Genomic DNA, 56,766 nt, shown 5'->3' on the forward strand with positions numbered 1-56,766 from the left:
CCCAGCCGCGACTGGCTGGAGCAGATCACCGCCTTCGCCGAGGGCGATCCCTACCGCTTCGTGCGTGACCTCTGGCCGACGACCCCGGCCTATACGCGCCTGCTGCGCGAGAAGCTGCGGCTGCGCGGGATCCGCGATGCGGGCGGCTGGGGTCCGGAGGTGTCAGGCGGCGGCCTCGCCATCGGCGCCTCGGGCGAGGCCGTGGTCGAGCTGCGCAACCGGCTGATCCGCATGGGCTATCTCCGGCGCAGTGCAGTCGCGACCTTCGACGCTGCCCTGGCGGCGGCGGTGCGGGAGTTCCAGATCGACCACGGGCTCACCCCCGACGGCGAGGTGGGCGAGGCGACGCTGCGCGCGCTGAACGTGCCGCTGGAGGACCGGATGGCGCAGATCGTCGTCGGGCTGGAGCGTCAGCGCTGGATGAACAAGCCGCTGGAGCCGCGGCACATCCTGGTGAACCTCGCCGAGCAGCACGCCTATGTCGTCGACGACGGAAAGGTGAGCTTCGACACCGTGGTCGTCGTCGGCGCCGACACGCCCGACCGCCGCACGCCGGAGTTCAGCCACACGATGACCCACATGGTCATCAATCCCTACTGGCACGTTCCCCGCTCCATCGCGGTCAACGAATACCTGCCGGCCCTGCGCCGCGGCGGGGCGCGGCATCTGGAGGTCTATTCCCGGTCCGGCCGTGTGAACCCCGCGAACGTCAACTTCAGCCAGTATACCGCGTCGAACTTCCCGTTCAGCCTCAAGCAGGCGCCGGGGCCGAGGAACGCGCTGGGCCGGGTGAAGTTCATGTTCCCGAACCAGTGGAACATCTACCTGCACGACACGCCGTCCCGGGACCTGTTCTCGCGCGATCTGAGGACCTTCAGCCACGGCTGCGTCCGGGTCGCGCGGCCGCTGGAACTGGCCTATCACCTGCTCGCGCCGCAGACCGAGACCCCCGAGGCCGATTTCCAGGCGATCCTGCGCACCGGGAACGAGCGCCGGGTCAACCTGGAAGAGCCGATCGGCGTCCATCTCGTCTACTGGTCGGCCTGGGTCACGCCGATGGGGCGCGCGAACTATCGCGGCGACCCCTATGGCCGGGACGCCAAGCTGCTGAGCGCGCTGCGCGCCGCCGGGGTGGAGCTGGCCGAGCAGCGCAGCTGATCCGCGACGGATCGGCATGACCCGGCCGGGTCCGGGAATCGCGGCGTCGGGGCGGACCTTTCCGATTCCATGTCGGCGCCCGGCGCGATAATCCCCCCGTGGGAAACGACCTTTGGGGAGGCGTCATGTTCACGCTGCGAGACATCGCCGAGACACTGGGCCGTCCCCTCGAGGGCGACGGCTCCCGGCATCTGCGCCGCGCGGCGGAGCCGGCGGCGGCAGGGCCGGACGATCTCGCACTCGCCATGTCGCCGGCCTATGGCGCGGCGCTGAAAGCCGGCGCGGCGCGGGTCGCGATCCTGTGGGAGGGCGCGGACTGGCGCGAGATGGGACTGGAGGGCGCGGTGACCGTGCCCCGCGCCCGGCTCGCCATGGCGGGGATAACCCGCGCGCTCGACCCGGGGCCGGAGCTTGCGGCAGGCATCCATCCCTCCGCCGTGGTCGATCCGACGGCGGAAGTTGGCGCGGATGTCGCCATCGGGCCGCTCGCCGTCATCGGTCCGCGGGCGCGGATCGGGGCAGGGACGCGGCTGATGGCGCATGTCTCCGTCGGCGCCGAGGCGATCCTGGGCGCGGACTGCCTGCTCCATCCCGGCGTCCGGATCGGCAGCCGTGTCACTCTGGGCGACAGGGTGATCTGCCAGCCGGGCGCGTCGATCGGCGGGGACGGCTTCAGCTTTGTCACGCCCGAGGAATCGCGGGTCGAGAAGGCGCGCCGCACCCTTGGCGCCGTCGATGAGGTGACGCCGCAGGGCTGGACACGCATCCATTCGCTGGGGGCGGTCACCATCGGCGACGACGTCGAAATCGGCGCCAACGCCACCATCGACAAGGGGACGGTCGCCGACACACGGGTCGGGCGCGGCACCAAGATCGACAACCTGGTGATGATCGGCCACAACAACGTCATCGGCGAGGATTGCCTGCTCTGTGCGCAGGTCGGCCTGGCCGGCGGTAGCCGCATCGGGCACCGGGTCGTGCTGGCCGGTCAGGTCGGTGTGAACGACAACATTTCCATCGGCGACGACGTCGTGGCGGGCGGGGCGTCGAAGATCTTCACCCGGGTGCCCTCGGGGTCGGTGATCCTCGGCCATCCGGCGGTGAAGATGGAGACGCAGCTCCAGATCCAGAAGGCCATGCGCCGCCTGCCGCGCCTGTCGGGGCAGCTGGCCGAGCTTCGTGAAACGGTCGCAAGACTTGTGCAAGGGACGGATCATGACCGATCTGAAGACTGACGAGATCCGCGCGCGCGTCCACGAGATACTGGCCGAGCAGGCCATGATCGACCCGGCAAGCGTCACCGACGAGTCGACTCCGCAAGAGCTCGGGATCGACTCCATGGGGCTGGTCGAGGCTATCTTCGCCATCGAGGAAGGCTTCGACATCACCGTGCCGTTCAACGCCAACGCCCCCGAACAGTCGGACTTCGACATCTCCACCGTCGGCGCCATCGTTCACGCCGTCGAGCGTCTGGTCGCGGCCCAGAAGTGAGCCGGCGCGTCGTCATCACCGGCGCGGGCACGGTGAACGCGCTCGGCCGGGACGTGCCGAGCACGCTCGCCGCGATGCGGGCGGGCCGCTGCGGCATCGACACGTTGCAGATGCGCGATGCCGACCGCCTCGCCATCCGGATCGGCGCGCAGGTCGGCGGCTATGACGAGGCGGACCATTTCAACCGGCAGGAGATCGCACTCTTCGACCGCTACACGCAGTTCGCGATCCTTGCCGCGCGCGAGGCGCTGGAGCAGGCGGGGCTGACCTTCGCCGGTGAGGCGGCGGCGCGGGCCGGTGTGATCCTCGGGACCTCGGGCGGGGGTCTCACGACGCAGGACGACAACTACCGCGCCGTCTACGAAGAGGGGAAGAACCGCGTCCATCCCTTCGTCGTGCCGCGGCTGATGAACAACGCCGCCGCCGCGCATCTGAGCATGGAGTGGAACCTGAAGGGCCCGTCCTTCACCGTCGCCACCGCCTGCGCCTCGTCAAATCACGCCATCGGGCAGGCATTCCAGTTCGTCCGCGCCGGCCTGTCGGACGTGATGATCACCGGCGGCTCCGAGGCGATGCTCTGCTTCGGCGGGGTCAAGGCGTGGGAGGGGCTGCGCGTGATGTCGGGCGACACCTGCCGCCCGTTCTGCGCGACCCGCTCGGGCATGGTTCAGGGCGAGGGCGCGGGGATCTTCGTGCTGGAATCGCTCGACCACGCGCGCGCCCGCGGGGCAGAGATCCTGGCGGAGGTGGCGGGGGTCGGCATGACCTCGGACGCGGCCGACATCGTCATGCCGTCGCGCGAGGGGGCCGAGCGGGCGATGGAGAGCGCGCTGCGCGACGCCCGTCTCGCGCCCGAGGAGGTGGGCTACATCAACGCCCACGGCACCGGAACAGCCGCCAACGACAAGATCGAGAGCGCCGCCATTGCCCATGTCTTCGGGCGGCACGCGGATGCGCTTGCGATCTCGTCGACGAAGTCGATGCACGGCCACTGCATCGGCGCGACCGGCGCGATCGAGCTTCTGGCCTGCATCATGGCGCTGCGGGACGGGGTCATCGCCCCCACCGTCAACTGGCGGGAGCGGGATCCGGAATGCGCGCTGGACGTGGTTCCGAACGAGGCGCGCGAGGCGCGGGTCACGGCCTGCCTGTCGAACGCCTTCGCCTTCGGCGGCATGAACGCGGTGCTGGCGCTGCGGGCGGCCTGACGCCGCCCGCGGGCGACAGGGTCAGTCGACCGACACGGCCTCGAAGCCGGCGGTGAAGCCGTTCAGCGACATCGTCAGTTCGGCCTGCTGGTCGGGCGCCTGCGCGGGCACGACGATAATCGTCGCCTGGGCGCCGCGGCGCATCCGGTTGAGGTCTTCGGCGGTCAGACCCAGCCGCGCATAGCAGCCCGACTGGTCGCAGAACGAGAACGGGTAGCGGCGGGCCTGGCCGCTGTCGATCTGCATCGTGACCTGCGCCGTCAGGAGCGTCTGGAGCGGCGTCAGCACCGTCGCACCGGCGACGATTTCGCCGCCGTCCGGAAGGTCGAACACGTTGACGTCGGCCGTGGGGTTGCCGTTCTGGTCCTCGAGCCGCTGGAACATCTGGCAGGGATCGGGACCGTCGCCGGGGTTCTCGAGGCAGCGGATCTCCCAGGCGCCATGCTCCTCACGGACGTAGATGGACGGGCCGGCGGCCTGCCCGGGAACGTCCTCGCCCGTCGACAGGATCTCTTCGGCCAGCTGGTTGGCCTCGCCCGGCGCCTCTTGCGCAGGCGTTCCCTCCGCAGGCGTCTCCTGCGAGGGGGCGGCGTCCGCGGGCGCCGCGGTTTCGGCGGGCGGCTCCGCGGTCTCGCCCCCGGTGTCCTGGGCGTAGGCCGAAGTCGTGGCGAGCAGGGCCGCCAGGACGAGTGCGAGGGCGGGGCGGGTCGGCAGATCGATCATGACGGGCGAACTCCGGTTTCGGTCAGATTTCGGTCCCCTTATCACGGTGGCGCGGCAGGTGCAGGGGGCAAATCGGGGGAGGGCGGCGACGTCAGCTAAGCCCCAACGCACAAGAAGAAAAGGGCCCGGTAAGGAGCCCTTTTCCGTCGTTTTTTCTCTCCCCGTCGGACTGGCCGACTTGATATGGCCCGGACCCTAAGCAGGCCGTCCCATGGCGTCAACATGGTATTTTTTAAGGTCCGCGACAAAGCGCGGCGGGGGTTCGCCGCGGTCGGGCGGACCAAAAAAGCCGCACGGTGCGGACACCGCGCGGCCAGTCGACAGGGAGGATGACTGGCGCGCATCTGTGCGCCTCCGTCGCGGGCTGTTATGGCAGAGCGACGTTGAGAAATGGTTAAGAGGCGCGACATGAGTGACGGCACGATCTTCGTCGGCGGTGGGGGACCGGGTTACGGCACGCCCCAGCACCTGCGCCTCGACCGCGCCAACCGTCACGGCCTGATCGCCGGGGCGACGGGCACGGGCAAGACGGTGACGTTGCAGATCCTGGCGCAGGGCTTCTCGGATGCGGGCGTGCCGGTCTTCCTGTCGGACGTGAAGGGCGACCTGGCGGGGATGGCGCGGCCCGGCTCGCCCGAGCACAAGCTGCACGGACCCTTCACCGAGCGCGCGGGGACGATCGGGCTGGACCTCGCCTACGCCGCCTGTCCGGTCACGTTCTGGGACCTCTGGGGCGAGGCCGGGCATCCGGTGCGCACGACCGTCTCCGAGATGGGGCCGCTGCTGCTGTCGCGCCTGCTGGACCTGAGCGAGGCGCAGGAGGGGGTGATGAACATCGCCTTCCGCGTCGCCGACGAGGATGGGCTGGCGCTGCTCGACCTCAAGGACCTGCGCGCGCTGCTGGCCTGGGTCGGGGAGGAGCGGCAGGCCCTGTCGCTGCGCTACGGCAACGTCTCCACCGCCTCGGTGGGCGCGATCCAGCGGCGGCTTCTGGTGCTGGAAGGGCAGGGAGGCGAGTTGCTATTCGGCGAGCCGGCGCTGGACCTTGCCGACATGATGCGCACCGATCCGGACGGGCGCGGGCGGGTCAACGTGCTGGCAGCCGAGCGGCTGATGGGCTCGCCCCGGCTCTACGCGACCTTCCTGCTGTGGCTTCTGAGCGAGCTCTTCGAAGAGTTGCCGGAAGTCGGCGATCCCGAGAAGCCGGTGCTCGTCTTCTTCTTCGACGAGGCGCATCTGCTCTTCGCCGACGCGCCGCCCGCGCTGGTCGAGAAGGTGGAGCAGGTCGCCCGGCTCATCCGCTCCAAGGGGGTCGGGGTCTATTTCGTGACCCAGAACCCTGACGACGTGCCCGAGGACGTTTTGGGCCAGCTCGGCAACCGGGTGCAGCACGCACTGCGCGCCTACACCGCGAAGGACCGCCGCGCCCTGCGCGAGGCGGCCGGAAACTACCGCGACAACCCCCGCTTCGACATCGAGGAGGCGATCCGCGAGGTCGGCACCGGCGAGGCGGTGACCTCCTTCCTCGACGCGAAGGGCCGCCCCGGCATGGCCGAGCGGACGCTGATCCGCCCGCCCGCCTCGCAGCTGGGCCCGATCACCGCCGAGGAGCGGCGCGCGATCCTCGCCGCCTCTCCGGTGGCGGGTCGCTACGAGGCGAGCGTCGACCGCGAAAGCGCCTTCGAAGTGCTGGCCGCCCGCACCGAGGCTGCAGCGGAGGCCGCGGAGGCGGCCGAGGCGGAAGAGGCGCGCGCCGAGACCGAGGAGCGCGCGTACAAGGCGGGTCGCCGCTACACCGGTGGCCGCGTCGGACGCTCCACCGCGCAGCCGCGCGGGCGGGGCGACAGCGTAGGCGAGGCCTTCGCCAAGTCCTTCGCCCGCTCAATGGGAACGCGGGCCGGCCACGCCATCGTGCGCGGCGTGCTCGGCGGGTTGTTCAAAGGCCGATGAGGCTGCGCGCGCCCCGGCCTGCTGACGGGCCCGAGATCGCCGCGATCCACGCCGAGGGGCTGGCGACAGGCCATGCCTCCTTCCGCGAGACGCCGATGGACTGGGCGGGGTTCGAGACCGGCTTCGCGCTGTCCCTGCTGGCCGAGGTCGGAGACCGGGTCGCTGGCTTCGCCGGGGTTTCGGCCACCTCCGCCCGCCCGGTCTATGCCGGCGTCGGCGAGGTCAGCGTCTACGTCGCGGCCAGCGCCGCCGGGAAGGGCGTCGGCCGCGCGCTGCTGTCGCGACTGGTGGCCGACAGCGAGGCGGAGGGCTGGTGGACGCTGGTCGCGCAGATCTTCCCGGAGAACGGCGCGAGCCTCGCGCTGCACCGCGCCTGCGGCTTCAGGGCGCTGGGCCTCCGACACCGCCTCGGCCGTATGGGTTATGGTCCGATGGCCGGCCACTGGCGCGACGTCGTGATGATGGAGCGGCGCAGCGAGGTCGCGGGACGCTGACGTGCCTCAGGCGAGGTCGTAGCCCGCCCAAGCCAGGATCTCCGGGTCGATCGCGATCCTCTCCAGCGCTTCGGTCTCGATATCCTCTCGCCACCTCTCTTCGGAATAATAGGCGCGCAGGTCGTCCAGCGTCTGGCGCTTGTCCTTCCAGGACCGTTCGACCGGACGGGGCGTGGGGGACGGGTCGGACAGGACCGGCCGGAGCGCCGTGAAGCAGTCGACCTGACGCATCACGACGTCCTCGAAGCGCAGGACCGTTTGTCCGATCCCGGCCGCGTCGAGTCGGATCATGAATCTGCGGTAGGAGGCGAGCTTGGCCTCGTAGAGTGCCGGGGGCGTCAGGACCGCTCCGTCCAGCCGGTCGCGGGCCGTCGTCTTCCATGGCAGCGCGACGAAATCCACGAAGCGATCCGGCATGGCGACGAGGCAGTGATACGGATTGCGGTAGAGGGAAAGCAGCCACGACAGGGGGTGTCGGATCAGGAAGACCACGTGCGTGTCGTCCGCCAGGGCGCCCGGCGTCTCGAAGAGGGTCGCGCAATGCTTCCACTGCTGGCTCGGATCCTTCCCCTCGAACACCGCATCGACCCACGCTTCGACCTGGGCCGCGGGTGCGCCCGACTTCCGCAACCCGCGGAGCCGGTCTGTCGCGTCGGCGTCGAGAGCGGCCAAGCTGCCGGGAAGGACCACGGAGCGGGAGTTGAGCCGGATCAGTGACTCCAGCGCATTGGTGCCGGTGTTCCGCTCGCCGAAGACCTTGATCCGCACGCGGCGGTCACTCCCACTCGATGGTGCCCGGCGGCTTCGAGGTGATGTCGTAGGTCACGCGGTTGATGCCCGGGACCTCGTTGATGATCCGCGTCGCGGTTTCGCCCAGGAATTCGTGGCTGAACGGGTAGAAATCGGCGGTCATGCCGTCGACCGAGGTGACGGCGCGCAGCGCGCAGGCGTAGTCGTAGGTCCGCCCGTCGCCCATGACCCCGACGGTGCGGACCGGCAGGATCGCGCAGAAGGCCTGCCAGATGTCGTCATAGAGCCCGTGGCGCCGGATCTGATCGATATAGACCGCGTCGGCCTTCCGCAGGATGTCGAGCTTCGCCCGCGTGATCTCTCCGGGGCAGCGGATGGCGAGACCGGGGCCGGGGAAGGGATGGCGGCCGATGAAGCTGGGAGGCAGGCTCAGCTCCTTGCCCAGCGCGCGGACCTCGTCCTTGAAGAGTTCCCGCAGTGGCTCCACCAGCTTCAGCCCCATCTTCTCGGGCAGGCCGCCGACATTGTGGTGCGACTTGATGGTGACGGACGGCCCGCCGCTGAACGAGACCGACTCGATCACGTCCGGATAGAGCGTGCCCTGCGCAAGGAATCTGGCCCCCTCGATCCCGTCGGCGTACTTCTGGAAGACCTCGATGAAGAGCCGTCCGATCGTCTTGCGCTTGGTCTCGGGGTCGCTGACGCCCTCCAGCGCGCTCAGGAACAGCTCCTGCTCCTCGGCATGGATGACGTGCAGGTTCATGTGGTCGCGGAACATGGTCACGACCTCCTGCGCCTCGTTGAGGCGAAGCAGCCCGTGATCGACGAAGACGCAGGTGAGCTGGTCGCCCACCGCCTCGTGGATGAGCGCCGCGGCGACGGAGGAATCGACTCCGCCCGATAGCGCGCAGATCACCTTCGCGTCGCCGACCTGGTCGCGGATCGCCTGCACCGCCTGCTCGCGGTAGCCGGCCATCGTCCAGTCGCCATCGAAGCCCGCGATGCGCACGAAGTTCTCGTAGAGCCGGGCGCCCTTGGGGGTATGGTGCACCTCGGGGTGGAACTGCACCGCGTAGAAATGGCGCGAGGGGTCGGCGGTGATGGCGAAGGGCGCGCCGGGCGAGGTGCCGAAGACCTCGAAGCCGGGGGCCAGCTTCGCGACATGGTCGCCGTGAGACATCCAGACCTGTTCCCGCCCGGTCGACTCGAGCCCGTCGAACCAGCCCTCGAGCAGGTCCAGCTTGCCCGCGGGCGTGACGTAGGCGCGCCCGAACTCGGCCGTGCCCTCGCCGCGGAGGACCTCTCCGCCCAGCATCTGCTGCATGACCTGCTGGCCGTAGCAGATGCCCAGGACGGGCACGCCCAGCTCGAAGATCTCGGCGGGCGGCCGGGGACTGCCCGCATCGGGAACCGAGGCCGGGCCGCCGGACAGGATCACCGCGCGGGGGCGAAATTCCGTCAGGAACTCGGGCGTCACCAGATTGAACGGGTGGATCTCGCAATAGACGTTCGACTCGCGCAGGCGGCGGGCGATGAGCTGCGTCACCTGCGAGCCGAAATCGACGATCAGAAGACGCTGATGCTGGGACTGGTCCATGGCCGCGGCTTACGCGGCGGCCCGGACCCGCGCAAGCGGGCCGGTGTCGCGTTCGGACCGTCGGCGCCGGTTCCGGGCTGTGCGACGGCGCGCGCAGGCGCTATCGCGTCCCTCACAGGCTAGCGGGAGGCACGGGCATGGTCGATCAGGCACGCAGGAAGCGCGGGGGCGGCGGCGCGGCGCGGCGCGCGGCACGAACGACGACCAAGGTCGTCACCGCGCCGGTCATCCACCGCGCGATCCGGGACTACGAGATACTCGACGACGCCGCGCTGGAGACGATCGAGACCAATGCCGAGACCGTCCTGGCGGAGATCGGCGTCGCCTTCGTCGAGAACCCGGCGGCGCTGCAGCGCTGGCGGGACGCCGGCGCCGATGTCGACGGAGAGCGGGTGCGCATCCCGCGCGGGCTGGCGCGCAAGCTTTGCGCGACGGCGCCCGCGCGCTTCACCCAGATCGCGCGCAATCCCGAAAGGTCGGTCGAGATCGGCGGGCGGCACCTGGTGCTCGCCCCGGTCTACGGCCCGCCCTTCGTGCGCGACGCGCGCGGCCGCCGCTACGCCACGATGGCGGATTTCGAGACCTTCGTGAAGCTGGGCCACCAGTCGCCCTGGCTGCACCATTCCGGCGGCACCGTCTGCGAGCCGACGGACATCCCGGTCAACAAGCGCCATCTCGACATGCTGATGGCGCACATGACGCTGACCGACAAACCCTTCATGGGTTCGGTGACGGAGCCGTCGCGCGCCCGCGACTCGGTCGAGATGTGCGACATCCTCTTCGGCGGGCTGAACGACCGGACGGCGATGATCTCGCTCATCAACATCAACTCGCCGCTGACCTTCGATTCGGTGATGATGGGCGCGCTTGAGGAGTATGCCGCGGCGAACCAGGCCTGCATCATCTCGCCGTTCATCGTCGGCGGCGCGATGGCGCCGGTCTCGGTGATGGGCACATTGACGCAGGTGCTGGCCGAGGTGATGGCGGGGGTGGCCTATTCGCAGCTCGTCCGCCCCGGCGCGCCGGTCGTCTTCGGCGCCTTCGTGACCTCGATCGACATGAACTCCGGTGCGCCGACCTTCGGCACACCCGAGGCGAGCCAGATCACCTACGGGGCGGGGCAACTCGCCCGCCGGCTGGCGCTGCCCTACCGGTCGGGCGGCGCGTTCTGCGGCTCCAAGCTGCCGGATGCGCAAGCGGCCTACGAGTCGGCGAACTCGCTCAACGCGGGGCTTCTGTCGGGTGTGAACTTCATGCTCCACGCCTGCGGCTGGCTGGAAGGCGGGCTGGTCGCGGATTTCGAGAAGTTCGTGATGGATGCGGACCAGCTCGGCATCCTGCACAAGATGGCCAGGGGCATCGCCACCGACGAGGCCGGGCAGGCGATGGACGCCATCCGCGAGGTCGGGCCGGGCGGCCACTATCTCGGCTGCGCCCATACCCAGGCGCATTACGAGAGCGCGTTCTGGAAGTCGAACCTGCTCGACTACAAGCCTTTCGAGACCTGGGCCGAGGAAGGCGCCCGCGACACGAGGGCGCTGGCTTCGGCAAAGATGCGGGCGATGCTCGACGCCTACGAGGAGCCCTACATGGACCCCGCGACCCGCGAGGCCCTGTCGGACTATGTCGCCCGCCGGAAATCCGAGATGCCGGACGCCCATATCTGAGCGGCCGTCCCGCCCGGTCTGCCCGGGCGGGGCCGCGGTCGCGGGGAATCACCCCGTCCGGAAGCTGCGCGCCTCCGCCAGCAGCGCCGTGAGGATGTCGACATGGCGGGTCAGGCTGTAGCTCGTCGCGCCCTCGCGGCGTCGCTTCTCTAGATCGGCCTCAATCGGGAGCAGCTTCTCCAGCGCCGCCCGCGCGGTGGAAGGAATCGCCACCCGCAGCATCCGCCGCAGGTCGCGCCGCCGCTCATAGAGGGCGGTGCCATGGCCCGCCGCCTCGATGAGCAGCCCGGGCCGGCGCATCGAATTGATTTCCTTGGTGATCCTGCACATGTCCGTGATCCCTTGCTGTCCCAGGTCCGGGACGCAGGATGACGGCAGAACGGGGCCCGTTGCGCCTTCGGGGCGGAGAGAGAACGGCCTTCAGCGAACGTTTACATTTGGGAAACAATTACCTGCGCCGTAGATGCCCATTAACCTATTAGTAACCAATCGACGTTGATCTTGCCGTGTTTCCGCCACCCTTCCGGAGCCGTCGATGCCAATTCCCGCCCCGACAGAGACCGACCTGACCCGGTTTCCAGACTGGGTCCCGAGCGCCGCCCGCACCTATGTGGAGCACGCCTTCGACGGCCGTCCGCTGCGGCATGTCGCGGCCGAGCGCGGCTGCTCGGCCTCGACCATCCTGCGTCACGTGCGCCGGATCGAGCGGCTGCGGGACGACCCGCTGGTGGATGAAGCGATCGAACGGCTGGCCGCGGCCCGCCTCATGCCAAAACGAACCGAGGAAGACCCCGCGATGTCAGCATTGCCCGCCAAAGCCGCTCTGATCGACGATGCCACGCTGGCCCGCGAGGGACGCCGGGTCCTGCGCCGGCTCTGCGAGGCGGACGCCTTCCTCGCCGTGGGGCAGGGGATGCCGCAGGCCGCAGTGCTGCGCGGCTCGGGCGATACGCCGACGCGCACTGCGACGCTGCCGCGCGACGTGGCGCAGGCGATGGTGCTGAAGGACTGGCTCAGCTGCTTCAAGGCGGGCCGGGTCACCCGCTACAGGATCACCGACGCGGGCCGCGCCGCGCTCAAGCGGATGCTGGGCGACAGCCTGCAGCACAAGGTCGCCGCCCGCGGCATGGCCGAGGCGCCGAGCCCCTTCCTGACGCAGCATATGCAGCTGAGCGAGCGGGTCATCGAGGTGCCCGGTCATGGCGACACGTCGCTGCGGGTGAACCTGGCCGAGTCGCCGCTGGGCGCGCTGGCGCGCAAGCGCGACAAGGACGGCAAGCCGTTCCTGCCGATGCCGCTTGTCGTCGCCGGCGAACGCCTGCGCGAGGATTTCGAGCGGGCGCAGATGGGACCGCGGGTCGGCCAGAACTGGGACCGGTTCCTCGCCGCGGGTGACCGCGGGTCGATGGGTCCGTCCGATCCCATCGGCGGGTCCGACGCGGCGCGGCAGCGCGTCTCCCAGGCGCTTCGGGCGCTCGGCCCCGGGCTGGGCGACGTCGTGCTGCGGGTCTGCTGCTTTCTGGAAGGCTTGGAGGCCGCCGAGAAGCGCATGGGCTGGTCCGCGCGCTCCGGCAAGATCGTGCTGCGCATCGCGCTGCAACGTCTGGCGCAGCATTACGACGGCAATCGGTGAGCAGGGTCAGGCCAGCAGCCGCACCTCGGAGGGTCTGAGCGCCGGCCGCGCCGCCGGACCGTAGCCCCGCGGGCAGGCGAGACGGGGGAAAAGCTCCAGCAATTCCGCGCGCGCGGCCCGGTCCATCGCCGACAGCGCGACGGGGCCGGGATGGAAGCTCTCCGACAGGACGCCTTCGGCCGACACGATCTCGTGGCGGTCGAAGAGGATGTGGATATAAGTCACTGTCCCCCCCTCGCGCTGGGACACGCCGGGGCGGTCCAGCAGCGCGTGGGCCGGGGCCAGCACTTCGGATGTGCCGAACAGCACCTCGCTCAGCCCGGAGGCCAGCAGCATCCGGTGCTGGCGCGAGACTTCGAAGGCGCGGGCATTGCCCAGCGCGCCCGCCTCGAAGCGGATCGGCGCGAGGCGGCCCCGCGCCGGGACCTCGGTCCGACCGACCCAGCGCACCGCCTGAAGGCCGCGGTCCAGCGTCCAGACGAGGTCGCCGGGGCGCAGCGTGTCGATCGGGCGGGGTCCTTGCGCCGTCGCGATCCGCGTGCCTGCGGTAAAGCACATCACGGCTTCGAAATTCCTGAAATGCGTGACCTTGCCGTCGGCCCAATGTGCCGAGCCGCTGCCTTCGCCGTCAAAGCAGACCGACTCCGCAAGCCGCACGTCCAGCCGGTCGAACCCCTCGCCGCCGTCGATATGCGCCACACCCGACCCGCCGAGGATCGCCGTGTCGTCGTCGCATCCGAGGTCCACGATCTCGACCTCCGCCCGGCCCGAGACCGAGACGAGGTCGGACCCCGACCCGGTCGCGACCTTCCAGACCGTAGCCTTGTCGCCGACCGCGACCGTGTCGTCGCCCTTGCCGCCCCCGATCCGGTCGACCGAGGCCGAGCCCGAGACGGTCACGAGGTCGTCTCCGGCGCCGCCGGTGACATGCCCGGCCTCGGCCGAGCCGCCGATGCCGAGATGGTCGTTCCCCTCGCCGCCGTCGATGCACCCGGCCTCGCCCGAGCTCATGGCCAACGTGTCGTCGCCATCCCCCAGGTCGACCGAACCCTGCACCTTCGTCCCGCCGGTCAGCACGACCACGTCGTCGCCCGCGCCGGTAGAGACATCGCCATCCACGTCGCGGGCGGCCAGCGCGACCGTGTCCGCCTCGTCGGTGCCGGTCAGGCCCAGCATCTCGGTCAGGGCCCGCGTCTCCATCAGGAAGGGGTTGTCCTGAAGGTGGTCGATCTCGGTGTTGCGCAGGATCACGTCGCGCATGCCCGACGCCGCGATCTCGGCCAGGATCGCCTCGCCCAGCGCGGGATCGAGCTGGCCGAAGGTCTCGTCCGCCTGCGCGGTTCGGGTGAACTGGTCCGAAAGGATGTAGGTAAAGAGCGGGCCCATCATCCCGTCCTCGGCATCCTCGGCCAGCCCCCCGACCCAGAGATCGACCTGATGCACGCTATCGTAGACGGAGGCCAGTTCCGCCTGCAGCACCGGGTCGGAGGTCAGGATCGAGAAGTCCTGCGGGTCCAGCGTCGCCGGGTCGATATCGCCCAGCAGCTTCGCCCGGACCTCGACATAGGAGTCCATCCCGTGATCCGCCGAACGCATCAGGTTGATCGCGGGGAGGGAAAAGCCGCTGACCCCCTGGGGCGTCTGCAGGAAGAAGTTCAGGTCGTCCACGACCTTCGTGTCGAGATCCTGCGCCGACTGTCCGGCCATGCCGCGCAGGAAGGCGTCGATCCCGTGGGCGCGCACCATCCCGGTGTCGAAGAACCCGTCCATCAGCGCCTGGTGGCCGCCCTCGGCCGCGGACCCGTCCTCCTCGACCCGCTCCATCCGCGAGGCGACGAGCGTGTGGCCGAAGCGGAAGGCGGCGGTCGAGAATTCCAGCGCGACCTGCCCGTCGACATCGGGGTCGTGGGCGGTATCCGTCGGCACCGCGTTCCCGATCAGCAGCGGCAACCACTCGTCATAGGTGATCTTCTGGATCTCGTATTCGACGATCTGCCGCGCGCCCTCGAACAGGGCGTCGTCGTCCCAATCGGGATGCTCCTCGGCCAGCCGGTCGGCCCAGTAGTTGTGCTCCCTGACCCAGAGCGTGTGCATCGACAGGAGGTTCGGGTTCTCGTTGGCGCGAATGTCACCGGCGAGGTAGACCGCGTCCTCGCCTTCGGTGTCGCCGGCCATGACCGTCTCGGGCGTGGCCTTGGGCAGCAGCCCGTCCTCGTCCACCCAGAGCCGCCCGCCCTCATGCGCGCGAACATCGTCGATCCGGCCCTCGTTCGAGCCGTAGATCATGCTGCCGTCCATCTGCCAGGTGACGGAGTTGCCGAATTCGCGCGGCCCGTCCTCGCCGCTGCCCTCCATGTAGTCGGACCGCCCGACGCCGTGGGAGAAGGCCGGGTTCTCCATCACCTCGTGCTCGCCCTCGGGCGTGAGGCTCAGGTCGTGATCGAGAAACTGGCCCCAGGTCGTGAACAGGGCGCTGATGCCGTTCTCGTTCGGCATGTCGCCGTCCTGGTCGAACAGCTTCGAGGCGACCTCCATCGGGTCGGCGCCCTTGTAGAGCTCTCCGAGCGCGTCCTCATAGCGCGCCTCGGTCAGGCGCGGCATCTGTTCGAGATTGGCGAGGAAGGGACAGCGCGCGGCCGGGGTGCCGGGATCGACTTCGGGATGCTCAGACATGAACGTAACTCACGCGGGGTACGCGCGAAAGTCTAGCGCATCGCACGCGCCTGCGGGAGGGGTGGCGATGCGACGGACTGTTTCCAATCCGCCGCACCGAGGGGTCGCCGGGCCTTACCGGTTCTCGACCTCGACGTAGTCGCGCATCGACGGCCCCGTATAGAGCTGGCGCGGACGCCCGATCTTCAGCGCCGGGTCCGACAGCTGTTCCTTCCACTGAGCGACCCAGCCCACGGTCCGCGACAGGGCGAAGATCGGCGTGAACATCGAGGTGGGGAAGCCCATCGCCTCGAGGATGATGCCCGAGTAGAAATCGACGTTCGGGAACAGCTTCTTCTCGGCGAAGTAGGGATCGGCGAGCGCCTGCTTCTCCAGCTCCTTGGCGACCTGCAGGGTCGGGTTGTTCTCGACGCCGAGCAGCTCCAGCACCTCGTCGGCGGACTGCTTCATCACGGTCGCGCGCGGGTCGAAGTTCTTGTAGACCCGATGGCCGAAGCCCATCAGGCGGAACGGGTCGTTCTTGTCCTTGGCGCGGGCGATGAATTCGGGGATGCGGTCGACGCTCCCGATCTCGCGCAGCATCTCCAGGCAGGCCTGGTTGGCGCCGCCATGGGCGGGCCCCCAGAGACAGGCGATGCCGGCGGCGATGCAGGCAAAAGGATTCGCGCCCGAGGAGGAGGCCAGCCGCACCGTCGAGGTCGAGGCGTTCTGCTCGTGATCGGCGTGCAGCGTGAAGATCCGGTCCATCGCGCGGGCGAGGATCGGGTCGACGTGATATTCCTCAGCCGGGACCGAGAAGCACATCTTCAGGAAGTTCGACGCGTAGTCGAGCGCGTTGCTCGGATAGACGAAGGGCTGGCCGATCGAATACTTGTAGGCCATCGCCGCGATCGTCGGCATCTTCGCGATCAGGCGGATCGAGGCGACCTCGCGCTGCCACGGATCCGAGATATCGGTCGAGTCGTGGTAGAAGGCCGACATCGCGCCGACCATGCCGACCATGATCGCCATAGGATGCGCGTCGCGGCGGAAGCCACGGGTGAAGTTGTGCATCTGCTCGTGGATCATCGTGTGCATCGTCACACGATTCTCGAAATCCTCGAGCTGCTCGGCCGACGGCAGGTCACCGTAGAGCAGCAGGTAGCAGACCTCGAGATAATGCGACTTCTCGGCCAGTTGCCCGATCGGATAGCCGCGATGCAGCAAGATGCCCTCGTCGCCGTCGATATAGGTGATCGCGCTCTCGCAGGCGGCGGTGGAGGTGAAGCCGGGGTCGTAGGTGAAGACACCGGCGCGGGCATAGAGCTTGCCGATATCGACCACGTCGGGGCCTTCGGTCGGGCTGTGGACCGGCAGCTCCCAGCTCTCGTTGCCCAAGGTGAGCGTCGCCGTCTTGTCGGTATCTGCCATGATCGTCCTTTCGTCCCCGGTCGCCGTGATTCGGGTGGCAACTTATTGATCGGGCACAGTTTCGTGCCGGTTGTCGTCAGGCGTTCAGTCGGCCTGCGCCCCCTGTGCCGCGGCCGCGTCGGTCAGACGGGCCAAGGTCTCGGCCCGTCCGAGGACGAGCATCATGTCGAAGACGCTGGGCGTGGCCGTCCGGCCGGCCAGGGCGGCCCGCAGGGGCGCCGCCAGCTTGCCGAGCCCGAGGCCGTTGGCCTGTGCGATGTCACCCACGGTGCCCTCCAACGCCTCGCGCGTCCAGCTAGCATTTTGCAGCTGCGGCGTCAATTCGTCCAGTATACCACGGGATACCGGATCCAGCGCCTGAGCCGCCTTCTTGTCCGGCACGACCGGCCGTTCGGTAAGGGCGAAATGGGCGCGGTCCAGAAGCTGCGGCAGGGTCCGGCTCGCCTCCTTGACCACGGGCACGGCGGCGGCCAGCCGGGCCCGGTTCGGCGCAGGACGGCCGTCGCGCGCGGCGAAGTCCAGCGCGGCGGCGACGATCTCGTCATCCGCCATCGCGCTCAGATGCTGCCCCGAGATGTTCTCCAGCTTCTTGAGATCCAGCCGCGCGGGCGCCCGGCCGATGCCGCTCAGGTCGAACCATTCCTTCGCCTGCTCGTCGGTGAAGAACTCGTCGTCGCCATGACTCCAGCCCAGCCGGGCGAGGTAGTTGCGCAGGGCCGGGGCGGGAAAGCCCATGGCCGCGTAGTCCTCGACGCCCAGCGCGCCGTGCCGCTTCGACAGCTTCTTCCCGTCGGCGCCGTGGATCAGCGGGATATGCGCCCAGACCGGCTCGGCCCAGCCCATCGCGCGGTAGATCTGGGCCTGCCGCGCGGCGTTCACCAGATGGTCGTCGCCCCGGATCACATGCGTCACGCCCATGTCGTGGTCGTCGACCACCACGGCCAGCATGTAGGTCGGCGTCCCGTCCGAGCGCAGCAGCACCATGTCGTCGAGCTGGTCGTTGCGCGTCACCACGCGGCCCTGGACGGCGTCCTCGATCACCGTCTCGCCCTCGCGCGGGGCACGCAGCCGGATCGCGAAGGGCGCGTCGGGATGCTCGGCCTCGGGCACGTCGCGCCAGGGGCTCTGGAACAGGGTGGAGCGGTTCTCGGCCCGGGCCGCTTCGCGGAAGGCCTCGATCTCCTCCTGGGTGGAAAAGCAGCGATAGGCGTGGCCGGCCGCCAGCATCGCCTGCGCGACCTCGGCGTGGCGCGGGGCGCTCGCGGCCTGACTCGTGGCCTCGCCGTCCCAGTCGAGCCCCAGCCAGCGCAGCCCGTCGAAGATCGCCTGCGTCGCCGCCTCGGTCGAGCGCGCGCGGTCGGTGTCCTCGATCCGCAGAAGGAACCTGCCACCGCGCCCGCGCGCGTAGAGCCAGTTGAACAGCGCCGTCCGCGCACCTCCGATATGCAGGAACCCGGTCGGCGAGGGGGCGAAGCGGGTGACGACGGGGTCGGACATGCGGGTCTCCGAAGGCAGGTGGGCGCCTGGCGCGGTTAACGGTTTGGTAACCAGACGCGGGCCAGGATCGGGGGCGGTTCTATGGGCCGCGTTCGCGGAGGACAAGGATGGACCCGGCCGCCGCGCTCGCCTCGCGCGCCACGCTGCCCGACCGGCTGGTCGCGGCCTGCCAGGGGCTGCGCGGGCGGCGCCTTCTCTGGCTCGCGCTGGCCTGGGGCACCGGGATCGGCCTCTACTTCGCCCTGCCGGTGGAGCCCGCGGCGGCGCAGCTCGCCGGGCTGGCGGTGCTCGTGGCCGGTCTCGGTGGGCTGGCGCTGCTCCTTCGCGCCTCGGTCGGGGTGCTTCCCCTGCTGCTCGCGGCGCTCGTGGCCGGCACGCTGGCAGGTTCGCTCCGCAGCGCCATCGTCGCCGGGCCGGTGCTCGACTTCCGCTACTACGGCGCCGTCGAGGGCCGCGTCGTCACCATCGACCGCTCCGCCTCGGAGGCGGTGCGCCTGACGCTGGACCGCGTCCGGCTCGACGGCCTCGGCCCGGCGGAGACGCCGCTCCGCGTCCGGATCTCGCTCCACGGCGAGGCCGGGGCGGATCCGCGGCCCGGGACGCGGGTGATGACCACCGCGCATCTCTCCGCCCCGAACGGCCCGGTGGAACCCGGCGGCTTCGACTTCCAGCGCCACGCCTGGTTCCTGCAGCTCGGCGCCATCGGCTACACCCGCGTGCCCGTGCTGGAGGCCGCGGCGCCTGATCTTGGCCCTTCGGTCTGGATCGGCCGCCTTCGCCGCGACCTAGCCGAGGGGCTGCGCGTCAGGCTGCCGGGCGAGCGCGGCGAGGTCGCCGCCGCGCTCGTCACCGGCGACCGCTCCGGCATGCCGGAAGAGGTGACGGAGGCGCTGCGCCGCTCCAACCTCGCGCATCTGCTGGCGATCTCGGGGCTGCATATGGGCCTGATCGTCGGCTTCGTCTTCTGGGCCGTGCGCGGGGGACTCGCGCTCTGGCCCGCAGTGGCGCTGCGCCACCCGATCCGGATCTGGGCGGCGCTCGCCGCGATCCCGGTCGCGGCGGCATACCTGCTGCTCTCCGGCGCATCGGTCGCGACGCAGCGCGCCTTCGTCATGGCGCTGGTCATGCTCGGCGCCATCGTCCTCGGCCGCCGGGCGCTGTCAATGCGCTCCGTCGCGCTTGCGGCGCTGGTCGTGCTGGCCTGGCGGCCCGAATCGCTGACCGGTCCGGGATTTCAGATGTCCTTCGCCGCGACGGGCGCGCTGGTCCTGGCCTTCCGCGCCCTGTCCGACCGGCGCGAGTCCCTGGGGGGCTGGATGTCCGGCTGGCGCGGCACGGTGCTGTCGCTCTTCGTCTCGTCGCTGGTCGCGGGGCTCGCGACCGGGCCCATCGCGGCGTTGCACTTCAATCGGTTCGGGCAATACGGCCTGCTCGCCAACCTGCTCGCCGTCCCCGCGATGGGCACCCTGGTCATGCCGCTCCTGCTCGTCGGGCTGCTGCTCTGGCCGCTGGGGCTGGAATCCGGCCCGCTCTGGCTGGCGGGACTCGGCATCGGCTACGTCATCGAGGTCGCGCGCATCGTCGCGGCGCTGCCGGGCTCGGTCGGCCATGTGCAGGCGCCGGGCGCCAGGGTGCTGCCGCTGCTCGGCCTCGGCATGACGCTGCTCGCCTGCGCGGTCCGCTGGGGGCGCCTCGTCGGCCTCGCCTGCCTTGCCGCGGCCGCGGGGTTCTGGTGGGCAAGCCCCCGGCCGGACCTGCTGATCGCGGGCGACGGGCGACTGGTCGGCGCAATGACGGAAGAGGGCCGCTGGCTCAGCCGCGGGAGCGGGGCGGGATTTGCCGCGGAGGTCTGGCTCGAAAACGACGGCGACGCGTTGAGCCAGGCCGGGGCAGCGGCGCGCGAGGGGCCGGTCCCGGGCCTGCCGCGCGTGATCGCGCTGCGCGGCAAGACGGGCCTTCCCGAGGCGCTCGCCGATTGCCGCAAGGATGGCGCCTGGATCGTCACGCCGGTCAGGGTCGAGGCGCCGGCGCCGGGATGCGCGATCTTCGACGAACTGCGCCTGCGCGAGACCGGCTCCATCGCCTTCCACCTAGACGGCAGGCGGGTCGAGACGGCGGCGGAACGGCAAGGCCTCCGGCCCTGGACCGCCGCCTGGCGCGCGGCTCAGTAGCTGCGGATGAGCCCCACGAGGCGGCCCTGCACGCGGACGCGGTCCTCGGGCAGCATCCGGGTCTCGTAGGCAGCATTCGCCGCCTCCAGCGCGATCATGCCCTTGGCGCGGCGATAGCGCTTCAGCGTCGCCTCATGACCGTCGACGAGGGCGACGACGATGTCGCCGTTGTCGGCGGTGCCCTGTTCGCGGATGACGACGACGTCGCCGTCGTTGATGCCGGCGTCGATCATGGAATCGCCCTTCACTTCCAGCGCGTAATGCTCGCCTCCGCGGTCGAGCATGTGGCCGGGGACGGCGACCTGGCCGGAGCCGTCGCTGATCGCCTCGATCGGGACACCGGCGGCGATGCGGCCCATGAGCGGCACCTCGCGGGCGTCCACGGATACCGGGCGGGCCGAGGACGGTGCGGCCGGGGCCTCGTCGGGCAGGTCGCCGTCGATGATGCGGGGCTGGAAACCCGTTGATTTGGCGAGGTCTTCTGGCAAGCGGACAATCTCGATGGCGCGGGCGCGGTGGGCGAGGCGGCGGATGAAGCCCCGCTCCTCCAGAGCGGTGATGAGGCGGTGGATCCCCGACTTGGAACGGAGATCCAGCGCGTCCTTCATCTCGTCGAAGGACGGGGGGACGCCGTCGCGTTGAACGCGCTTGTGGATGAAGGCCAGCAGGTCGCGTTGCTTGCGCGTCAGCATGTCCGGGACTCCCGTACTTCTCTCGATGTGATCCGCTTTCGTTCTAGTAAGGTTCCGGTTTCGTGTCAACGATTTCATGTCGGACCGACGGGTGATCCACGGGTGATCCGCGTCGGACGTTCAGTCGGACAGGTCGAGCACCGGGACGGCCATGCCCTCGGCCGCCTCGGGCGCGTGGGGCGGGCGGATGACCAGAGCGTCGGCCGAGGCAAGCACCGACAGCAGCGAGCTGTCCTGCCGGTCGGCGACGCGCACCGATCCGCCGGGCTCGACCCGCGCGCGCATGTAGTGCTGGCGCGGGCCGTTCGCGCCGACCGGAGCGGCGAGGGGGCGCGTCGCGGGCGCGTCCTCGTCCGGCAGGCCGAGCATGCGGCGCAGCATCGGCAGGACGAAGACCCGGGTGCAGACCATCGCCGAGACCGGGTTGCCGGGCAGGCCGACCACGGCCATGCCGCCGAGCCGCCCGGCCATCAGCGGCTTGCCGGGACGCATGGCGACCTTGTGGAAGTCGGGCGCCATGCCCGCCGCCTGCAGCGCGCCCGCGACGAGATCGTGGTCGCCGACCGACGCGCCGCCGACGGTCAGCAGCAGGTCCGAGCCCCGGGCCAGCGCGATGGCGGTGGCAAGACTTTCGGCCGTGTCCCGCGCGATCGGCAGGAGGCGCGCCTCGGCCCCCCGCGCCTCGACCGTGGCGGCGAGGCCGTAGCCGTTGGAGGCGGTGATCTCTCCGGGGCCGAGCGGCGCGCCGGGCGGGCGCAGCTCGTCCCCGGTCATCAGGATCGCGACGACCGGCCTCTGCGCGACGGGGACGCGGGCGTGGCCCATCGCGGCGAGCAGGGCGATGTCGCGGGGGCCGAGCGGAGCGTCCCGGTGGAAGGGCGTGCCTGCGGCGAAGTCGCCGCCCGCCGGGCGGACATGGGTCGTGGGGCCGGGGTCGGCGGTCACGGTCGCGCAGTCGCCGTCGCGGGTGATGTCCTCCTGGATGACGATGCGGGTCGCGCCGTCGGGCAGGGGGGCGCCGGTGAAGATGCGGACCGTCTGGCCGGGGCCGACGCGGCCGGAAAAGGGATGGCCTGCCGCCGCCTCTCCGATCACTTCGAAGGCGTCGCCGACCGCGGCCTCGCCCGCCACGGCGTAGCCGTCCATGGCCGAGGCGGCGAAGGGGGGCTGGGTCTGGCGCGCGGCGACCGGGCCGGCCAGCACGCGACCCGCTGCGGCGCGGAGCGGAACCTCTTCCGGAGCCGGCCGCGAGACCAGCGCCATCAGCCGGGCGCGCGCCTCCTCGACCGGGATCACGGGGCGCCGGCCTGCCAGTCGCCCGACTTGCCGCCCGTCTTCGCCAGCAGCCGGACGGGACCGATCACCATGTCCTTCTGCGCCGCCTTCAGCATGTCGTAGACCGTGAGGCAGGCGAGGGAGACGGCGGTCAGCGCCTCCATCTCGACGCCGGTGCGGCCGGTCGTGCCGACGGTGGCGACGAGGCGCAGGCCGGGGAGGGATTCGTCCGGCTCGATCTCGATCGAGACCTTCGAGAGCGGCAGGGGATGGCAGAGCGGGATCAGTTCGGCGGTCCGCTTGGCCGCCATGATCCCGGCCAGCCGCGCCACGCCGGCCACGTCGCCCTTCTTCGCGGTGCCGCTGGTCACGAGGGCGAGCGTCTCGGGCGCCATCGTCACCGCGCCCTCGGCCACGGCGACGCGGTCGGTGACGTCCTTGGCAGAAACGTCGACCATGTGTGCCGCGCCCGTCGCGTCGAAATGCGTGAGGGTCATGCCGGTCCGACGGGGTTGGGCCTGGGCGCGGCACGGCGGCGCTGGCGGAGGGACCGGGGGCCAGCCCCCGGAGCCCCCGGGATATTTGCGGAGGGAAGAAGGAGGGGGCGGCGCGTTAACCTTAACGAGAGGTTGAGGCGGAGGAGGATGGCGAGGCGCTCCGGGGTCATCGCATCGCCCGGAGCGGCGTGGCGAGCAGGGCGCGGGTCGCGGTGGCGATGTCGGGCTGGCGCATCAGGCTTTCGCCGACGAGGAAGCTGCGGGCGCCGTAGCGTGCCATCTCGGCCAGGTCCTCGGGCGTCGACAGGCCGGATTCGCAGACCAGCATCCGGTCGACCGGCGCGCGGCGCGACAGGTCCCGCGTCACCTGAAGATCGGTGACGAAGGTATTGAGATCGCGGTTGTTGATGCCGAGGAGGCGGGAGGAGAGGCGTTCGGCTCGCGCCAGTTCCTCGGCGTTGTGGATCTCGATCAGCGCGTCCATGCCCCATTCGGTCGCCGCCGCCTCCAGCTCGGCGGCCTGCGCGTCGGAGACGGAGGCCAGGATGATCAGGATGCAGTCGGCGCCCAGCGCCCGGCTCTCGACCACCTGCCAGGGGTCGTAGAGGAAGTCCTTGCGCAGCACCGGCAGGTCGACCTCTGCGCGGGCCTCGATCAGGAACCGGTCGTCGCCCTGGAAGGACGGGCCGTCGGTCAGCACCGAAAGGCAGGTCGCGCCGCCTTCGGCATAGGCCCGGGCGAGCGCGGGCGGGTCGAACTCGGCCCGGATCAGGCCCTTGGAGGGGCTGGCCTTCTTGATCTCGGCGATGAGGCCGTAACCCTCGATGCTGGCCTGGCGCAGCGCTTCGCCGAAGGGGCGGACGGGGTCGGCGGCGCGGGCCTCGGTCTCGATCTCGGAGAGGGGCCGGGCGGACTTGCGGGCGGCGATCTCCTCCAGCTTGTAGGCCTTGATCTTGTCGAGGATGGTCGGCGCGCTCATGCGGGGTCCTTCCGGGTGATCCGGGCCAGGGCGTCCACCTTGGCCATCGCCGCGCCGGTATCGATGGAGGAGGCCGCCATGTCGACCCCCTCGGGCAGGTCGGAGACCACCCGCGCGACCAGCAGCGCCGCGGCGGCGTTGAGCAGCACCGCATCGCGATAGGGCGAGAGCTTCCCCTCGAGCAGGGCGCGGAAGGCGCGGCCGTTCTCGGCGGGGTCGCCGCCCAGGATCGATTCGAACGGATGGGTCGGCAGGCCCGCGTCGTCGGGCGTGATCTCGATCTCGCTGATCTCGCCCTCGGAGAGGACGGCGACCGAGGTCGGCCCGGCGATGGAGATCTCGTCGGTGCCGTCATGGCCGTGGACGAGCCAGGCCGAGACCGAGCCCAGGTCGCGCAGCACCTCGGCCATGGGACGGATCAGCGCGGGCGAAAAGGCGCCGGTGAGCTGCATCCTCACGCCCGCCGGATTGGTGAGCGGGCCGAGCACGTTGAACACCGTGCGGGTGCCGAGTTCGGACCGGACGGGCATGACGTGGCGCGTGGCCGGGTGGTGCATCGGCGCCATCATGAAGCAGATGCCCGCCTCGTTCAGCGCCCGCTCGGCCACGGCGGCGCCGACATTCACCTCGATCCCCATCTGGGTCAGCACGTCGGCGGCGCCCGATTTCGACGACAGGTTGCGGTTGCCGTGCTTGGCCACGGGCACGCCTGCGCCCGCGACCACGAAGGCGGTGGCGGTCGAGATGTTCAGCGTGCCCTTGCCGTCGCCCCCGGTGCCGACGATGTCCATCGCGCCCGGCGGCGCGGAGACCTTGTTGCAGCGCGCGCGCATCGCGGCGGCGGCGGCGGCGATCTCGGCGGTGGTCTCGCCGCGGGTGCGGAGCGCCATCAGAAAGCCCGCGATCTGGGCAGGGGTGGCGTCGCCGTCGAAGAAGGCGGCGAAGGCGGACTCCGCCTCCTCGCGCGTCAGGGCGCGGTCGGGGGCGGCGTCGATCAGGCGCTTCAGGTCGGTCATGCGAGGACCGGGAGCAGGTCGAGGAAGTTCTTGAGCAGCGCGTGGCCGTGTTGGGACGCGATGCTCTCGGGGTGGAACTGGACGCCGTGGATCGGCAGGCTCTCGTGGCGCAGGCCCATGATGGTGCCGTCGGCGAGCTGGGCGTTGACCTTCAGGGCGTCGGGCAGGGTGGCGCGCTCCACGATCAGGGAGTGGTAGCGGGTGGCGTCGAAGGCGGCGGGCAGGCCCGCGAAGACGCCGGTGCCGTCGTTCTCCATCCGGCCGAGCTTGCCGTGGACGATCTGGCCCGCGCGCACGACGCGGCCGCCGAAGGCCTGGCCGATGGCCTGGTGGCCGAGGCAGACGCCCAGAAGCGGGGTGCCGGTCTCGGCGCAGGCCTGCACCATCGGCAGGCAGATCCCCGCCTGGTCGGGGTCGCAGGGGCCGGGGCTGAGCAACACGCCGGCGGGGTTCAGCCCCATCGCTTCCTGTACGTTCATCGCGTCGTTGCGTATGACGCGCACCTCGGCACCCTGTTCCGCAACGTAATGGACGAGGTTCCAGGTGAAGCTATCGTAATTGTCGATGAGCAGCAGCAAGCCGGTTCCTCCCTCGGGCGCCGGACGGGGTGCCAGGGGCGGCGCGCGGGGCTATACATGCCTGCGGCCCGGGGGCAGGGTCAAGCAGGGTCGGCGCGGCCGAGCGGGGCCGCGTGCGGGTTATCGGCAGGGAAGGGCTATTCGGATGCTACGGGGGCTTATCAGAGGGGCGACGACGGCGGCCGGAGTGTCGGCGATCGTGCTGGCCGGCGCGTCGCTGATCGCGCCCACGGCGAGGCAGGGGCCGCAGCCCCTGGTCGGCGCGCCGGGCGCGCGGCCCGAGCCGCCTGCGATGGCGGAGGTCGAGCGGACCGCCCCCGCCCGGCCCGAGGCCTTGCCGGAACGGGCGCCGCCCGAGGCGCAGGCGGCGGAGCCCGCGACCGACGAGGCCGTGGAGCTCGCCATCCCGGCGGGGAGCCAGTTCAACCGCCCGCGCGAGGATTTCCAGCCCGTCGCCCCGGATGCGGGAGAGGCCGCGCGCGGCTTCGCCTCGGCGCCGGTCTCGCGGCCCGCGGCCGAGGGGCCGGTGGCGGCGCCCGCGCCCGACACCTCCAGCGGGGCGGCGCCGGTGCCGGGCACCGTGGTCGCGGGGGTCCTCGTGCCCGAGGCGGGCGAGGCGCCGGCGCTGCCCGCCCCGGTCGAGGAGACCGCGCCGCGGACGTTCCGGGAGGTGGTGCCGATCGGGGAGGCGCCGGAGGACGCCTCCCTCGACACGCGCGTGCCGGACGCGCCGGAGGACGAGGCGGCGCGCGTGGTGTCGGAAACATTGCCGGCCGAAACCGGGTCCGGCCCGGCCGCGGGGTCGGAGGCTCCGGTCGTGCTCGAGGGCGTGGGGCAGGCCCCGGCGAGCGGCGGGCCTTCGGCCGGGGAGACACCCGCGCTGCCTGTCGAACGGGTCGAGGCCGCGCCGCGCGGTTTTTCGGAGGAGGCGCCCGCGGGCGGCGCACTGGACGTGCAGGCTGTCATCGACACGGGTTCGGCCGCGCCGCTGGCGGAGACGGGGTCGGAGGCTCCGGTCGTGCTCGAGGGCGTGGGGCAGGCCCCGGCGGGCGGCGGACCTTCGGCGGGCGAGACACCCGTGCTGCCTGTCGAACGGGCCGAGGCCGCGCCGCGCAGCCGGTCGGAAGAAGCGCCAGCCGGCGGTGCCCCGGACGTGCTGGCCGCCATCGACACCGGCCCGGCCGAGCCGCTGGCCGGGCCGCCCGCGGTCGCGGAGCGCGTCGGCGCGACCGAGGCGCCTCTCCCGGCCGACGGGGCGGACCTTGCAGGCGCCGCGACGGGGTCCGATCTGCCCGCCGGGGGAACCGCGCCGCGCCTCTCCGCCGCGCCCGGGACGGAGGCGGCGATCCCGGCGGAGGAGCCCCCGGCCGGGGCGCCCGCCGTGCTGGAACGGATCTCGGTGCCCGCCGCGCTTTCCCCCGGATCGCGTCCCGAGCCGGCCCCCGCCTTCCGGGACGGGCCGGTCGAGCGCGGAGCGGAAGGGGCGGCCGATGCGCCGGTGCGGGTCGTGCCGCGGCGCATCCTGCTCGACAGCGCGCGTGAGCCCTCGGTGGCGCCCGCGGCCGAGCCGGCCCCCGCCCCGGGCGGCGGGCGCGCGCTGACGGAGCAGGCGGCGGCCTTCGAGAACCCGGACGGCAAGCCGCTCTTCTCGGTCGTGCTCATCGACGATCCCGAGGGCGGGGTGTCGCGCAGCGCGCTGCTCGCGCTCGACATGCCGCTGACCTTCGCCGTCGACCCGGCGCGGCCCGACGCGGCCGAGGTCGCGCAGGCCTATCGGGAGGCCGGGCACGAGGTGCTGATGCTGGCCGAGGGGCTGCCGGTCGCGGGCGCGCCGGGCGAGATCGCGGCCGCGGTGCTGGACGCGCAGGCGGCGCTGCCGCAGGCGGTGGGGGTGCTCGACCGCCGCTCCGACGGGTTCGTGCGCAACGGGACGGCCCTGTCGGCGCTGGTGCCGCCGATGGCCGAGGCGGGGCTGGGCCTCGTCGGCTATGGCGGCGGGCTGGGCGACGGGCTGGACCGCGCCGAGCGCGAGGGCGTGCCCTCGGAGGCCGTCTATCGCGTCGTCGACGAGGGCGGGGAGCGGGCGACGGTGCTGACCCGCTATCTCGACCGCGCCACCTTCGAGGCTGCGGAGACGGGGCAGGTCATCGTGGTCGGGCGGACCCGGCCCGCGATGGTGACGGCGCTGCTGTCCTGGTCGCTGGGGCGGCGGGCGGACACGGTCGCGCTGGCGCCGGTGAGCGCGGTGCTGCTGGCGTCGGAGAGCGGTTTCTAGGGCGCAGGCGCGGCGCTCCGTCAATCTGAACGACAGGCGGAGCGGCCGGGATGCGCCCGCGTCAGCCCGCGACGGCGGGCAGGTCGATCTGCGCGACCTGTTCGGAGATAGGCTCGACCGACAGGGGATGCGTCTCCCGGTCATGGTCCGAAGGGTTGCCGATCGGCTGCCAGCGGCGTTCCTTGTAGATCTCCAGCGCCTTGAAATGGGCCTTGTAGCCCATCTTCGGCGAGCCCGGGACCCAGTAGCCGAGATAGACATAGGGCAGCCCCGCCTCGCGGGCGATCTCGACATGATCGAGGATGATATGGGTGCCGAGACTGTCCTGCGGCACGTCGGGGTCGTAGAAGGAATAGACCATCGACAGCCCGTCATCGAGCACGTCGGTCAGACACACGGCCCGCAGCTTCGACGCCGCGCGGCCATCGGCGGGGTCCGCCGCATCGTCCCAGTATTCGATGACGCGGGTGCGGATCGGGGTCTCCTCGATCATCGCGGCGAACTCGAAGATGTCCATGTCCGCCATGCCGCCATCGGCATGCCGCCGCTCCAGATAGTGGCGGAAGAGCGCGAACTGCGCCTCGGTCGCCCAGGGCGAGTTGACCTCGCGCCGGAGCTTCGCGTTGCGGCGCAGCACCTTGCGCTGCGACCGGCTGGGCGCGAAGTCGGCCACGCGGATGCGCGCCGACAGGCAGGCCGCGCAGTCCGAGCAGGACGGGCGGTAGAGCACGTTCTGAGATCGCCGGAAGCCCTGCTTCGACAGCTTGTCGTTCAGATCCGCCGCGCCGGAGCCCTGCAGCGCGGTGAACAGCTTGCGCTCCCTCCGGCCGGGGAGGTAGGGGCAGGCCTGTGGCGCCGTCACGTAGAATTGCGGCGTCAGCGGCAGGCTGTGGCGCATGGCGGGGGTCCTCGGTGTTTTCGGGAGCCTAGCCGGAGGCCGCCGCAGGTCAATCGGTTTTGCGGCGAGGATGCGGCGGGTTCCGCCGGTTCCGCCGCCCGATCCTGCAAGATCCGGCCCGAAAGGGCCGGATTGTCCGTCGGTTGCGGATGGGGGCTCAGGACGGGCGGTTGATTGCCGCCGTGCCCATCACGAGGTCGGTCAGCCCCTGGCGCCGGTCTGTCACCAGCATCGCCGCGACCGAGCCCAGCGCCGGCAGCAGGAAGGAGATCGACGCGTAGTAGCCGATCACGTGCAGCAGCGCCGTCGGCCCGTCGAAGCGGCGGCCGTGATGGTCGCGCAGTTCCACGCCCATCAGGCGCATGCCCCAGGTCGCCGAGCGGTTCGCCAGCGTCGTCACCCGGTAGAGCGCACCGACCGCCAGCGAGGCGATGGGCCAGAGGAACCAGGCGAGCGACAGCGTCACGATGCCCAGCAGGAAGGTGGCGAAGGTGATGAGCAGGACGTCGACCACCCAGGCCAGGCCGCGCTTGACGACGATGCCGTCGTAGAATTCCGGCTGGTGATGGGGGTCGGGCAGGCCTGTGGCGCTGCGGGCGTCAAGAAAGGTCATGGCTCCCTCGGGGTGAATGCGGGTGGCGGGCCGGCCCCCGAAGGGGCCGGCGGCGGGCTCAGGCGTCGACGGTCGTGTCGTCGGAGCCGGAGCGCCGGGCGCGGTCGTTCATGAACTGGTCGAACTCGGCCTTGTCCTTGGCCTCGCGCAGGCGCTGCAGATAGGCCTCGAAGGCTTCCTGCTCTTCTTCCAGGCGGCGCAGCGTGTCCGCCTTGTAGCTGTCGAAGGCGGCGTTGCCCGAGGAGCGCATGCGGGTCATCGTGCCGCGGGCGCGGCGCGAGCCGCAGGTCATCGAGGTTCCGGTGCGGTTGAACATGCGCTTGCTCCAGATCATGTAGGCGAGAAGGGCGAGGCCTGCGGGCCAGAAGAAGATGAAGCCCAGGACCATCAGGGCAATCCAGGCGCCCTTGCCGCGCTCGTCGAGCCAGGCTTCGGTGCGGGTGAACCAATTGCCGCGCGGCATCTCGGCATAGGCGGGGGAATGGGTCATCGGCAATCTCCGTTCGGGTTGGATGTGAATTCCTTTCACATGAGGGAAGATGGGAAGGCTCCGGGGAGGGACAAGGGGGGCGGGGCGAAAAAAGTTAAGCGGGTTTACATCCCGGGGCGATGGTCGCTCCGGCGCCCGACCGGAAGCTCCCACGATCGGGGGCGTCTCCGGCCCGGAATGGCTGCGAGGAAGGCGGCCGGAGGTTCCGGAGCGGGATCGGCTCCCCGGTCGTCTATGCGTCCTCCGCCTCCGTCGAAAGATGCTCCCGCAAAATGTGCCTGTAGAGGCCGATGCCGAGGCGCGAGACCTGGCCCGACTGTTCGTCGCCGTCGAGCGCTCCGAAGCCGCGCAGGTCGCGATCCGCGCGCGAGATGCGGAAGCCGCCGCCCAGACCTGAGATCCCGGTGAAGGTCTTCAACCGCGCGACCGCCCCGCTTTCCTCGTCGTGAAGGTCCAGCCCAGTCAGCAGCAGCATCTTCGCCTGCAGGTCGCTCCGCCCGATCCGTCCGCGCAGCTGGTGGAGCTGCGACAGGCCGAAAAGCTCCGCGTCGTAGACGACCATCGTGTTGGCGCGCGGGTTGTCGAGCCCGTTCTCGACGATGGCCGTCGACAGCAGCACGTCGACGCGGCCCTCGGCGAAGGCGAGCGTCTGCGTCTCCAGCTCCGCCTCGGAGAGTTGGCCATGGGCGACGGCATGGCTGATCCCGTCCAGGGCGTCGAGCCGGGCGTCGATCCGCTCCAGCCCCTCGATCCGGGGCGCGACGACATAGACCTGCCCGCCGCGCGCGACCTCTTCGGTCACGGCCTCGCGCAGCAGATCGTCGGAGGGCGCGGCGATTCGCGTCTCGACCGGGCGGCGCGCCTTCGGCGGCTCGGCCAGGACCGAGACGTCGAGCAGCCCGACCTCCGCCGCGGCGAGCGACCGGGGGATCGGCGTCGCCGTCATGCCGAGAAGGTGGCAGCCAGGCGCGAGCGCCGAGAGCGCCGCCTTCTGCTCGCGCCCGAACTTCTGCTCCTCGTCGACGATCACCAGCGCGAGGTTGTCGAAGGCGATCTCCTCGGAGAGCAGCGCCGAGGTGCCGACGACCATCCGCGCCTCGCCCGAGGCGATGCGGGCGCGGGCCTCGGCGCTCTCGGACGCGGAGGAGAGGCGCGACAGCTCCACCACCTCCGCGCCGATCTCCTTGAGGCGGCTGCGCATCCCGTCGAAATGCTGACGTGCCAGAACCGTCGTCGGCGCGGCCATCGCGACCTGGTGGCCGGCGAGGATGCAGGCCGCCGCGGCGCGCACCGCGATCTCGGTCTTGCCGAAGCCGACATCGCCGATCACCAGCCGGTTCATCGGCACGTCCCGGGCGAGGTCCGCCAGCGTGGCGGCGATGGCGCGGGCCTGGTCCTCCGTCTCCTCGTGGGGGAAGGTCTCGGCAAAGCGCGTCATCGCGGCCTCGTCCGGGCGGAGGGGCCGGGCGTCATGGGCGTGCCGCGCGCGATGTTCCTCGAGCAGGTGGCCCGCATGGTCCCGCAGCTCGGCGATCATCTCGTCGCGCCGCGCGATCCAGTCACCCGCATCCAGCCGGTCGAGCGTCACGTCGCCTGCGGGCGCGCCATAGGGCCAGAAGTCCCGGCCCTCGATCGCGGGCAGCATCAGCTTGCCGCCGTTGCGGTAGACGAAGACGGCGAGGCGCTGGGTGACGCCCTCGACCTCCAGCTCGGTCTCGCCGTCGTAGCTGGCGAGCCCGTGCTCGAAATGGACGACGGCGTCACCCGGCTGGACGGGGCCGGCGCCGAAGAGAAGGTCGCGGTCGCGGTCGCTGAGGGTCTGGGTCATCGGGCGCGGTCCCTGAGGCTGCACCGGGGAACGCGCCGGACGGAAAATCGTTGCGTGGACGCAGCGTCAGTAGCCGCGCCAGATCCAGCCGCCGCCGAAGACGCGGGTGCCGTCCATGTCGTAGAAGACGCAGGCCTGGCCCGGAGAGACGCCTTCCTCGGGCGTCAGCAACTCGACCTCCGCCGTCCCGTCGGCCTTGGGCCGCAGGATCGCCTCGCGGGGCGGGCGGGTGGAGCGGACCTTGACGCCAATGTGCCATTCCGGGCGCGAGTCGAGCGGTTCATCGCCCAGCCAGTTGATCTCCCGCAGGGGGACCAGCCGTGTGGCGAGATGCGATTTCGGGCCGACGACGACCTGCCGTGCCTCGGGATCCAGCTTCACGACATAGAGCGGCTCGGTCAGCCCACCGATGCCGAGGCCCTTCCGCTGGCCGATCGTGTAGCGGATCACGCCATCATGGCGGCCGAGCTCACGCCCCTCGACGTCGACGATGGCGCCCGGCTCGCCCGCGCCGGGGCGCAGCTTCTCGATCACGGCGGCATAGTCGCCGTTCGGCACGAAGCAGATGTCCTGGCTGTCGGGCTTGTCGGCCACCGGCAGCCCGTAGCGCTGCGCCAGCGCCCGGGTCGCGGCCTTGTCGGGCAGGTGGCCCAGCGGAAAGCGCAGGTAGTCGAGCTGCTCCGCCGTGGTCGAGAACAGGAAATAGGACTGGTCGCGCACCGGGTCGGCGGCGCGATGCAACTCGGGGCCGTGCGAGCCGAGCTGGCGCTGGATGTAATGGCCGGTCGCCATGCAGTCGGCGTCGAGATCCTTCGCCGTCTCGAGCAGGTCGCGGAACTTCACCCGCTCATTGCAGCGGATGCAGGGCACGGGAGTCGCGCCGCCCAGATAGCTGTCGGCAAACTCGTCGATGACGGCGTCGCGGAAGGTGTTCTCGTAGTCGAGCACGTAATGCGGAAAGCCCATCGTCTCGGCCACGCGGCGCGCGTCGTGGATGTCGCGGCCCGCGCAGCAGGCGCCCTTTTTCGCAAGCGCCGCGCCGTGGTCGTAGAGCTGCAGCGTCACGCCGACGACGTCATAGCCTTCCTCGGCAAGCTGTGCGGCCACGACCGAACTATCGACGCCGCCCGACATGGCGACCACGACCCGCGTATCGGCGGGCGCCTTGGGCAGGCCAAGGGAATTGAGCGAGCTGTCGAGCATGGGGCGGGCCTTTCGCGTGCGCGTCCCGATATAGGAAAAGTCGAACTATTCTCAAGCACCCGCTTCACCCCCGCTTAACGCCCGCGCGGGACATAGGACCGCAGGCGCAACAAGGAGGTGAAGGTCATGTATCTCAGGAAGGGGCCGGGTCCGCGCGTCGTCACCCTGCCCGACGGGACCCAGATGTCGCGGGCCGACCTGCCGCCCGCGGGCACGACCCGATGGGTCGCGCGCCGCAAGGCGCTGGTCGTGATGGGGATCGAATCGGGGCTCATGACCCTTGAAGAGGCGATGGAGCGCTATGAACTCTCGGAAGAGGAATACGCCGCCTGGGCCGCGGCGGTGTCCCGTCACGGGACGGAAGGCCTGAAAACCACGCTGCTGCAGCAGTTCCGCCAGGGCTGAGGTTGCGGATTTCGGCCAGAGGTTCATGGTAACCTAAAGTTAACGTTTTGGCGTCAAGGTTGACGAAGTCCCACGCCGCGCCTGGAGCAAGCCATGCGAATTCTGCTCGTCGAAGACGATCCCACGACCTCGAAGAGCATCGAACTGATGCTCGGATCTGCCAATCTGAACGTTTACTCCACCGACATGGGGGAGGAGGGGATCGATCTCGCGCGGTTGTATGACTACGACCTGATCCTGCTGGACCTGAACCTGCCGGACATGAACGGGCACGAGGTCCTCAAGCAGCTTCGGCTCAGCCGGATCGAGACCCCGATCCTGATCCTGTCGGGCTCGGACGACACCGAGAACAAGATCAAGGGCTTCGGCTTCGGCGCGGACGACTACATGACCAAGCCCTTCCACCGGGACGAGCTGGTCGCGCGCATCCACGCCATCGTCCGGCGGTCGAAGGGACATTCGCAATCGGTGATCCGCACCGGCCAGGTCGAGGTCAATCTGGACGCGAAGTCGGTCGAGGTCGACGGGCGGGCCGTCCATCTGACCGGCAAGGAATACCAGATGCTGGAGCTGCTGTCGCTGCGCAAGGGGACGACGCTCACCAAGGAGATGTTCCTCAACCACCTTTACGGCGGCATGGACGAGCCGGAGCTGAAGATCATCGACGTCTTCATCTGCAAGCTGCGCAAGAAGCTTTCCGAGGCGACCGGCGGCGAGACGCATATCGAGACGGTCTGGGGCCGCGGCTACGTGCTGCGCGACCCGCAGGTCACCACCGGCGGAAACCGGGGACTGATGTCCGCCTGAAGGCGCGCGGTCGAATCGCTGGAAAGGCGGGACCGCGACCCATATCACCCTTCTAAGCGCGACGTGCGGGAGGGCGAGGTGACGGCCGAGCAGGATATCGAGACGCTGGACGCCGCCGCGGCCGAGGCCGAGCTCGCAAGGCTCGCGGGGCTACTCGGCGCGGCCAACCGGGCTTATCACGCCGAGGACGCGCCCGAGATTTCGGATGCGGAATACGATGCGCTCAAGCGCCGGAACGCCGCCATCGAGGCGCGGTTTCCCGCGCTCAAGCGCCCCGACAGCCCCAGCGACCAGGTCGGCGCCGCGCCGGCGGAAGGGTTCGGCAAGGTCGCGCACGAGGTGCGGATGCTGTCGCTCGGCAACGCCTTCGCCGCCGAGGAGGTGGTCGAGTTCGACGCCCGCATCCGCCGCTATCTCGGCCTCGGCCCGGAGGCACCGCTGGCCTATACCGCCGAGCCGAAGATCGACGGCCTGTCGCTTTCGGTCCGCTACGAGGGGGGGCAGCTCGTGCGCGGGGCCACGCGCGGCGACGGCGAGATCGGCGAGGACGTCACCGGCAACGTCCGCACCGTCGCCGACATCCCCGACCGGCTGGAGGGCGCGCCGGAGGTGCTGGAGGTCCGGGGCGAGATCTACATGTCCCATGCCGACTTCGCCGCGCTGAACGCCCGGCAGGCGGAAGCCGGCGGCAAGGTCTTCGCCAATCCGCGCAACGCCGCCGCCGGCTCGCTGCGCCAGCTCGACGCGGAGATCACGCGCAGCCGGCCGCTGCGGTTCTTCGCCTATGCCTGGGGCACGACCTCCGAGCCCTTGGCCGACACCCAGTCCGGCGCGCTGGCCCGCCTGAAGGCGCTGGGCTTCCGGACCAACCCCGAGACCACGCTCGCCGAGGGCCCGGCGGCGCTGATTGCCCGCTACGACGACATCGCCGCGCGGCGGGCGGAGCTGGGCTACGACATCGACGGCGTCGTCTACAAGGTCGACGATCTGGCACTGCAGGCGCGGCTGGGCTTTCGCTCGACGACGCCGCGCTGGGCCATCGCGCACAAGTTCCCGGCCGAGACGGCCTGGACCCGCCTTCTCGGCATCGACATCAATGTCGGCCGCACCGGCGCGCTGAGCCCGATCGCGCGGCTGGAGCCGGTGACGGTGGGCGGCGTCGTCGTGTCCAATGCGACGCTCCACAACGAGGACTACATCGCCGGGCGCGCCTCGGACGGGATGCCGATCCGCGGCGGTGCGGACCTGCGCATCGGCGACCGGGTCGAGGTCTATCGCGCCGGCGACGTCATCCCCAAGTTGCGCGACGTCGACCTGTCCGCGCGGCCGCCCGACGCCACGCCCTTCGCCTTCCCCGAGGCCTGTCCCGATTGCGGTAGCCCTGCCACCCGCGAGCCGGGCGAGAGCGTGCGGCGCTGCACCGGCGGTCTGATCTGTCCCGCCCAGCGGGTCGCACGGCTGAAACACCTCGTCTCGCGCGGCGCACTGGATGTCGACGGCCTGGGCGACAAGGAGGTCGAGCGCTTCCACGAACTGGGTTGGGTCCGCGCCCCCGCCGATATCTTCACGCTGCAGGCGCGGCACGGCAGCGGGTTGCAGACTGTCGCGAACCTCGAAGGCTGGGGCGAGACCTCGGCCGCGAACCTCTTCTCCGCCATCGAGGCGGCCCGGTCCCAACCCCTGGCCAAGGTGCTGTTCGCGCTGGGCATCCGCCACCTGGGCGAGGTCGCGGGCCGCGACCTGGCGCGGCACTTCCAGGGCTGGGACGCCTTCGCCGCCGCCGTCGACGCCGCGGCCCCCGCCGCCGCCCGCCACCGCGTCGCCGAGGAGGCGGTGCTGGCCGAACGGGCGCAGGCCGCCGAGGAAGGCCGCCGCGCCCGGATCTCCGAGGCGCGTGCCGCCGCCTGGGCCGAGGTGCCCGAGGCAGCCCGCGCCGCCTGGGACGACCTGACCGGCATCGACGGCATCGGCGCGACGCTGGCGCTGGCGCTCTGCGACGCGATGTCCTCCGAACAGGAGCGCAGGGCCATCGACGCGCTGGTCGCGGAGCTCGACATCTCCGCCCCCGAGAAGGTCGCGGAGGCCAGCCCGGTCGCGGGCAAGACCATCGTCTTCACCGGCACGCTGGAGCGGATGACCCGCGCCGAGGCCAAGGCACGGGCCGAGGCGCTGGGGGCGAAGGTCTCGGGCTCGGTCTCGGCCAAGACCGATCTCGTCGTGGCGGGGCCGGGGGCGGGCTCGAAGGGCGCCAAGGCCGAGGCGCTGGGCATCGAGATGATCGACGAGGACGGCTGGCTCGCCCTGATCGGCGCATGAGCGGACGGCCCGAGCCGCTGTTCCCGCTCTTCGCCGGTATCGAGACGCTGCCGGGGGTCGGCCCGAAGACCGCGAAGCTGCTGGCGAACCTGCAGATCGCGACGCCGCGCGACCTGATCTTCACCCTGCCGGTCGGCGGGGTGGACCGGACGCCGGTCGCGTCGATCCGCGACGCGGCGATCCCCGGCATCGTCACCGTGCCGGTCACGGTCGGGCGCCACATCCCGCCGGCCACGCGCGGCCGCCCCTACCGGATCGAGGTCGAGGACGCGAAGACCAGCTTCCAGGTCGTCTATTTCCGCGGCTCCGCCGACCTGCACGCCCGGACGCTGCCGACGGGGCAGCGGCGCATCCTGTCCGGCAAGGTCGAACTCTATGACGGCGTGGGACAGATGCCGCATCCCGACCATGTCCTGACCGAGGCCGAGATACTGCCCGCCTATGAGCCGGTCTATCCGCTGACGGCCGGCGTGACGGGGCGCGTGATGGCGAAGGCGGCGGCGGCGGCGCTGACCCGGGTGCCGCCGCTGGAGGAATGGATCGACGCGCATCTGCTGAAGGACAAGGGCTGGCCGGGCTTCGTCGAGGCCCTTCAGGCCGCGCATCATCCCGAAGGCGCGAAGGATCTGGCCGCCACCGCGCCCGCGCGGCAGCGGCTGGCCTATGACGAGCTCTTCGCGCACCAGCTGACGCTGGCGCTGGCGCGGGCGCGCGACCGGGCGCGCAGCGGGGTCGTGACCGAGGGGGACGGGCGGCTGCGGCGGCGGGTGCTGGAACGGCTGCCGTTCCAGCCGACGGGCGCACAGATGCGGGCCATCGACGAGATCGCAGGCGACATGGCCGCGCCGCGGCGGATGAACCGGCTGCTGCAGGGCGATGTCGGCGCGGGCAAGACGCTGGTCGCGCTGATGGCGCTGCTGACCGCGGTCGAGGCCGGCGGGCAGGGCGTGATGATGGCGCCGACCGAGATCCTCGCGCGCCAGCATGCGGCGGGATTGCGCCCCCTGGCCGAGGCGGCCGGTGTCGTGCTGGAGGTGCTGACCGGGCGCGACAAGGGGGCGGAGCGGGCGGCGAAGCTGGAGGCGCTGGCCTCCGGCGCGATCCGGATCCTCGTGGGCACCCACGCCGTGTTCCAGCGGGACGTGACCTTCGCCGACCTGCGCCTCGCCGTGATCGACGAGCAGCATCGCTTCGGCGTCCGCCAGCGGCTGCTGCTGGGCGAGAAGAACGCGCGCACCGACGTGCTGGTCATGACGGCGACGCCGATCCCGCGCTCGCTGGCGCTGACGCAATATGGCGACATGGACCTGAGCGTGCTGGACGAAAAGCCGCCGGGGCGCACGCCGATCACCACCTCGGCGGTGCCGGTCACGCGGATGGACGACGTGATCGCGCGGCTGCGCAAGGCGGTGGCTGAGGGGCGGCAGGCCTATTGGGTCTGCCCGCTGGTCGAGGAATCGGAGGTGGCCGACCTGACCTCTGCGGAGGAGCGGTTCCGCGCGCTGCGGGCGGCGCTGGGCGAGGGCGTGGTCGGGCTGATCCACGGGCAGATGCCGCCCGCCGAGAAGGACGCGGCGATGGCCGACTTCGTCGCCGGGCGCACCAGCGTGCTGGTGGCGACGACCGTGATCGAGGTCGGCGTCGATGTGCCCAACGCCTCGATCATGGTCATCGAACGGGCCGAGACCTTCGGGCTCGCCCAACTGCACCAGCTGCGCGGCCGGGTCGGGCGCGGGGCGGCGGCCTCGACCTGCCTGCTGATGTTCAAGCCCCCGCTGGGCCAGACGGCGGAGGCGCGGCTGCGCGTCCTGCGCGAGAGCGAGGACGGATTCCGCATCTCCGAGGAGGATCTGGCGCTGCGCGGGGCGGGGGATGTGCTCGGCACCGCGCAATCAGGCCTGCCGCGCTTCCGGATCGCCGACCTGGAGCGGCAGGCGGGCCTGATGGAGCTGGCCAGCCGAGACGCCCGCGCCCTGCTGGCGGCCGATCCCGCGCTGGAGGGCGCGCGGGGCCGGGCCGCCCGGATGCTGCTGTGGCTGACCGAGCAGGACCGGGCGCTGCGGCTGCTGTCGGTCGGGTGAACGGCGCCCGACCCGGAATATTCCCGATCCGTTCTTACAAAGTTCTTTACAGATCGTTCCTGGTCTGGAACAAAAGAGAAACAGGAGCAGCAAGCGAAGAGGACCGAACATGGCCCGCAGGTTCACGAAGACAGTCGAATTTCTTGCGGAGGAGCCGGTGCTCGACGTGCTGGGCGGCATCTGGCTCGTGACGCTTCTCGTCGGCCTGCTGCATCTGCCCACCTTTCTGGCCTGACCGCCCGCCGTTCCATCCGTTCGCCCCGCTGCCGGGGCGGGTTCCGAAATCTGCCCGCATCCCCGTTGCCCCGGCTCTTCCCCGGAGCCGCCCGTCCGGCGCCCGCCCGTCCCCGCGGCGCGTCCGATCCCGAAGGCCTCTGACACCTTCGACCCGGCGACACCGGATGCACCTCTCCCGCCGCCTCCGCCCCCGGAGCGCGGCGGTTTTTTTCGTGCCGGGTCAGCGCGCCGACGTCTCGCGATAGCCCATGCGCAGGCCACCCCAATGGCGCCCCTCGATCGTGATCGGCACCGAGATGTCCTTCATCATCACGAAGCCCTCGGCCCCCATGTCGCGGCGATAGACCTGCAGCAGGAAGGGGGCGCGGTTGGCGCCCGCCTTGCGGCCCGCGCGGTCCGAGAAGATGCGGCGGTTGCGGCAATGCGCCGTGTTCCAGGCCGGATCGGGGCCAGGCGGGTGCGAGAACTTGAGGTTGTGGGTCGGGATGTAGCCGTTGCGGTCGCAGATGGCGCAGAAGATCACGGCAGGATCGAAGTTCAGCGCCTCCTCCAGCAGGGCCTGGACCGTATGGTCGGTGAAGCGCGCGAAGGGCGTCTCGTGCTGGACCGGGTTGCTGCCCGGGATCGGGACGTAGTCGAAGGTGAAGAGATCGGCGCGCGAGATCAGGCCGCCGGCCAGCCCCGCGCTCATCGCCTGCTGCACCCGCGCGGCCATCCTGCGGACATGGGCGATGAAGCGGTGGTCGGGGCCGTCGTCTTCCTGGCTCACGGCCCGCTGCAGCAGGGTCTCGCAGGTGTCCATCATGCGGCTGGCGCGTTCGCGGGCCTGGTGGACCTCGGTCGCGACGGCCTGGGCGGTGGCGCCGATCGCGTCGTAGATCGGCTGCGCCGTCTGGTTGTCGGCGTCGAGCGCGTTCATCGACTTTTCGACCGCCGCGATGGAGGTTCGGGCGCGCGTCATCTCCTCGGCGATCGCGCGGACGACGCGGCTGGTCTCGTCGGCGCCGGCGATGCCGGCCTCGAAGTCGGCGGCATAGCGCTCCGAATCGTCGCGCATGGCGCGGGTCCAGTCGTCGAGCGATTCGATCGAATTGGAGATGCCGCCCGCAGCCTCGGCGGTCTTGCGCGACAGCTCGTTGATGGCCTCGGCCACGATGGCGAAGCCGCGGCCCGCATCGCCCGCCCGCGCCGCCTCGATCGAGGCGTTGACGGCCAGAATGTTCACCTGCCGCGCGATGCGTGCGATCTGGGAGTTCGCGCCCACGACCTCGTGCAGCACCCGTTCCAGGTCGTAGGTGCGCGACGAGATGCCGGTGCCCCATTCGCCCAGCCGCCGGAAGCGGTCGGCATTGGCCGAGATCGATTCGAGCTTGCCCGCGGCGGTCCTCTCCGTCTCCTGCGCGGCGGCGGAGAGGCGCTGCATGTCGGCCCCCACCTCGGCGATGGCGCGGCTGATGCGGTCGCCGGCGGCGCGCAGGGTCTTCAGGTCCGCGAGATTGGTGCCGGTCCGATCCTCCAGCCCGTCGAGGAAGGCGAGGATCTCGACGATGAGATAGCCGAGAGGCACGATCTCCGGGGCAAGTCCCCGCGGCACGGCAGGGCGCTGCTCGGCAAGGACCGCGTTCCGTGTCATGTCTCGGCCCCTCTCGGCGACTCCAGGCTTCGCCGGGCCTAGCAGAGCCTCCGTTACGGAGCGGTTAAGGCTCTGTCGGAAAGCGACTCGAGCGCCTCGACCGTCGCGTCCAGCGCCAGCAGGATCGAGGCGTGGCGGTTGCGGTAGTCGCGGGCGGGGGTCAGCACCTCCAGCCCGTCGAAGGGGGCGTCGGGGGCGGGCCCGCCCTCGCGCAGCATGGCGCGCAGCTGGTCGCGGGCCGTCCGCACCTCGGCCAGGTCGCGGCCGATCATCGCGCGCCCCGAGACCGAGGCCGAGGCCTGGCCCAGCGCACAGGCCTTCACGTCCTGCGCATAGCGCGAGATCCGCCCGTCCTTCAGGTCCAGCGACACCGTCACCGTCGAGCCGCAGAGCGGCGAGCGCTTGCGCACCGTGGCCTGTGGCGCGTCGAGCGGGGCGGTCGCGGGCATGTCGGCGGCCAGTTCCAGGATGCGGCCGGAATAGAGCTTGATGAGGTCTGCATCGGCCATCGCGGGTTCCTTTCGGCGTCTCGCCTCCTTAGGTAGCGACGCGACCGCGTCTTGCAAAGGTGGCCTCATGTCCTTCGACCCTGCGACCTTGTGCTATGACGACCGCGGGCTGATCCCCTGCATCGCCCAGGCCGAAGGCTCCGGCGAGGTGCTGATGCTGGCCTGGATGAACGCCGAAGCCGTGGCGCGGACGCTTTCGACGAAGCGCGTCACCTACTGGTCGCGCTCGCGCCAGGCGTTCTGGGTCAAGGGCGAGACCTCGGGCCATGTGCAGGAGCTGGTCGACCTGCGCGTCGATTGCGACCGCGACTGCCTGCTCGCCGTCGTCCGCCAGACCGGCCCCGCCTGCCACACCGGGCGGCGATCCTGCTTCTACACCTCGGTGACCGAGGGCGAGCGGGAGCTTATGTCGCCCCTCGCCTGACCGCGGCGCATCGCCCCTCGACGCCGTCCCCCCTTGAACCGTTAGCGCTAACGAGGCATTGGGACGGCGAAGGGAGACATGCCATGCCGCTCGACGCCCGCATCGACCGTATTACCGAGACGATCCGCGAAAGGTCCCACCAGTCCCGCTCCTCCTACCTCGCGCGGATGCGCGCCCAGGCCGAGGAGGGGCCGCGCCGCGCCCATCTCGACTGCGGCAACCAGGCCCATGCCTATGCCGCGATGGGGGATCAGAAGGACGACCTCGTCGCCGACCGCGTCCCGAATATCGGGATTGTCACCGCCTATAACGACATGCTGAGCGCGCATCAGCCGTTCAAGGACTACCCCGACCGCATCAAGGCCGCCGCCCGCGCCGCGGGCGCCACCGCGCAGGTCGCGGGCGGCGTGCCCGCGATGTGCGACGGCGTCACGCAGGGGCAGAACGGGATGGAGCTGTCGCTCTTCTCCCGCGACGTGATCGCGCTGGCGACCGGCGTGGCGCTCAGCCACAACACCTTCGACTCGGCGCTCTATCTGGGCATCTGCGACAAGATCGTGCCGGGCCTCGTGATCGCGGCGGCGACCTTCGGCTACCTGCCGGGCATCTTCGTACCCGCCGGGCCGATGACCTCCGGGCTGCCCAACGACGAGAAGGCGCGGGTGCGCCGCGAATTCGCGCAGGGCAAGATCGGCCGGGCGGAGCTGATGGAGGCCGAGATGGCCTCCTATCACGGGCCGGGCACCTGCACCTTCTACGGAACGGCCAATTCCAACCAGATGCTGATGGAGTTCATGGGACTGCACCTGCCCGGCGCCTCCTTCGTGAACCCCGGCACGCCCTTGCGCGACGCGCTGACGGACGAGGCCGCGCGCCGCGCGACCGAGATCACCGCGCTGGGCAACGCCTTCACGCCGGTCTGCGACGTGCTGGACGAGAAGGCCTGGGTCAACGGCTTGGTCGGCCTGATGGCGACCGGGGGCTCGACCAACCTCGTGCTGCACATGATCGCCATGGCCCGCGCGTCGGGGGTGCAGCTTACTTGCGCCGATTTCGACGCGGTCTCCGAGACGACTCCGCTGATGGCGCGAGTCTATCCGAACGGCCTCGCGGACGTGAACCACTTCCACGCAGCGGGCGGGCTGCCCTACATGATCGGCCATCTGCTCGAGGCAGGGCTCCTGCACGAGGACGTGCAGACCGTCGCGGGGCAGGGGCTTTCGGCATACGCGACCGAGCCGAAGCTCAAGGGCGACCGCCTCCTGTGGGAGCCGGGGCCGCGCGAAAGCCAGAACGACAAGATCCTTCGCCCACCCCACGACCCCTTCGCGCCGACCGGCGGCCTCCGTCAGATGCGCGGCAACCTCGGCCTGGGCGTCACCAAGATCAGCGCCGTCGATGCCGAGCATCACGTGATCGAGGCGCCCTGCGCCGTCTTCCACAGCCAGGCGGAGGTGAAGGCCGCCTTCAAGGCGGGGGAGCTGAACCGCGACGTGATCGTCGTGCTGCGCTTCCAGGGACCGAAGGCGAACGGCATGCCCGAGCTGCACGCCCTGACGCCGGCGCTGTCGGTGCTGCAACAGAAGGGCTTCAAGGTTGCGCTGGTGACCGACGGGCGCATGTCTGGCGCCTCGGGCAAGGTGCCCTCGGCGATCCATGTCGCACCCGAGGCGCTGGACGGCGGGCTCATCGGCAAGCTCTGGGACGGCGACGTGATCCGCTACGACGCCACCACCGGAGAGCTGTCCTGCCTGACCGAGGGCGTCGAGGATCGCGAACCGGCCGCGCCGGACCTGTCGGGGAACGCCTACGGCATCGGGCGCGAGTTGTTCGAGGTCTTCCGCCAGACGGCCGGCCGCGCCGATCAGGGCGCGGGCGTCGTCGTCTGAGACCTGCCGCCCCGGGCCCGGCCCGGGGCGCGCGCCAGCTTGAACCTGCACGGGCCAGGCCCGAAGATCGCCCGGAATTCGCAAGGACCCGCCATGACCCCAGCCGACCAGTCCCGCGCCGCCCGCGACATCGCCGCGCGCGCCCCCGTGATTCCCGTTCTCGTCCTGGACGACCCCGCGCAGGCCGCGCCGCTGGCCGAGGCGCTCGTCGCCGGCGGCCTGCCCGCGCTGGAGGTGACGCTGCGCACCCCCGCGGCGCTCGACTGCATCCGCGCGATGGCGGCGGTGCCGGGCGGGATCGTCGGCGCCGGGACCCTGCTCACGCCCGAGGACGTGAAGGCCGCCAAGGCGGCGGGCGCCACCTTCGGCGTGTCCCCCGGCGCGACCGACCGGCTGCTTCAGGCCTGTGCCGACGAGGGCCTGCCGCTCCTGCCCGGCGCGGCCACCGCGACCGAGGCGATGGCGCTGCTGGAAAAGGGCTTCGACATGCTCAAGTTCTTCCCCGCCGAAGCCTCGGGCGGGGCGCCCGCCCTCAAGGCCATCGGCGCGCCGATCCCGCAGATCGCGTGGTGCCCGACCGGCGGGGTGAGCCCGGCGAACAAGGCCGACTACCTGTCGCTGGCGAACGTGGTCTGCGTCGGCGGCTCCTGGGTGGCGCCGAAGGACCTGATGGCGGCGGGCGACTGGGCCGGGATCGAGGCGCTGGCGCGGGAGGCCGCGGCCCGCTGAGCCGCTCCGGGAGCCGCGTTCCCCGCCGGGGGTCCGGGGGGCGTCCCCCGGCCCCTCCGCCAGGCGCGCGGCCGGATCTGCGTCGGACCGAAATCAGACCTGGATCCGACCCGGATCACCTGTGGATTCCGGCCCGAACTTGCGGCCCATCGTGCCTCGTGCCACTCCGCTCGCGACCCGGGGAGAAGGACCCGAAATGCCCATCCGCGTGACCCATGTCGGGTCCCTGCCGCGCAGCCAGGCGACGGTCGACATGATCTTCGCGCGGGAGCGTGGGGAGCCCTACGACCAGACTGCATTCAACGCGCAGATGACCTCCGCCTGCTCCGAAACGGTGCGCCGGCAGGTCGAGGCCGGGGTCGATATCGTCTCGGACGGAGAGACCTCCAAGATCAGCTACGCGACCTACGTCAAGGACCGCTACACCGGCTTCTCGGGCGAATCCCCACGCAACGCCCCCGCCGACCTGAAGCTTTTCCCAACCTTTCTCAAACGTTTGTCGCAAGAGGGCAGCAGCCCGAAATTTGCCCGCCCGATGTGCACGGGCGAGGTGCGGTCGAAGGGGCAGGGGGAGCTTCTGACCGATATCGCCAACCTCAAGGCGGCCATGGCCGCGCATGGCGCGGCCGAGGGCTTCATGAACGCGGCCTCGCCGGGGGTGATCTCGCTGTTCCTCCAGAACGACTTCTACCCGACCCGCGACGCCTATCTCGCCGCCCTCTCGGACGCGATGCGGGAGGAATACCGCACCATCGTCGACAGCGGCCTCTACCTCCAGCTCGACTGCCCCGATCTGGCCTTGTCCCGCCACATGCTCTTCGCCAATCTGTCCGACGCGGAGTTCCTGAAGATCGCCGCCAGCCATGTCGAGGCGCTGAACGCCGCGCTCGACGGCATCGACCCCGAGCGCGTGCGCGTCCATATCTGCTGGGGCAACTACGAGGGCCCGCATGTCTGCGACATCCCGATGGACAAGGTCTTCTCGACCTTCCTGTCGGTGAACGCCTCGCAGCTTCTGTTCGAGACCTCGAATCCGCGCCACGCCCATGAATGGCAGGTCTTCCGCGACCGCGCCTCCGAGATTCCCGAGGACAAGGTGCTGGTCCCGGGCGTGATCGACTCGACCACCAACTTCGTCGAGCATCCCGAAGTCGTCGCCGAACGCCTGGGCCGCTTCGCCGCCATCGTCGGCCCGGACCGCGTCATCGCCGGCAGCGATTGCGGCTTCGGCACCTTCGCGGGCTTCGGCGCGGTGGACCCGGACATCGCCTATGCCAAGCTCGCCAGCCTGGCCGAGGGCGCCGCGCTGGCCAGCTCCCGCGCCTGAGGCGCCGCCTCAGCGGCGCGAGGTGGCGCGGTTGCGCTGGGCCTGGACCGCGATGGTGCTGATGCCGGCAAGATCCTGAAGCGAAAGGACCCTTCCCGCCAGCACCTCGCGCGAGGGCTGGGTGCCCACAGGGCGCGGTTCCGGCGGGGGAAGCAGGCGGAACTCGAGCAGCAGGACAGAAGGCTCTTCTGTCGGAACCCGGACGAGATCCGCGTCCCAGTAGCCCTGGGTCGGCGGCAGCCCGACGGCCGAGACGATGGCGCCGCCCGGCGTGGGCGCGATCTCCAGCGAGACGATCTGGTCGACCAGCGGCTCGCCCGCGACGGCGCGCAGCTCGTCCAGCGCCGCCTCGCTGCCGCCGCCGAAGAAATCGAAGCCGCGGATGCCGCCTCCCGCGCGCTCGCCGTCGCCGGTGCCCCCGCCGCAGGCCGTCAGCGCCGCCACGGCCAGCCCGGCCGTCAGTCTCGCTCCGATCCCCATCTCGTCCCACTCCTCATCGCCGCCCGTGGGCTAGCCCATCGCGCGCGGCATGGGAAGCCGCTGGACGGCATCGCCCTCCGCGCCTACCTCAGGCGGCGAAAGGGGGCCCCATGGCGCAAGAGAAATTCGAGGAGCTGGTCGAGACCTTCGAGTTCCTGGAGGATTGGGAGGACCGCTATCGCCATGTCATCGACATGGGGAAGGCCTTCCCGCCGCTCGACGACGCGCTGAAGGTGCCCGCGACGAAGGTCGACGGCTGCGCCAGCCAGGTCTGGCTGCATCCCCGGATCGAAGGGCAAGGCCCCGGCGCGGTCTTCGACTTCGCGGGCGAGTCGGATGCGATGATCGTGCGCGGGCTGATCGCCGTGCTGCACGATCTCTATGGCGGGTTGCCGGTGTCGGAGGTCGGCGCCGTCGACGCCCCGGCCGAGCTCGGCCGTCTCGGGCTGGACGAGCACCTCTCCTCACAGCGGTCCAACGGGCTGCGCGCCATGGTGCAGCGCATCCGCAAGGTCGCGGCCGAGTCGGCGGGATAAGCCAAAAAAAAGGCCGGACGCGAAGTCCGGCCAAGTCCAACAGGGAGGTGAAGGGGTGCGGTGCACCGCTTCGGAAGCTCAGATACGAAGCGCAATGCCTTCGGACAAGGCAGAAACTGAACGATTCGGTGCAACCCTGCTATGCGTCCGTTGCAGGGCTCAGCCGCTCCGTTCCTGGCGGGCGCGGCGGTAGGCGACCACCTCCTCGACCACGAAGTCGCGGAACGCCTCCACCCGGCGCGAGCCGCGCAGTTCTTCCGGGAAGGCCAGGAAGACCGGGACGATGTTCGACTCGGTATTCGGCAGGACCCTGACGAGGTTCGGGAAATCCTGCTGGAGATAGTCCGGCAGCACGCCCACCCCGAGGTTCGACAGCGTCGCTTGCAGCACCCCGAAATAGTTGTTCACCGTCAGCGTCCGCCCGATCGGATAGCTCATCAGCTCCCGCACGAGCGTGGCGCCAGCCGATACCTGCGTCGCCGAGACATGCTGGCAAATCAGCCGATGCTGGGCGAGGTCTTCGGGTCCAGCCGGGACCCCGTTCTCGGCGATGTACTCGGGCGTCGCGAAAAGCTGCATCCGCACGTCCATCAGCCGCTTGCGCACGAGGTCGGCCTGCGACGGCTCCTTCAGGCGGATGGCGACGTCGGCCTCGCGCATGGGCAGGTCGAGCACACGCTCCTCAAGCATCAGATCGAGGCTCAGGTCGGGGAACTTGGCATAGAGCTTGGGCAGACGCGGGGCGAGCCAGATCGAGCCGAAGCCGATGGTCGTCGTCACCCGCAGGTTGCCGAACACCTCCTCCTCGCTGTCGCGGATGCGGGCGGCGGCGGCGTCGAGCCGCTTGGTCATGTGCTGCGTCGCGTCGAACAGAAGCTCGCCCTGCTCGGTCAGGATCAGCCCGCGGGCGTGGCGGTGGAAGAGCGTCGTGTCGAGCGCTTCCTCCAGCGCGCGGATCTGCCGCGAGACCGCCGATTGCGAGAGATGCAGGATGTCACCTGCGTGGGTCAGCGACCCCGCATCGGCGACGGCGTGGAAGATGCGCAGCTTGTCCCAGTCCATGAGGCGAATCCCCGGCTCCCGCGCGTCTGCTTCGCATAGAAGGCGGCTCACGATAAGCTGTGGCGTCAAAGAAATGTCTTTATAGGTCAGCAAATGTGACCTATATATCCGATCAGGAGGACCACCCCATGCGTCAAGACGTTTCCCTGCATGATCGCTACGACCTTGAGAAGGAACAGGTTCTGCTGAACGGCACGCAGGCGCTGGTGCGCCTGATGCTGATGCAGAAGGAGCGGGACCGCCGCGCCGGGCTGAACACCGCCGGTTACGTGACGGGCTATCGCGGCTCGCCGCTGGGCGGCGTCGATCTGAACATGGCGAAGGCGCAGAAGGTGCTGGAGGCGAACGACATCGTCTTCAAGCCGGGCCTCAACGAGGACCTCGCCGTCACCGCCCATTGGGGCGCGCAGCAGGCGGAGCTGCGCGGCGAGGGCAAGTATGACGGCGTCTTCGGCCTCTGGTACGGGAAGGGCCCGGGGGTGGACCGCTCGGGCGACGCGATGCGGCATGTCAACATGGCCGGCACCTCGAAGCATGGCGGCGTGCTGATGGCGATGGGCGACGACCATACCGGCGAAAGCTCCACCACCTGTCACCAGTCCGACTGGGCGCTGGTCGACGTGCACATGCCGGTGCTGAGCCCCGCCGGCGTGCAGGAGATCCTGGACTACGGCATCTACGGCTATGCGCTGAGCCGCTATTCCGGCCTCTGGGTCGGCATCAAGACGATGAAGGACACGGTCGAGGTGACCTCGGTCGTCGACGGCCGCCCCGACCGGCAGAGCTTCGTCATCCCCGACTACCCGATCCCCGAAGGCGGGCTGAACATCCGCCTCAACGACCACTGGATCCCGCAGGAGGAGCGTCTGCTCGGCCACAAACGCTGGGCCGCCGAGGCGTTCAGCCACGCCAACGGCATCGACAAGCGGATGCACGGGAAACCCGGCGCCAAGATCGGCTTCGTCAGCCACGGCAAGAACTGGCTCGACCTCGTGCATGCGATGGGGCTGCTGGGCCTGGACGATGCGGAATGCCAGCGGCTGGGGATCACGACCTACAAGGTCGGCCAGACCTGGCCCATGGACATGAAGGGCCTGCACGACTGGGCCGAGGGGCTGGAGCTGATCGTCTGCGTCGAGGAGAAGCGCAAGCTGCTCGAGGTGCAGGTCAAGGAGGCGATCTTCGACGACCGCCACGGTCGCCGCGTCTACGGCTACAAGGACGGAGCCGGGAACCGCCTGTTTCCGCAGAGCTTCGCGCTGGACCCGACCGACATCGCCGAGAAGCTGGGCCGCGTCCTCAAGGAAGAGGGCCGGATGACCGACCGCATGGAGGCGGGGCTGGCGCGGATCGGAGAGGTGCGCCGCTCCGACAACGCCTCCGAGATCGCGGTCCGGACGCCTTGGTTCTGCTCCGGCTGCCCGCACAACACCTCGACCAAGGTGCCCGAGGGCGCGCGCGCGGGCGCGGGCATCGGCTGCCACGTCATGGCGCTGTGGATGGACCGCTCGACGGAAGGTTACACCCATATGGGCGCCGAAGGCGTGAACTGGGTGGGCGAGTCGCTGTTCTCCAAGCGCAAGCACGTCTTCCAGAACCTGGGCGAGGGCACCTACAACCACTCTGGCATCCTCGCCATCCGCGCGGCCTTGGCCGCCGGGACGAACATCACCTACAAGATCCTCTACAACGACGCCGTCGCGATGACCGGCGGCCAGCACAACGAGGGCGACCTCCGGCCCGAGCAGATCGCGAAGGAGCTGCAGGCGATGGGGGTGAAGACCATCTCCGTCGTCTATGACGAGAAGGAGGACGTTGACAGATCGAAGTTCCCCGCCGGGCTCGACTGGCACGAGCGCGAGGATATGCCCAAGGTCCAGGAGAAGATGCAGCAGGTCGAGGGCGTCAGCGCCATCCTCTACATCCAGACCTGCGCCGCCGAGAAGCGCCGCCGTCGCAAGCGCGGGCTGTTCCCGGACCCGGACCGGCGCATCTTCATCAACACCGATGTCTGCGAGGGCTGCGGCGATTGCGGCGTGCAGTCGAACTGCGTCTCGATCGTGCCGGTCGAGACCGAGTTCGGCACCAAGCGCGCCATCGACCAGTCGACCTGCAACAAGGATTACAGCTGCGTCAACGGCTTCTGCCCCTCCTTCGTGTCGATCGAGGGGGCGAAGCTGAAGAAGGCGGCCACGCAGTCCGTCGACTTGCCCGACATGGCCGAGCCGGACCTGCCCGCCATCGACGGCACCTGGAACACGGTCATCACCGGCGTCGGCGGGACCGGCGTCGTGACCATCGGTGCCGTGATGGCCATGGCCGCCCATCTCGACGGCAAGGGCGCCGGGCTGATGGAGATGGCAGGGCTCGCGCAGAAGGGCGGGGCCGTGGCGCTGCATTGCCGGCTGGCGGAGAAGCCGTCAGATATCAGCGCGATCCGTGTCGCCCTCGGCGAATGCGACGCGCTGATCGGCGGCGACCTGGTGGTCAGCGCGGGGGCCAAGACGCTGTCGCTCACCTCCACCGGTCGCACCGGCGCCGTGGTCAACGCGCACGAGATCGTCACCGGCGAGTTCACCCGTAACGCCGACTTCAAGCTGCCCGCCGACCGGCTGCAGCTGTCGCTTCAGGCGCGGCTGCGCGACCGGCTGACGATGTTCGACGCCTCGGCCCTGGCCGAGGCGCTTCTGGGCGACACGATCTTCTCGAACATGATGATCCTGGGCGCCGCCTGGCAGAAGGGCCTCGTGCCCCTGTCTCACGAGGCGATCCTGAAGGCGGTGGAGCTGAACGGCGCCGCCGTCGAGAAGAACCAGCGCGCCTTCGAGATCGGGCGCTGGGCCGTGCTGCATCCCGAGGACGCGGCGAACGTGACCGCGGACAAGGTGATCAAGCTGCCCGAGACGCTGGAGGCAAAGATCGCCATCCGGGTCGAGCACCTGACGGCCTACCAGTCGAAGCGCTACGCCCGCCGCTACCGGCAGATGCTGGATGGCATCGCCGATCCCCGCCTGCGCGAGGCGGTCGCGAAGGGCTATCACAAGCTGCTGGCCTACAAGGACGAGTACGAGGTCGCGCGGCTGCTGCAATCGACCCGCGACAAGGCGCGCGCCGCCTTCGACGGCGACCTGAAGCTGACCTATCACCTGGCGCCGCCGATGCTGACGAAGGAGGGCCCGGACGGCCGCCCGAGGAAGCGCGCCTTCGGCGAGTGGATCGAGCGCGCCTATCCGCTGCTCGCGCGCTTCAAGGGGCTGCGCGGCACGCCTTTCGACCCCTTCGGGCGCACGGCGGAGCGAAAGATGGAGCGTGCGCTGATCGCGCAATACGAGGCCGACATGGCCGAGGCGCTGGGCAAGGCGACCCCGGCGACGATGGAGGCGGTCGTCGCGCTGGCCGAACTTCCGCTCCAGATCCGGGGCTTCGGACCGGTGAAGGCGGCGAACGAGGCGAAGGCGGCGAAGCGGCGTGAGGAGCTGCTTTCGGTCATCTGGGCGGGCGGGGCGCCCCTGTCGCGGGCGGCGGAGTAAGAGGGAGGGACGCGGGGGACTGCCGTCCCCCGCACCCCCTGCCCAGAGGGGGCCGCGGGCCCCCTCTGGACACCCCCCGGAGTATTTCGAGCCACAGGAAGGACAGGCGCCATGCGCGAGCGGGTCTATCTCGACTGGAACGCGACGGCGCCGCTGCGGCCCGAGGCGCGCGACGCCATGGTCGCGGCGATGGACGTGATAGGAAACCCGTCCTCGGTCCATGGCGAGGGGCGCGCGGCCAAGGGCCTGATCGAGCGGGCGCGGGCGCAGGTGGCCGCGGCGCTGGGTGCGCAGGGTGCCGACATCGTCTTCGTCTCGGGCGCGACCGAGGCGGCGGCGCTCGCCATGGAGGGCAGGGGCATCGCCACCGCGCCCGTCGAGCACGAGGCGGTCGCGGCCTGGGGGGACGGGTCGCTCCCGGTGGACCGGCATGGCGCCGTGACCGTGGCCGACCCGGCGCGCACGGCGCTGCAACTGGCCAATTCCGAGACCGGGATCGTGCAGGACCTGCCGCAGGGCCTCGCGCTGTCGGACATGACGCAGGGCTTCGGCAAGCTGCCCCTCGCCTTCGACTGGACCGGCGCCGAGATGGCGCTGGTCTCGGCCCACAAGCTGGGCGGTCCGAAGGGGATCGGCGCGCTGGTGATCCGGCGCGGGCTCGACATCGTAGCAAGGATCAGGGGCGGCGGGCAGGAGATGGGCCGCCGCTCGGGCACCGAGAACGTCATCGGGATCGCGGGCTTCGGAGCGGCGGCTGAGGCGGCGGCGCGGGACCTGGAGGCGGGGGCCTGGGACCGGGTCGCCCAACTTAGAACTTTTCTAGAAACAAGTCTTGAGGACGCGGGTAATCCGACTATTTTCGTCGGTAAGGAATCGAAGCGCCTGCCCAACACGGCCTGCCTGATCACCCCCGGATGGAAGGGCGAAACGCAGGTCATGGCGCTGGATCTGGCGGGGTTCGCGGTCAGCGCGGGCTCGGCCTGTTCGTCGGGCAAGGTGCGGGAGAGCGCGGTGCTCTCCGCGATGGGATACGGGCCGGGCGAGGCCGATTGCGCGATCCGCGTGAGCCTCGGCCCGACCACGACGGAACAAGAGGTGGCGCGATTCGTAGAATCGTACAAACGCCTCAGAGACAGGAGACGGTCATGACGGCACTCGACGACATCAGGGTCAGGGAACGCGCCGCCGCCGAGATGCGCGCCAAGGAAGGCGTCGAGGCGGAGACCGTCGAGGCGGTCAAGGCGCTCTCGGGCACCTACAAGCACGGCTGGAACACCGAGATCGAGATGGAGTTCGCGCCGAAGGGCCTGTCGGAGGACATCGTCCGCCTGATCTCGGAGCGCAATGACGAGCCGCAGTGGATGCTGGACTGGCGCCTCGAGGCCTATCGCCGCTGGACCAGGATGAAGGAGCCCAAATGGGCGATGGTCCAGTACCCGGAGATCAACTTCCAGGATCAATACTACTATGCCCGCCCGGCCTCGATGAAGGAGAAGCCGAAGTCGCTGGACGAGGTCGATCCGAAGCTGCTGGAGACCTACAACAAGCTCGGCATCCCGCTGAAGGAGCAGGCGATCCTCGCCGGGGTCAAGCCCGCGCCGGACGACCGCAAGGTCGCCGTCGACGCCGTGTTCGACAGCGTCTCGGTCGGTACGACCTTCAAGAAGGAGCTGGCCGCCGCAGGCGTCATCTTCTGCTCGATCTCCGAGGCGATCCAGGAGCATCCGGAGCTGGTGAAGAAGTATCTGGGCTCGGTCATCCCGCAGTCCGACAACTACTACGCCACGCTGAACGCCGCCGTCTTCTCGGACGGGTCCTTCGTCTACGTCCCGAAGGGCGTGCGCTGCCCGATGGAGCTGTCGACATATTTCCGCATCAATGCCGAAAACACCGGCCAGTTCGAGCGGACGCTGATCATCGCCGACGAGGGCAGCTATGTCAGCTACCTCGAAGGCTGCACCGCGCCGCAGCGCGACGTGGCGCAGCTGCATGCGGCCTGCGTCGAGCTGGTCGCGCTCGATGATGCGGAGATCAAGTATTCGACCGTCCAGAACTGGTATCCGGGCGACGAGAACGGCAAGGGCGGCATCTACAACTTCGTCACCAAGCGCGCCGATTGCCGGGGCGCGCGGTCCAAGGTGATGTGGACCCAGGTCGAGACCGGCTCCGCCGTGACCTGGAAGTACCCGTCCTGCATCCTGCGCGGCGACGACAGTCAGGGCGAATTCTATTCCATCGCCATCGCCAACAACTACCAGCAGGCCGATACCGGCACCAAGATGGTGCATCTGGGCAAGAACACGAAGTCGCGGATCGTCTCGAAGGGAATTTCGGCGGGCAAGGCGCAGAACACCTATCGCGGGCTCGTGTCGATGCATCCGCGGGCCAAGAACTCGCGCAATTACACGCAATGCGACTCGCTGCTGATCGGGTCGGAATGCGGGGCGCACACGGTTCCCTATATCGAGGTGCGCAACAACTCTTCGCGGGTGGAGCACGAGGCGACGACGTCCAAGGTGGACGACGACCAGCTCTTCTACTGCCGCTCCCGCGGCATGGACGAGGAGGAGGCGGTGGCCCTCGTGGTCAACGGCTTCTGCAAGGAGGTGCTTCAGGCGCTGCCGATGGAGTTCGCGATGGAGGCGCAGCAGCTGGTTGCGATCTCGCTCGAAGGGTCGGTGGGCTGATGCCCTGGGGTCGCGCGGAGAGCGGGACGACCGGCCTGATCGTCACGACGACACCCAGCGTCGAGGGCCGCCGCATCAGCGTCTATCACGGCATCGTCGTCGGGGAGGCGATCCTCGGTGCCAACGTGTTTCGCGACATGTTCGCCGGGATCACCGACATCATCGGCGGGCGCTCGGGCGCCTACGAGAAGTCGCTGATGGAGGCGCGCGAGACCGCGCTCCGCGAGCTGGAGGAGCGTGCGCGGGCGATCGGCGGCAACGCCGTCGTCGGCGTCGATCTGGACTACGAGGTCATCAACAACATGTTGATGGTCAGCGCCTCGGGCACCGCCGTCACGCTGGAGGGCTGAACCCCGGAGGACGCGCCCGATGCCGACCATCCCGACCCCGCTCGATGTGCTGCGCCTCCTGCCCCGCTGCGGGACGCAGCTGCTGATCCCGGCGATGGGGTGCGGGACGGTCGTCGGGTCATTGCTCGACCTGCTGCTCGGGCATCAGGGATACCCGCTGGCCATGGCGGGTCTGATCGTGGGGCCCGTCGCCTTCGGGTTTGCGATCAACGCATTGGAACGGGCCGAGGCCGCGTTCCGCGAGGACGAGGCGGCGGCGATGGAAGCCTATCGCATCGCCGAGACCGAGAAACGGCGAGAGGCGGCGCAGCGGCGCGGCGATCTCGTGAAACTTGATGAACATCGCGCTCCAAGGCGCTGACGAGGAACGGACATGCTGAAGATCGAGAACCTCCATGTGAAGCTCGAGGAAGAGGACAAGCAGATCCTGAAGGGGATCGACCTGCAGGTCCCCTATGGTGAGGTCCATGCCATCATGGGCCCGAACGGCTCGGGCAAGTCCACGCTCTCCTACGTGCTGTCCGGCCGCGACGGCTACGAGGTGACCGAGGGCAGCGCCGCGCTCGAAGGTGAGGATCTGCTCGACCTGGAACCGGAGGAGCGGGCCGCCGCCGGCCTCTTCCTCGCGTTCCAGTACCCCGTCGAGATCCCCGGCGTCGGCAACATGACCTTCCTGCGCACCGCCGTGAACGCGCAGCGCAAGGCACGCGGGCAGGAGGAACTGTCGGCCGGCGATTTCCTCAAGCTCGTCCGAGAGAAGGCCAAGACGCTGAAGATCGACGCGGAGATGCTGAAGCGTCCGGTCAATGTCGGCTTCTCCGGCGGGGAGAAGAAGCGCAACGAGATCCTGCAGATGGCCATGCTGGAGCCGAAGATGTGCATCATGGACGAGACCGACTCCGGGCTCGACGTGGACGCGATGAAGCTGGTGGCCGAGGGTGTGAACGCCCTGCGCGGGCCGGATCGCGGTTTCCTCGTGATCACGCACTACCAGCGGCTTCTCGACCACATCAGGCCGGATGTCGTGCACATCATGTCCGATGGCCGCATCGTGAAGTCCGGCGGGCCGGAGTTGGCGCTCGAGGTCGAGACGAACGGCTACGGCGACATCCTGAACGAGGTCGCCTGATGGTCGGCGAAGCGAAGCGACAAGCCACCGAGGACCGTCTCGGCGCGCTGACCCTGCCCGAGGGCGGTGGCTGGCTCGGTGCGGCGCGCAAGGACGCTCTGGACCGTCTGCGGGCCGTCGGCCTGCCCGGGCGGCGCGATGAATACTGGCGCTATACCGATCCGCGCCCGCTGAATGCCCCCGAGCCCGAGGGCGCGGCCGAAGCCGCAGGCGACGACCCCTTCGCCGGGATCGACGGCTTTGTCATTACCGTCGACGGCGATGCCGTCATCGTTCCCGATGGTGCGCCGGAGGGGCTGGAGGTCGATACGCTCCGCCATGCGGCAGGGGCGGATATCCATTGGGCCAGGGAGATCTACGGCACGCGCGAGGCCGCCGGCTCGCGCCCGGTCTCCCGGCCCTTCGGGATGCTCAACACCGCCTTCGCAACCGATGGCGTGCTGCTGCGCGCCAAGGGGAAGGTCGCGCGGCCGGTTCATATCCGCTACGCCCCCGGCACCGACCCGATCCTGCATCACGTGGTCAAGATCGAGGCCGGCGCCACATTGACCCTGCTCGAATCCGGCACGCCGGGGAATCGCGGGAACACGGCGCTTGAGGCCGAGATCGCCGAGGACGGTGCGCTGCACCACCTCCGCATCCAGGATCCGGATCCGAAGCGGCATGTGAACACCCATTTCTTCGCCGCACTTTCGGCTCGCAGCGTGTTGAAATCCTTCACCCTATCGGCGCAGGGCGCCTTCGTGCGCAACGAGGGCACGATCGACCTCACTGGCGATGAAGGCTCCGCCACCATCGCGGGGGCCGCATTCGGTCGGGGCGATTTCCACCATGACGACACCGTCTTCGTGACCCATGACGCCGTCGATTGCGAGAGCCGGCAGGTGTTCAAGAAGGTCCTTCGTGACGGCGCGACGGGCGTGTTCCAGGGCAAGATCCTCGTGAAGGAAGGCGCGCAGAAGACGGACGGATATCAGATTTCCCAGTCGCTGCTGCTCGACGACGACAGCGTCTTCCTGGCCAAGCCGGAACTCGAAATCTACGCCGACGACGTCGCCTGCTCTCACGGCTCCACTACCGGGGCGATCGACGAGACGGCGCTGTTCTACCTGCGCTCGCGCGGGGTCTCGAAGCGGGACGCGACGGACCTGCTGGTTCTGAGCTTCCTCGCCGAAGCCCTTGAAGAGATTGACGACGAGGCCCTGCGCGAGCATGTGAACGACTGCCTCGCAGGCTGGCTCTCGACGCACTGATGGCCGTCACACGCGACATCCCGAGGGCGTGGCTGCGCCCCCGCCGGGTCGTGACGGAGCTTCTGGCCGGGGGGCCGAGCGACCGGGTGGCCTTCGTCTACTTGGCAGCGGCCTCGGTGCTGGGCTTCGTCGCGCAGCTTCCGGCCCTGGTCCGCCGCTCGCGCGAGATCGACCCGGAGCTCGACGCGCGCATCGTGGAAGAGGCACAGGCGGCCGGCATGGTCGTCGTGGACGTCGCCGACACGAAGTTCGAGGCGCTCATGTCCGGAGCGTTGATGGGCTGGATCTTCATCGTGCCGCTGCTGATGTACGGCCTTGCCTGGATCCTGCGCGGGGTCGCGCATCTGCTGGGCGGGCGGGGCACCGGACTGCGCGTTCGGGTCGCGTTGTTCTTCTCGTTCCTCGCTATCACCCCGGCGCTGCTGCTTCTGGGCCTGACCTCGGGCTTCGTCGGCCCCGGCCCGGCCGAGACCGCCGTGGGCGTGATCCTGGTCTGCGGCTTCATCTGGATATCGCTCAACGCGCTTTATGCGGCGGAGACCCCGAATGCTTGATATCGACACCATCCGCGCGCAGTTCCCGATCCTCGGTCGCGAGGTGAACGGCAAGCCGCTGG

The 56,766-nt window shown here is 70.2% G+C and carries 51 protein-coding genes (2 of these 51 cut by a window edge); 29 read left to right on the plus strand and 22 right to left on the minus strand.

Going from position 1 to position 56,766, the window contains the following annotated elements; genetic code table 11:
• From DR046_RS10560 to DR046_RS10575, 4 genes are all read left to right on the plus strand, one after another.
• Positions 1-1,158: the 3' portion of a L,D-transpeptidase family protein gene (locus tag DR046_RS10560; protein WP_115382347.1), read on the plus strand. Its footprint begins 420 nt before the window's first position; the window shows 1,158 of its 1,578 coding nt (coding positions 421-1,578); its start codon lies beyond the left edge, outside the window; the stop codon is at positions 1,156-1,158.
• A gap of 125 nt (positions 1,159-1,283) precedes the next feature.
• Positions 1,284-2,393: a UDP-3-O-(3-hydroxymyristoyl)glucosamine N-acyltransferase gene (lpxD, locus tag DR046_RS10565; RefSeq protein ID WP_115382348.1), complete on the plus strand. Its 1,110-nt coding sequence runs from the start codon at positions 1,284-1,286 to the stop codon at positions 2,391-2,393.
• Positions 2,374-2,649, plus strand: a complete 276-nt coding sequence (locus tag DR046_RS10570) for an acyl carrier protein (RefSeq protein WP_115382349.1) — start codon at positions 2,374-2,376, stop codon at positions 2,647-2,649. The genes lpxD and DR046_RS10570 overlap by 20 nt, the downstream gene beginning before the upstream one ends.
• Positions 2,646-3,857, plus strand: a complete 1,212-nt coding sequence (locus tag DR046_RS10575; protein WP_115382350.1) for a beta-ketoacyl-[acyl-carrier-protein] synthase family protein — start codon at positions 2,646-2,648, stop codon at positions 3,855-3,857. Before DR046_RS10570 ends, DR046_RS10575 begins: the two co-directional genes overlap by 4 nt.
• Positions 3,858-3,878: 21 nt before the next feature.
• Here DR046_RS10575 and DR046_RS10580 read toward each other — a convergent pair whose 3' ends face one another.
• Positions 3,879-4,580, minus strand: a complete 702-nt coding sequence (locus DR046_RS10580) for an invasion associated locus B family protein (protein WP_115382351.1) — start codon at positions 4,578-4,580, stop codon at positions 3,879-3,881.
• Positions 4,581-4,988: 408 nt separating this feature from the next.
• On the opposite strand from DR046_RS10580, the gene DR046_RS10585 reads away from it, so the two are divergent.
• Both DR046_RS10585 and DR046_RS10590 read left to right on the plus strand, forming a co-directional pair.
• Complete coding sequence (locus DR046_RS10585) at positions 4,989-6,530, plus strand: helicase HerA-like domain-containing protein (RefSeq protein WP_115382352.1); 1,542 nt, start codon at positions 4,989-4,991, stop codon at positions 6,528-6,530.
• A complete protein-coding gene (locus tag DR046_RS10590; RefSeq protein ID WP_115382353.1) occupies positions 6,527-7,024 on the plus strand; it encodes a GNAT family N-acetyltransferase in 498 nt (165 codons plus the stop codon). The genes DR046_RS10585 and DR046_RS10590 overlap by 4 nt, the downstream gene beginning before the upstream one ends.
• A 6-nt stretch (positions 7,025-7,030) precedes the next feature.
• Here the strand turns inward: DR046_RS10590 and DR046_RS10595 are convergent, their stop codons facing one another.
• Complete coding sequence (locus DR046_RS10595; RefSeq protein WP_115382354.1) at positions 7,031-7,792, minus strand: hypothetical protein; 762 nt, start codon at positions 7,790-7,792, stop codon at positions 7,031-7,033.
• A 7-nt stretch (positions 7,793-7,799) separates the two neighbouring features.
• Complete coding sequence (gene guaA, locus DR046_RS10600; protein ID WP_115382355.1) at positions 7,800-9,371, minus strand: glutamine-hydrolyzing GMP synthase; 1,572 nt, start codon at positions 9,369-9,371, stop codon at positions 7,800-7,802.
• Positions 9,372-9,508: 137 nt separating this feature from the next.
• Here guaA and DR046_RS10605 point away from each other — a divergent pair, with 137 nt between their 5' ends.
• Positions 9,509-11,038, plus strand: coding sequence for a trimethylamine methyltransferase family protein (locus DR046_RS10605; RefSeq protein ID WP_115382356.1), 1,530 nt, complete (start codon positions 9,509-9,511; stop codon positions 11,036-11,038).
• Between the two features lie 48 nt (positions 11,039-11,086).
• On the opposite strand, the gene DR046_RS10610 is transcribed toward DR046_RS10605, so the two are convergent.
• Entirely contained in the window at positions 11,087-11,368 is a 282-nt protein-coding gene (locus DR046_RS10610) for a DUF6477 family protein (RefSeq protein ID WP_115382357.1), read from the minus strand.
• Between the two features lie 205 nt (positions 11,369-11,573).
• Between DR046_RS10610 and DR046_RS10615 the strand changes: the two genes are divergently transcribed.
• Complete coding sequence (locus tag DR046_RS10615; protein ID WP_115382358.1) at positions 11,574-12,671, plus strand: DUF6456 domain-containing protein; 1,098 nt, start codon at positions 11,574-11,576, stop codon at positions 12,669-12,671.
• 6 nt (positions 12,672-12,677) lie between these two features.
• On the opposite strand, the gene DR046_RS10620 is transcribed toward DR046_RS10615, so the two are convergent.
• From DR046_RS10620 to gltX, 3 genes are all read right to left on the minus strand, one after another.
• Entirely contained in the window at positions 12,678-15,344 is a 2,667-nt protein-coding gene (locus DR046_RS10620; RefSeq protein ID WP_115382359.1) for a peroxidase family protein, read from the minus strand.
• Positions 15,345-15,458: 114 nt separating this feature from the next.
• Positions 15,459-16,754, minus strand: a complete 1,296-nt coding sequence (locus DR046_RS10625; protein ID WP_115382360.1) for a citrate synthase — start codon at positions 16,752-16,754, stop codon at positions 15,459-15,461.
• 84 nt (positions 16,755-16,838) lie between these two features.
• Positions 16,839-18,251 (minus strand): glutamate--tRNA ligase, encoded by a 1,413-nt coding sequence (gltX, locus tag DR046_RS10630; protein ID WP_115382361.1) that lies wholly within the window; start codon positions 18,249-18,251, stop codon positions 16,839-16,841.
• A gap of 107 nt (positions 18,252-18,358) precedes the next feature.
• Between gltX and DR046_RS10635 the strand changes: the two genes are divergently transcribed.
• Positions 18,359-20,422 (plus strand): ComEC/Rec2 family competence protein, encoded by a 2,064-nt coding sequence (locus DR046_RS10635; protein ID WP_115382362.1) that lies wholly within the window; start codon positions 18,359-18,361, stop codon positions 20,420-20,422.
• Here DR046_RS10635 and lexA read toward each other — a convergent pair.
• The 6 genes from lexA to DR046_RS10665 form a co-directional block, all read right to left on the minus strand.
• The gene (gene lexA / locus DR046_RS10640; RefSeq protein ID WP_115382363.1) at positions 20,416-21,114 is read right to left on the minus strand and encodes a transcriptional repressor LexA; all 699 of its coding nucleotides are present in this window, start codon (positions 21,112-21,114) and stop codon (positions 20,416-20,418) included. The two genes, DR046_RS10635 and lexA, sit on opposite strands and share 7 nt — an antisense overlap.
• 120 nt (positions 21,115-21,234) lie before the next feature.
• Positions 21,235-22,410: a molybdopterin molybdotransferase MoeA gene (locus DR046_RS10645; protein ID WP_115382364.1), complete on the minus strand. Its 1,176-nt coding sequence runs from the start codon at positions 22,408-22,410 to the stop codon at positions 21,235-21,237.
• A complete protein-coding gene (gene moaC, locus DR046_RS10650; protein WP_115382365.1) occupies positions 22,407-22,886 on the minus strand; it encodes a cyclic pyranopterin monophosphate synthase MoaC in 480 nt (159 codons plus the stop codon). Before moaC ends, DR046_RS10645 begins: the two co-directional genes overlap by 4 nt.
• A 166-nt stretch (positions 22,887-23,052) precedes the next feature.
• Positions 23,053-23,865 carry an indole-3-glycerol phosphate synthase TrpC gene (gene trpC, locus DR046_RS10655; RefSeq protein WP_115382366.1) on the minus strand — a complete coding sequence of 271 codons (813 nt, stop codon included), beginning with the start codon at positions 23,863-23,865 and terminating at the stop codon, positions 23,053-23,055.
• On the minus strand, positions 23,862-24,881 hold the full coding sequence (gene trpD, locus DR046_RS10660) for an anthranilate phosphoribosyltransferase (protein ID WP_115382367.1): 1,020 nt from the start codon (positions 24,879-24,881) through the stop codon (positions 23,862-23,864). Before trpD ends, trpC begins: the two co-directional genes overlap by 4 nt.
• Entirely contained in the window at positions 24,878-25,459 is a 582-nt protein-coding gene (locus tag DR046_RS10665; protein WP_115382368.1) for an anthranilate synthase component II, read from the minus strand. Before DR046_RS10665 ends, trpD begins: the two co-directional genes overlap by 4 nt.
• 187 nt (positions 25,460-25,646) lie before the next feature.
• On the opposite strand from DR046_RS10665, the gene DR046_RS10670 reads away from it, so the two are divergent.
• A complete protein-coding gene (locus DR046_RS10670; protein WP_135227289.1) occupies positions 25,647-27,734 on the plus strand; it encodes a divergent polysaccharide deacetylase family protein in 2,088 nt (695 codons plus the stop codon).
• A gap of 61 nt (positions 27,735-27,795) precedes the next feature.
• Here DR046_RS10670 and DR046_RS10675 read toward each other — a convergent pair whose 3' ends face one another.
• The 5 genes from DR046_RS10675 to mnmA form a co-directional block, all read right to left on the minus strand.
• Positions 27,796-28,632 carry an arginyltransferase gene (locus tag DR046_RS10675; RefSeq protein WP_115382370.1) on the minus strand — a complete coding sequence of 279 codons (837 nt, stop codon included), beginning with the start codon at positions 28,630-28,632 and terminating at the stop codon, positions 27,796-27,798.
• A 157-nt stretch (positions 28,633-28,789) separates the two neighbouring features.
• Positions 28,790-29,245, minus strand: coding sequence for an RDD family protein (locus DR046_RS10680; protein WP_115382371.1), 456 nt, complete (start codon positions 29,243-29,245; stop codon positions 28,790-28,792).
• Between the two features lie 58 nt (positions 29,246-29,303).
• Entirely contained in the window at positions 29,304-29,735 is a 432-nt protein-coding gene (locus tag DR046_RS10685; protein WP_115382372.1) for a DUF2852 domain-containing protein, read from the minus strand.
• A 232-nt stretch (positions 29,736-29,967) separates the two neighbouring features.
• Entirely contained in the window at positions 29,968-31,563 is a 1,596-nt protein-coding gene (locus DR046_RS10690) for a DEAD/DEAH box helicase (protein ID WP_115382373.1), read from the minus strand.
• A 66-nt stretch (positions 31,564-31,629) separates the two neighbouring features.
• Complete coding sequence (gene mnmA / locus DR046_RS10695) at positions 31,630-32,766, minus strand: tRNA 2-thiouridine(34) synthase MnmA (protein ID WP_115382374.1); 1,137 nt, start codon at positions 32,764-32,766, stop codon at positions 31,630-31,632.
• A 126-nt stretch (positions 32,767-32,892) separates the two neighbouring features.
• Between mnmA and sciP the strand changes: the two genes are divergently transcribed.
• From sciP to DR046_RS24625, 5 genes are all read left to right on the plus strand, one after another.
• Positions 32,893-33,171 carry a CtrA inhibitor SciP gene (gene sciP, locus DR046_RS10700; RefSeq protein ID WP_115382375.1) on the plus strand — a complete coding sequence of 93 codons (279 nt, stop codon included), beginning with the start codon at positions 32,893-32,895 and terminating at the stop codon, positions 33,169-33,171.
• Positions 33,172-33,264: 93 nt separating this feature from the next.
• Positions 33,265-33,978, plus strand: coding sequence for a response regulator transcription factor CtrA (gene ctrA / locus DR046_RS10705; protein ID WP_115382376.1), 714 nt, complete (start codon positions 33,265-33,267; stop codon positions 33,976-33,978).
• Positions 33,979-34,056: 78 nt separating this feature from the next.
• Positions 34,057-36,294, plus strand: a complete 2,238-nt coding sequence (gene ligA / locus DR046_RS10710) for an NAD-dependent DNA ligase LigA (protein WP_245190904.1) — start codon at positions 34,057-34,059, stop codon at positions 36,292-36,294.
• A complete protein-coding gene (gene recG / locus DR046_RS10715) occupies positions 36,291-38,375 on the plus strand; it encodes an ATP-dependent DNA helicase RecG (protein WP_115382377.1) in 2,085 nt (694 codons plus the stop codon). The genes ligA and recG overlap by 4 nt, the downstream gene beginning before the upstream one ends.
• A gap of 109 nt (positions 38,376-38,484) precedes the next feature.
• Positions 38,485-38,610 carry a hypothetical protein gene (locus DR046_RS24625; RefSeq protein ID WP_280652834.1) on the plus strand — a complete coding sequence of 42 codons (126 nt, stop codon included), beginning with the start codon at positions 38,485-38,487 and terminating at the stop codon, positions 38,608-38,610.
• A 222-nt stretch (positions 38,611-38,832) separates the two neighbouring features.
• Here DR046_RS24625 and DR046_RS10720 read toward each other — a convergent pair whose 3' ends face one another.
• Together DR046_RS10720 and DR046_RS10725 are read right to left on the minus strand one after the other, a co-directional pair.
• Entirely contained in the window at positions 38,833-40,245 is a 1,413-nt protein-coding gene (locus tag DR046_RS10720; RefSeq protein ID WP_115382378.1) for a methyl-accepting chemotaxis protein, read from the minus strand.
• Between the two features lie 53 nt (positions 40,246-40,298).
• A complete protein-coding gene (locus DR046_RS10725) occupies positions 40,299-40,754 on the minus strand; it encodes an iron-sulfur cluster assembly scaffold protein (protein WP_115382379.1) in 456 nt (151 codons plus the stop codon).
• Between the two features lie 67 nt (positions 40,755-40,821).
• On the opposite strand from DR046_RS10725, the gene hisI reads away from it, so the two are divergent.
• The 4 genes from hisI to DR046_RS10745 all read left to right on the plus strand — a co-directional run bounded on the left by hisI (position 40,822) and on the right by DR046_RS10745 (position 45,123).
• Positions 40,822-41,178 carry a phosphoribosyl-AMP cyclohydrolase gene (hisI, locus tag DR046_RS10730; protein ID WP_115382380.1) on the plus strand — a complete coding sequence of 119 codons (357 nt, stop codon included), beginning with the start codon at positions 40,822-40,824 and terminating at the stop codon, positions 41,176-41,178.
• An 83-nt stretch (positions 41,179-41,261) separates the two neighbouring features.
• Positions 41,262-43,067, plus strand: coding sequence for a phosphogluconate dehydratase (gene edd, locus DR046_RS10735; RefSeq protein ID WP_115382381.1), 1,806 nt, complete (start codon positions 41,262-41,264; stop codon positions 43,065-43,067).
• Between the two features lie 93 nt (positions 43,068-43,160).
• Positions 43,161-43,796: a bifunctional 4-hydroxy-2-oxoglutarate aldolase/2-dehydro-3-deoxy-phosphogluconate aldolase gene (gene eda, locus DR046_RS10740; protein WP_115382382.1), complete on the plus strand. Its 636-nt coding sequence runs from the start codon at positions 43,161-43,163 to the stop codon at positions 43,794-43,796.
• Between the two features lie 196 nt (positions 43,797-43,992).
• The gene (locus DR046_RS10745; protein WP_115382383.1) at positions 43,993-45,123 is read left to right on the plus strand and encodes a cobalamin-independent methionine synthase II family protein; all 1,131 of its coding nucleotides are present in this window, start codon (positions 43,993-43,995) and stop codon (positions 45,121-45,123) included.
• A 9-nt stretch (positions 45,124-45,132) separates the two neighbouring features.
• Here DR046_RS10745 and DR046_RS10750 read toward each other — a convergent pair whose 3' ends face one another.
• The gene (locus DR046_RS10750) at positions 45,133-45,603 is read right to left on the minus strand and encodes a hypothetical protein (RefSeq protein WP_115382384.1); all 471 of its coding nucleotides are present in this window, start codon (positions 45,601-45,603) and stop codon (positions 45,133-45,135) included.
• Positions 45,604-45,713: 110 nt separating this feature from the next.
• On the opposite strand from DR046_RS10750, the gene DR046_RS10755 reads away from it, so the two are divergent.
• Entirely contained in the window at positions 45,714-46,139 is a 426-nt protein-coding gene (locus tag DR046_RS10755) for a SufE family protein (RefSeq protein WP_115382385.1), read from the plus strand.
• A gap of 159 nt (positions 46,140-46,298) precedes the next feature.
• On the opposite strand, the gene DR046_RS10760 is transcribed toward DR046_RS10755, so the two are convergent.
• On the minus strand, positions 46,299-47,201 hold the full coding sequence (locus tag DR046_RS10760; protein ID WP_115382386.1) for a LysR family transcriptional regulator: 903 nt from the start codon (positions 47,199-47,201) through the stop codon (positions 46,299-46,301).
• 128 nt (positions 47,202-47,329) lie between these two features.
• Between DR046_RS10760 and DR046_RS10765 the strand changes: the two genes are divergently transcribed.
• The 9 genes from DR046_RS10765 to DR046_RS10805 form a co-directional block, all read left to right on the plus strand.
• Positions 47,330-50,731 carry an indolepyruvate ferredoxin oxidoreductase family protein gene (locus tag DR046_RS10765; RefSeq protein WP_115382387.1) on the plus strand — a complete coding sequence of 1,134 codons (3,402 nt, stop codon included), beginning with the start codon at positions 47,330-47,332 and terminating at the stop codon, positions 50,729-50,731.
• Between the two features lie 111 nt (positions 50,732-50,842).
• On the plus strand, positions 50,843-51,880 hold the full coding sequence (locus DR046_RS10770; RefSeq protein WP_115382388.1) for a cysteine desulfurase family protein: 1,038 nt from the start codon (positions 50,843-50,845) through the stop codon (positions 51,878-51,880).
• Positions 51,877-53,418: a Fe-S cluster assembly protein SufB gene (gene sufB, locus DR046_RS10775; RefSeq protein WP_115382389.1), complete on the plus strand. Its 1,542-nt coding sequence runs from the start codon at positions 51,877-51,879 to the stop codon at positions 53,416-53,418. Before DR046_RS10770 ends, sufB begins: the two co-directional genes overlap by 4 nt.
• A gap of 35 nt (positions 53,419-53,453) precedes the next feature.
• On the plus strand, positions 53,454-53,768 hold the full coding sequence (locus tag DR046_RS10780) for a heavy metal-binding domain-containing protein (protein ID WP_115382451.1): 315 nt from the start codon (positions 53,454-53,456) through the stop codon (positions 53,766-53,768).
• Between the two features lie 19 nt (positions 53,769-53,787).
• Positions 53,788-54,129: a hypothetical protein gene (locus DR046_RS10785; protein ID WP_115382390.1), complete on the plus strand. Its 342-nt coding sequence runs from the start codon at positions 53,788-53,790 to the stop codon at positions 54,127-54,129.
• Positions 54,130-54,141: 12 nt separating this feature from the next.
• Positions 54,142-54,897, plus strand: a complete 756-nt coding sequence (sufC, locus tag DR046_RS10790; protein WP_115382391.1) for a Fe-S cluster assembly ATPase SufC — start codon at positions 54,142-54,144, stop codon at positions 54,895-54,897.
• Positions 54,894-56,150, plus strand: coding sequence for a SufB/SufD family protein (locus tag DR046_RS10795; protein WP_115382452.1), 1,257 nt, complete (start codon positions 54,894-54,896; stop codon positions 56,148-56,150). Before sufC ends, DR046_RS10795 begins: the two co-directional genes overlap by 4 nt.
• Positions 56,150-56,704, plus strand: coding sequence for a YIP1 family protein (locus DR046_RS10800; RefSeq protein ID WP_115382392.1), 555 nt, complete (start codon positions 56,150-56,152; stop codon positions 56,702-56,704). The genes DR046_RS10795 and DR046_RS10800 overlap by 1 nt, the downstream gene beginning before the upstream one ends.
• On the plus strand, positions 56,697-56,766 hold the beginning of the coding sequence (locus tag DR046_RS10805) for a cysteine desulfurase (RefSeq protein ID WP_115382393.1). Its footprint extends 1,151 nt past the window's final position; the window shows 70 of its 1,221 coding nt (coding positions 1-70); its start codon is at positions 56,697-56,699; the stop codon falls past the right edge of the window. The genes DR046_RS10800 and DR046_RS10805 overlap by 8 nt, the downstream gene beginning before the upstream one ends.

This window comes from Jannaschia formosa (assembly GCF_003340555.1).
Classification (GTDB): domain Bacteria; phylum Pseudomonadota; class Alphaproteobacteria; order Rhodobacterales; family Rhodobacteraceae; genus Jannaschia; species Jannaschia formosa.

Bases quoted from the DNA above. Each gene is read 5' to 3' on its own strand.
- lpxD (WP_115382348.1), top strand. From the start codon at position 1,284: ATGTTCACGCTGCGAGACATCGCCGAGACACTGGGCCGTCCCCTCGAG.
- DR046_RS10570 (WP_115382349.1), top strand. From the start codon at position 2,374: ATGACCGATCTGAAGACTGACGAGATCCGCGCGCGCGTCCACGAGATA.
- DR046_RS10580 (WP_115382351.1), bottom strand. From the start codon at position 4,580: ATGATCGATCTGCCGACCCGCCCCGCCCTCGCACTCGTCCTGGCGGCC.
- DR046_RS10585 (WP_115382352.1), top strand. From the start codon at position 4,989: ATGAGTGACGGCACGATCTTCGTCGGCGGTGGGGGACCGGGTTACGGC.
- DR046_RS10590 (WP_115382353.1), top strand. From the start codon at position 6,527: ATGAGGCTGCGCGCGCCCCGGCCTGCTGACGGGCCCGAGATCGCCGCG.
- guaA (WP_115382355.1), bottom strand. From the start codon at position 9,371: ATGGACCAGTCCCAGCATCAGCGTCTTCTGATCGTCGATTTCGGCTCG.
- DR046_RS10605 (WP_115382356.1), top strand. From the start codon at position 9,509: ATGGTCGATCAGGCACGCAGGAAGCGCGGGGGCGGCGGCGCGGCGCGG.
- DR046_RS10610 (WP_115382357.1), bottom strand. From the start codon at position 11,368: ATGTGCAGGATCACCAAGGAAATCAATTCGATGCGCCGGCCCGGGCTG.
- DR046_RS10615 (WP_115382358.1), top strand. From the start codon at position 11,574: ATGCCAATTCCCGCCCCGACAGAGACCGACCTGACCCGGTTTCCAGAC.
- DR046_RS10620 (WP_115382359.1), bottom strand. From the start codon at position 15,344: ATGTCTGAGCATCCCGAAGTCGATCCCGGCACCCCGGCCGCGCGCTGT.
- DR046_RS10625 (WP_115382360.1), bottom strand. From the start codon at position 16,754: ATGGCAGATACCGACAAGACGGCGACGCTCACCTTGGGCAACGAGAGC.
- gltX (WP_115382361.1), bottom strand. From the start codon at position 18,251: ATGTCCGACCCCGTCGTCACCCGCTTCGCCCCCTCGCCGACCGGGTTC.
- DR046_RS10635 (WP_115382362.1), top strand. From the start codon at position 18,359: ATGGACCCGGCCGCCGCGCTCGCCTCGCGCGCCACGCTGCCCGACCGG.
- lexA (WP_115382363.1), bottom strand. From the start codon at position 21,114: ATGCTGACGCGCAAGCAACGCGACCTGCTGGCCTTCATCCACAAGCGC.
- moaC (WP_115382365.1), bottom strand. From the start codon at position 22,886: ATGACCCTCACGCATTTCGACGCGACGGGCGCGGCACACATGGTCGAC.
- trpC (WP_115382366.1), bottom strand. From the start codon at position 23,865: ATGAGCGCGCCGACCATCCTCGACAAGATCAAGGCCTACAAGCTGGAG.
- trpD (WP_115382367.1), bottom strand. From the start codon at position 24,881: ATGACCGACCTGAAGCGCCTGATCGACGCCGCCCCCGACCGCGCCCTG.
- DR046_RS10675 (WP_115382370.1), bottom strand. From the start codon at position 28,632: ATGCGCCACAGCCTGCCGCTGACGCCGCAATTCTACGTGACGGCGCCA.
- DR046_RS10680 (WP_115382371.1), bottom strand. From the start codon at position 29,245: ATGACCTTTCTTGACGCCCGCAGCGCCACAGGCCTGCCCGACCCCCAT.
- DR046_RS10685 (WP_115382372.1), bottom strand. From the start codon at position 29,735: ATGACCCATTCCCCCGCCTATGCCGAGATGCCGCGCGGCAATTGGTTC.
- DR046_RS10690 (WP_115382373.1), bottom strand. From the start codon at position 31,563: ATGACCCAGACCCTCAGCGACCGCGACCGCGACCTTCTCTTCGGCGCC.
- mnmA (WP_115382374.1), bottom strand. From the start codon at position 32,766: ATGCTCGACAGCTCGCTCAATTCCCTTGGCCTGCCCAAGGCGCCCGCC.
- sciP (WP_115382375.1), top strand. From the start codon at position 32,893: ATGTATCTCAGGAAGGGGCCGGGTCCGCGCGTCGTCACCCTGCCCGAC.
- ctrA (WP_115382376.1), top strand. From the start codon at position 33,265: ATGCGAATTCTGCTCGTCGAAGACGATCCCACGACCTCGAAGAGCATC.
- recG (WP_115382377.1), top strand. From the start codon at position 36,291: ATGAGCGGACGGCCCGAGCCGCTGTTCCCGCTCTTCGCCGGTATCGAG.
- DR046_RS24625 (WP_280652834.1), top strand. From the start codon at position 38,485: ATGGCCCGCAGGTTCACGAAGACAGTCGAATTTCTTGCGGAGGAGCCG.
- DR046_RS10720 (WP_115382378.1), bottom strand. From the start codon at position 40,245: ATGACACGGAACGCGGTCCTTGCCGAGCAGCGCCCTGCCGTGCCGCGG.
- DR046_RS10725 (WP_115382379.1), bottom strand. From the start codon at position 40,754: ATGGCCGATGCAGACCTCATCAAGCTCTATTCCGGCCGCATCCTGGAA.
- hisI (WP_115382380.1), top strand. From the start codon at position 40,822: ATGTCCTTCGACCCTGCGACCTTGTGCTATGACGACCGCGGGCTGATC.
- edd (WP_115382381.1), top strand. From the start codon at position 41,262: ATGCCGCTCGACGCCCGCATCGACCGTATTACCGAGACGATCCGCGAA.
- eda (WP_115382382.1), top strand. From the start codon at position 43,161: ATGACCCCAGCCGACCAGTCCCGCGCCGCCCGCGACATCGCCGCGCGC.
- DR046_RS10745 (WP_115382383.1), top strand. From the start codon at position 43,993: ATGCCCATCCGCGTGACCCATGTCGGGTCCCTGCCGCGCAGCCAGGCG.
- DR046_RS10750 (WP_115382384.1), bottom strand. From the start codon at position 45,603: ATGGGGATCGGAGCGAGACTGACGGCCGGGCTGGCCGTGGCGGCGCTG.
- DR046_RS10755 (WP_115382385.1), top strand. From the start codon at position 45,714: ATGGCGCAAGAGAAATTCGAGGAGCTGGTCGAGACCTTCGAGTTCCTG.
- DR046_RS10760 (WP_115382386.1), bottom strand. From the start codon at position 47,201: ATGGACTGGGACAAGCTGCGCATCTTCCACGCCGTCGCCGATGCGGGG.
- DR046_RS10765 (WP_115382387.1), top strand. From the start codon at position 47,330: ATGCGTCAAGACGTTTCCCTGCATGATCGCTACGACCTTGAGAAGGAA.
- DR046_RS10770 (WP_115382388.1), top strand. From the start codon at position 50,843: ATGCGCGAGCGGGTCTATCTCGACTGGAACGCGACGGCGCCGCTGCGG.
- sufB (WP_115382389.1), top strand. From the start codon at position 51,877: ATGACGGCACTCGACGACATCAGGGTCAGGGAACGCGCCGCCGCCGAG.
- DR046_RS10785 (WP_115382390.1), top strand. From the start codon at position 53,788: ATGCCGACCATCCCGACCCCGCTCGATGTGCTGCGCCTCCTGCCCCGC.
- sufC (WP_115382391.1), top strand. From the start codon at position 54,142: ATGCTGAAGATCGAGAACCTCCATGTGAAGCTCGAGGAAGAGGACAAG.
- DR046_RS10800 (WP_115382392.1), top strand. From the start codon at position 56,150: ATGGCCGTCACACGCGACATCCCGAGGGCGTGGCTGCGCCCCCGCCGG.